Source organism: Prevotella sp. S7 MS 2 (genome assembly GCF_000762865.1).
Classification (GTDB): domain Bacteria; phylum Bacteroidota; class Bacteroidia; order Bacteroidales; family Bacteroidaceae; genus Prevotella.
On sequence record NZ_JRPT01000028.1, the window covers coordinates 1 to 43,546 of the forward strand.

At 45.2% G+C, this 43,546-nt stretch carries 36 protein-coding genes and 5 pseudogenes; 16 read left to right on the top strand and 25 right to left on the bottom strand.

Annotated elements, in window-relative coordinates; all coding sequences use genetic code 11:
* Positions 1-156: 156 nt before the first annotated feature.
* The 5 genes from HMPREF0671_RS06155 to HMPREF0671_RS06175 form a co-directional block, all read right to left on the bottom strand.
* Positions 157-1,110, bottom strand: coding sequence for a hypothetical protein (locus HMPREF0671_RS06155; protein WP_156958380.1), 954 nt, complete (start codon positions 1,108-1,110; stop codon positions 157-159).
* On the bottom strand, positions 1,083-2,096 hold the full coding sequence (locus tag HMPREF0671_RS06160; protein WP_036898164.1) for a metallophosphoesterase family protein: 1,014 nt from the start codon (positions 2,094-2,096) through the stop codon (positions 1,083-1,085). The genes HMPREF0671_RS06155 and HMPREF0671_RS06160 overlap by 28 nt, the downstream gene beginning before the upstream one ends.
* A gap of 316 nt (positions 2,097-2,412) precedes the next feature.
* The gene (locus HMPREF0671_RS06165; protein ID WP_156431100.1) at positions 2,413-3,042 is read right to left on the bottom strand and encodes an O-methyltransferase; all 630 of its coding nucleotides are present in this window, start codon (positions 3,040-3,042) and stop codon (positions 2,413-2,415) included.
* 2 nt (positions 3,043-3,044) lie between these two features.
* Positions 3,045-3,473 (bottom strand): type II 3-dehydroquinate dehydratase, encoded by a 429-nt coding sequence (aroQ, locus tag HMPREF0671_RS06170; protein ID WP_036898167.1) that lies wholly within the window; start codon positions 3,471-3,473, stop codon positions 3,045-3,047.
* A 404-nt stretch (positions 3,474-3,877) separates the two neighbouring features.
* Positions 3,878-5,539 (bottom strand): nucleoside kinase, encoded by a 1,662-nt coding sequence (locus HMPREF0671_RS06175; protein WP_036898171.1) that lies wholly within the window; start codon positions 5,537-5,539, stop codon positions 3,878-3,880.
* A gap of 87 nt (positions 5,540-5,626) precedes the next feature.
* Between HMPREF0671_RS06175 and HMPREF0671_RS06180 the strand changes: the two genes are divergently transcribed.
* Complete coding sequence (locus HMPREF0671_RS06180; RefSeq protein WP_036898174.1) at positions 5,627-7,342, top strand: Na/Pi cotransporter family protein; 1,716 nt, start codon at positions 5,627-5,629, stop codon at positions 7,340-7,342.
* Positions 7,343-7,381: 39 nt separating this feature from the next.
* Here HMPREF0671_RS06180 and HMPREF0671_RS06185 read toward each other — a convergent pair whose 3' ends face one another.
* The 4 genes from HMPREF0671_RS06185 to HMPREF0671_RS12235 all read right to left on the bottom strand — a co-directional run bounded on the left by HMPREF0671_RS06185 (position 7,382) and on the right by HMPREF0671_RS12235 (position 10,084).
* Positions 7,382-7,804: a hypothetical protein gene (locus tag HMPREF0671_RS06185; RefSeq protein ID WP_052052888.1), complete on the bottom strand. Its 423-nt coding sequence runs from the start codon at positions 7,802-7,804 to the stop codon at positions 7,382-7,384.
* 172 nt (positions 7,805-7,976) lie between these two features.
* Positions 7,977-9,218: an FtsX-like permease family protein gene (locus HMPREF0671_RS06190; RefSeq protein ID WP_036898188.1), complete on the bottom strand. Its 1,242-nt coding sequence runs from the start codon at positions 9,216-9,218 to the stop codon at positions 7,977-7,979.
* A 94-nt stretch (positions 9,219-9,312) separates the two neighbouring features.
* Positions 9,313-9,648 carry a 30S ribosome-binding factor RbfA gene (rbfA, locus tag HMPREF0671_RS06195; RefSeq protein WP_036898190.1) on the bottom strand — a complete coding sequence of 112 codons (336 nt, stop codon included), beginning with the start codon at positions 9,646-9,648 and terminating at the stop codon, positions 9,313-9,315.
* Between the two features lie 277 nt (positions 9,649-9,925).
* Complete coding sequence (locus tag HMPREF0671_RS12235; protein WP_156431099.1) at positions 9,926-10,084, bottom strand: hypothetical protein; 159 nt, start codon at positions 10,082-10,084, stop codon at positions 9,926-9,928.
* A gap of 9 nt (positions 10,085-10,093) precedes the next feature.
* On the opposite strand from HMPREF0671_RS12235, the gene HMPREF0671_RS12240 reads away from it, so the two are divergent.
* From HMPREF0671_RS12240 to HMPREF0671_RS06215, 5 genes are all read left to right on the top strand, one after another.
* The gene (locus tag HMPREF0671_RS12240) at positions 10,094-10,231 is read left to right on the top strand and encodes a hypothetical protein (protein ID WP_156958381.1); all 138 of its coding nucleotides are present in this window, start codon (positions 10,094-10,096) and stop codon (positions 10,229-10,231) included.
* A 50-nt stretch (positions 10,232-10,281) separates the two neighbouring features.
* Positions 10,282-11,316 carry a C1 family peptidase gene (locus tag HMPREF0671_RS06200; RefSeq protein WP_036898192.1) on the top strand — a complete coding sequence of 345 codons (1,035 nt, stop codon included), beginning with the start codon at positions 10,282-10,284 and terminating at the stop codon, positions 11,314-11,316.
* A gap of 150 nt (positions 11,317-11,466) precedes the next feature.
* Positions 11,467-11,943 (top strand): Lrp/AsnC family transcriptional regulator, encoded by a 477-nt coding sequence (locus tag HMPREF0671_RS06205; protein WP_036898194.1) that lies wholly within the window; start codon positions 11,467-11,469, stop codon positions 11,941-11,943.
* Positions 11,944-11,950: 7 nt separating this feature from the next.
* Entirely contained in the window at positions 11,951-13,741 is a 1,791-nt protein-coding gene (locus tag HMPREF0671_RS06210) for a membrane dipeptidase (RefSeq protein WP_036898197.1), read from the top strand.
* Between the two features lie 89 nt (positions 13,742-13,830).
* Entirely contained in the window at positions 13,831-14,754 is a 924-nt protein-coding gene (locus HMPREF0671_RS06215; protein WP_369793932.1) for a M28 family peptidase, read from the top strand.
* A gap of 288 nt (positions 14,755-15,042) precedes the next feature.
* Here the strand turns inward: HMPREF0671_RS06215 and rd are convergent, their stop codons facing one another.
* From rd to HMPREF0671_RS06230, 4 genes are all read right to left on the bottom strand, one after another.
* On the bottom strand, positions 15,043-15,207 hold the full coding sequence (gene rd / locus HMPREF0671_RS11980) for a rubredoxin (RefSeq protein ID WP_062435174.1): 165 nt from the start codon (positions 15,205-15,207) through the stop codon (positions 15,043-15,045).
* A gap of 124 nt (positions 15,208-15,331) precedes the next feature.
* Positions 15,332-16,690 (bottom strand): DUF5687 family protein, encoded by a 1,359-nt coding sequence (locus tag HMPREF0671_RS06220; protein ID WP_036898202.1) that lies wholly within the window; start codon positions 16,688-16,690, stop codon positions 15,332-15,334.
* Positions 16,687-17,391, bottom strand: coding sequence for an ABC transporter ATP-binding protein (locus tag HMPREF0671_RS06225; RefSeq protein ID WP_036898205.1), 705 nt, complete (start codon positions 17,389-17,391; stop codon positions 16,687-16,689). Before HMPREF0671_RS06225 ends, HMPREF0671_RS06220 begins: the two co-directional genes overlap by 4 nt.
* 136 nt (positions 17,392-17,527) lie before the next feature.
* Positions 17,528-19,393 carry a beta-galactosidase family protein gene (locus tag HMPREF0671_RS06230; RefSeq protein WP_036898208.1) on the bottom strand — a complete coding sequence of 622 codons (1,866 nt, stop codon included), beginning with the start codon at positions 19,391-19,393 and terminating at the stop codon, positions 17,528-17,530.
* Positions 19,394-19,586: 193 nt separating this feature from the next.
* On the opposite strand from HMPREF0671_RS06230, the gene HMPREF0671_RS06235 reads away from it, so the two are divergent.
* Entirely contained in the window at positions 19,587-20,111 is a 525-nt protein-coding gene (locus tag HMPREF0671_RS06235; protein ID WP_036898210.1) for a YcxB family protein, read from the top strand.
* Between the two features lie 4 nt (positions 20,112-20,115).
* Here HMPREF0671_RS06235 and HMPREF0671_RS06240 read toward each other — a convergent pair.
* From HMPREF0671_RS06240 to HMPREF0671_RS06260, 5 genes and pseudogenes are all read right to left on the bottom strand, one after another.
* A pseudogene (locus tag HMPREF0671_RS06240) lies at positions 20,116-21,086 on the bottom strand (ATP-binding protein).
* 100 nt (positions 21,087-21,186) lie between these two features.
* On the bottom strand, positions 21,187-21,552 hold the full coding sequence (locus tag HMPREF0671_RS12675) for an ABC transporter transmembrane domain-containing protein (RefSeq protein ID WP_369793933.1): 366 nt from the start codon (positions 21,550-21,552) through the stop codon (positions 21,187-21,189).
* 27 nt (positions 21,553-21,579) lie between these two features.
* Positions 21,580-22,040 (bottom strand): annotated as a pseudogene (locus HMPREF0671_RS12680) (cysteine peptidase family C39 domain-containing protein).
* Between the two features lie 35 nt (positions 22,041-22,075).
* Positions 22,076-24,337 (bottom strand): hypothetical protein, encoded by a 2,262-nt coding sequence (locus HMPREF0671_RS06255; protein ID WP_232223173.1) that lies wholly within the window; start codon positions 24,335-24,337, stop codon positions 22,076-22,078.
* A 160-nt stretch (positions 24,338-24,497) separates the two neighbouring features.
* Positions 24,498-25,862, bottom strand: coding sequence for an NAD(P)/FAD-dependent oxidoreductase (locus tag HMPREF0671_RS06260; RefSeq protein ID WP_036898219.1), 1,365 nt, complete (start codon positions 25,860-25,862; stop codon positions 24,498-24,500).
* A 423-nt stretch (positions 25,863-26,285) separates the two neighbouring features.
* Between HMPREF0671_RS06260 and leuS the strand changes: the two genes are divergently transcribed.
* The 8 genes and pseudogenes from leuS (at position 26,286) to HMPREF0671_RS06290 (ending at position 35,572) form a co-directional block, all read left to right on the top strand.
* Entirely contained in the window at positions 26,286-29,180 is a 2,895-nt protein-coding gene (leuS, locus tag HMPREF0671_RS06265; RefSeq protein WP_036898222.1) for a leucine--tRNA ligase, read from the top strand.
* A gap of 8 nt (positions 29,181-29,188) precedes the next feature.
* Positions 29,189-30,115: a YitT family protein gene (locus tag HMPREF0671_RS06270; protein WP_036898225.1), complete on the top strand. Its 927-nt coding sequence runs from the start codon at positions 29,189-29,191 to the stop codon at positions 30,113-30,115.
* Positions 30,112-30,483 (top strand): annotated as a pseudogene (locus HMPREF0671_RS12475) (non-canonical purine NTP pyrophosphatase); the annotation flags it as partial. The gene HMPREF0671_RS06270 and the pseudogene HMPREF0671_RS12475, both read left to right, overlap by 4 nt.
* Positions 30,484-30,624: 141 nt before the next feature.
* A pseudogene (locus HMPREF0671_RS12480) lies at positions 30,625-30,891 on the top strand (endonuclease domain-containing protein); the annotation flags it as partial.
* A gap of 90 nt (positions 30,892-30,981) precedes the next feature.
* Positions 30,982-31,248 (top strand): non-canonical purine NTP pyrophosphatase, encoded by a 267-nt coding sequence (locus tag HMPREF0671_RS12485; protein WP_369793934.1) that lies wholly within the window; start codon positions 30,982-30,984, stop codon positions 31,246-31,248.
* A 6-nt stretch (positions 31,249-31,254) separates the two neighbouring features.
* Positions 31,255-32,157: a glycosyltransferase gene (locus tag HMPREF0671_RS06280; protein ID WP_156958382.1), complete on the top strand. Its 903-nt coding sequence runs from the start codon at positions 31,255-31,257 to the stop codon at positions 32,155-32,157.
* Positions 32,154-34,151: a Por secretion system sorting domain-containing protein gene (locus tag HMPREF0671_RS06285; protein ID WP_036898228.1), complete on the top strand. Its 1,998-nt coding sequence runs from the start codon at positions 32,154-32,156 to the stop codon at positions 34,149-34,151. The genes HMPREF0671_RS06280 and HMPREF0671_RS06285 overlap by 4 nt, the downstream gene beginning before the upstream one ends.
* A gap of 8 nt (positions 34,152-34,159) precedes the next feature.
* Positions 34,160-35,572: a hypothetical protein gene (locus HMPREF0671_RS06290; protein WP_036898232.1), complete on the top strand. Its 1,413-nt coding sequence runs from the start codon at positions 34,160-34,162 to the stop codon at positions 35,570-35,572.
* Positions 35,573-35,818: 246 nt separating this feature from the next.
* Here the strand turns inward: HMPREF0671_RS06290 and HMPREF0671_RS12685 are convergent.
* Positions 35,819-35,899, bottom strand: a pseudogene (locus HMPREF0671_RS12685) (TonB-dependent receptor); the annotation flags it as partial.
* Positions 35,900-36,187: 288 nt separating this feature from the next.
* Between HMPREF0671_RS12685 and HMPREF0671_RS06300 the strand changes: the two are divergent.
* A complete protein-coding gene (locus HMPREF0671_RS06300) occupies positions 36,188-36,865 on the top strand; it encodes a M15 family metallopeptidase (RefSeq protein WP_036898237.1) in 678 nt (225 codons plus the stop codon).
* A gap of 109 nt (positions 36,866-36,974) precedes the next feature.
* Here the strand turns inward: HMPREF0671_RS06300 and HMPREF0671_RS06305 are convergent, their stop codons facing one another.
* The 6 genes from HMPREF0671_RS06305 to HMPREF0671_RS06330 all read right to left on the bottom strand — a co-directional run bounded on the left by HMPREF0671_RS06305 (position 36,975) and on the right by HMPREF0671_RS06330 (position 43,288).
* Positions 36,975-37,934: an aldo/keto reductase gene (locus tag HMPREF0671_RS06305; RefSeq protein ID WP_036898239.1), complete on the bottom strand. Its 960-nt coding sequence runs from the start codon at positions 37,932-37,934 to the stop codon at positions 36,975-36,977.
* A gap of 122 nt (positions 37,935-38,056) precedes the next feature.
* Positions 38,057-39,928: a 4-hydroxy-3-methylbut-2-en-1-yl diphosphate synthase gene (locus tag HMPREF0671_RS06310; RefSeq protein WP_036898241.1), complete on the bottom strand. Its 1,872-nt coding sequence runs from the start codon at positions 39,926-39,928 to the stop codon at positions 38,057-38,059.
* The gene (gene purE / locus HMPREF0671_RS06315; RefSeq protein ID WP_036898243.1) at positions 39,928-40,437 is read right to left on the bottom strand and encodes a 5-(carboxyamino)imidazole ribonucleotide mutase; all 510 of its coding nucleotides are present in this window, start codon (positions 40,435-40,437) and stop codon (positions 39,928-39,930) included. Before purE ends, HMPREF0671_RS06310 begins: the two co-directional genes overlap by 1 nt.
* Before the next feature lie 16 nt (positions 40,438-40,453).
* Positions 40,454-41,071 carry a phosphatase PAP2 family protein gene (locus HMPREF0671_RS06320; RefSeq protein ID WP_036898245.1) on the bottom strand — a complete coding sequence of 206 codons (618 nt, stop codon included), beginning with the start codon at positions 41,069-41,071 and terminating at the stop codon, positions 40,454-40,456.
* Positions 41,072-41,146: 75 nt separating this feature from the next.
* Positions 41,147-42,637: an RNA polymerase factor sigma-54 gene (gene rpoN / locus HMPREF0671_RS06325; RefSeq protein ID WP_036898248.1), complete on the bottom strand. Its 1,491-nt coding sequence runs from the start codon at positions 42,635-42,637 to the stop codon at positions 41,147-41,149.
* A 3-nt stretch (positions 42,638-42,640) separates the two neighbouring features.
* Positions 42,641-43,288 carry a hypothetical protein gene (locus HMPREF0671_RS06330; protein ID WP_036898250.1) on the bottom strand — a complete coding sequence of 216 codons (648 nt, stop codon included), beginning with the start codon at positions 43,286-43,288 and terminating at the stop codon, positions 42,641-42,643.
* Positions 43,289-43,546 lie beyond the last annotated feature (258 nt).

Consider the following 43,546-nt stretch of genomic DNA (forward strand, 5'->3'; position numbering starts at 1 on the left):
CTCCCCTCTCCTTTTGGAGAGGGATGGGGAGAGGCTGCTTAAGTCCCAATCTGTTCTTCCCAAAAGGGGAAAAAGGCTATGATGAACCATCAGTACCAAAGGCTTTGAAACAAAATCTTATGATAGAACGTCGAAGGAATGCACCATGAACACACCTTATTTCGGCAGATATAGCTGAGAAGCAAAGCGTTTTCTAAGCACCGCAATGAGCCTTTCCTCGGTTAGGTCGCTCTCTTTGACCGTTAGATAATACCTCCAAGGTAAGTGCTTGAAAGTATCATCTGTAAACATATCGTCTGCTTTGACCGTCATGTCGATATGTCCGTTTAAATCAATAACAGATGTATGGAGAAACAACCATCGGCTTACAGTAAGGAACAACTTCCCATATTTATTCTTAATGGCATCAGGCGACTCCTTGGTTTGAGGAAATACGAGATAGATGTTGTTATTCCTATTATGCAAATTCACACCTCCAAGCGAATTTTCAGAAGCGCATATTTGTTCCTCATCGGGTATCAATGATTTAAAATAATAGGTAAGTGAATCTATTTGTTCCCTCTGTTGGTGAATGGCAGAAGAATTTTGTTGTTTCACAGCATGCCAAACGTTATCCATGAGAGTAGTTAGAAGCGCTGCTATACTATGCGCTTGAGGCGTCCAAATCGTCGTACCCTTTTCACACTCAAAAAAGAAATATTGTACACCGTCAAGCCCCAATCGGCCCGATAGAGGGTATTGGGCCGTATGCACGGCATACTCCATAAGCGCGGCCAATCGGAGATAAACGGTCGTGTCGCACTGCATCTTATAAGTTTGTTCTTTATCTTTCGCTTCCAAAATGTAGGACGCTCTTCCCTCCATAGGATAACGAAGATACAAAGCGTAAGGCGGGGTAAACGAGGGTTCTACGATATACTGATACCAAGCACCTTCGTTGTAATATCGGTCAAATATATTCTGCCAAATTCTGTAATGCCCCCTATCGCACGGCTCCAACCTATTTTGAGCGAGCATGGGAAGGCAAACCGATAACAGTAATATGATGAGTGTAACTGGCTTATTGAGCATCTCGACATTGTTTACTGTTCTACCGGTCGTTTCTGCCAATCGTCTTTGACGTAGCTGTCAGGGTAAGTGGTACGGTCGATGACGTCGCCCTTACGCAGGCGGATATAAGTGTCGAAACTGCGTTTTCCCTCTTTAAGTACGATGATACGGGCACCATTGCTCAGATGATTGTACTCTGTGTTGCCCCCGGAGAAGCGACCGTAGGCCAGCAAAATGTTCTTATACATCACAGAATAATCGTTGTCGTGGTCGTGACCACAGAAGATTCCCATTACATCGCCACCCAAACGCATGGCTGAGAACATGCCGGTATTGATGGTCGGAGGGCATGCCGGCTCCATACGTGTGCCATAGAGAGTGGCATCTTCGATGGTTGCCGCCATTCTATATTCAATCAATGGGATGTGGAAGAAAGCCAATGCAGGCATCGGTTTACCACCATTGAGGGCTGTAAACTGTGCATTCTGCATGCGATACCAGTCTATTTGGTCGTGCGTAAGCCACGCATATCCGCCAATGGTAGAGTCTTGTGCCATGCTATGGGAGTCCATACAATAAAGTACGGCAGCATCACGATTACCCTTATGCGACTTGATTCGCAGCGTGTAATCGGGCGATAGGCCACCTTTGCGGTCGGGCATGATGTTGTTTTTCACACTGCGTGCGATGTCGTAAAGTTCTTCGTTGGTCATACCAAATTGCAGGTCGTGGTTGCCGAAGAGATAGACAAAAGGAATATTATACGAAGAAATCTTGTCCAAGACCACCCGTAATGTCTTGTCGGCTGGCGATGAATAGATCACGTCACCGGTCAATACAATCAGGTCGGGATGCTCTTTGGTCAGCACTTCATCGATACATTTCAGCGCAATTGCCGCATGTGGATTGTTGATTTGGTAGTGTACGTCGGTGAACTGTACGATTTTAAACTCGCCATTGCTATTGAATTTCAAAGTCTGAGCATTGCTCATGGTGTAGAAACCCAACAACAATGCGAGCATCAAAGTAAACTTTCTTTTCATCATATTTCTATTAAGGAATTTAAATCACTCATGGATATGATTATTATCTAACACCGTGGACTCTATGAAGTGCCCGGTGTCTTTCGTCCGCAAAATTATATGAAACGGCCATAATTCACAAATAGAAATCCCAAAACATTGATTTTATAGCCTGTTTTTCGTTAATGACAGCCAAAAACAAGATAAACTATCAACTAAAACAGATGAAGAGGTATTGTGTTGCAATGACGTTCTAGCTATGGTAGTGTCTATTGCTGCCTCCACTTTATAAAAAGCGGCAACAAAGAAAAACTTTGTTGCCGCATAAAAACCTTGACGGTTATTTCTTACGAATGAGTGTCAGCCCGTCGCGTAGAGTTAAGATGACTTTCTCTACTCGCTCATCGGCAGCCACATGGTCGTTGAACGAGCGAATGCCGATGGTCTGATGGTCGTGGTCGTAGGCCGAGTCTACCACATGACCATCCCACAATGTATTGTCGGCCAAGATGTAACCACCCGGCTTGAGTAGCTTCATCACCATCTCGTAGGTCTCTATATACGTGCGTTTATCGCCATCCACAAACGCCATGTCGAACTCAATACCCAGCTTGGGAGCCTCTATGTTGGCATCGCCAATGATAAATTCGATGCGATTGGATACTGGACTTTGTTCTATCCAAGGCCGTGTGAAGTCTTCCATCTCATCGTTGATCTCGAACGTCCATACCTTTCCACCCTCTTCCAAGCCCATCGCCATGGCAATGGCTGAGTATCCGCTGAATGTTCCTACTTCCAGAATGTTACGCGGACGAAGCATTTGTACGAGCATTTTTAGTAATTGTCCCTGTACCCGACCGCTTGCCATGCGACCGTGTATGGTATATATATTGGTGGCACGGTACAACCGATAGAGGTATTCGTGTTCTTTTTCGCTATGTTCTACTACGTAGTCGTCTAAAGAAATCATGCTCACTTCTTTTCTTCTACAAGTGCCATGACGGCAAATTCGTATGATCGCAAGCCGAACCCGGCTATTACTCCTAGACACCCAGAAGAAATCATAGAATGATGGCGGAACTCCTCTCGGCTATGTACATTACTGATATGCACTTCTATCACCGGGCATTTGAGTGAGCGGATGCAGTCGAGCAAAGCCACGGAAGTGTGCGTATAGGCACCAGCATTCAGCACGATACCATCGTAACTGAATCCTACTTCCTGCATCTTGTTGATGAGCTCACCTTCAATATTACTTTGGTAATAGGATATTTCCGCCTCCGGGAATCTATTCTGTAAACTTGGTAGATAGCTATCAAACGAATTGTTGCCATAGATACCGGGCTCGCGGACGCCCAACAGATTCAGGTTGGGACCATTCATGATCAATATTTTCTTCATCTCTTTGCTATGATATATGGGCAAAGATAGTAAATTGTGGTGGGATTCAAGCAATAATAAAAGAGAATTATCCCGTGGTTTTAAGTAATGTTAGCTATGCTTTGCTATCTAAAGACAAGTTTTCTAGCCTCTATTTATATAACGTTTTCTACATCTTAGCCATCGGCTAGTTGCACTTTAGTTGGTATCATGGATAGTCATGCGATAAAACAATATAAGGTAAGAAGTCGCTTCGATGTTTGGAAACGATTTCTTACCTTTATATTTATTTCTCCACTTATATTTTCGTAAAGCAACTAAAGGAGTTTTTGGGAACCATATTAGAGGATTCTTTTTCCTCTATTTTCTATGGGAGGAGCTGCTATTCTCGCAATATATACTCGTTGAAGAGAGGTGAGATGGGCTTAATATTTAAAAGAACTACCCCCAAGGAACTCGCGAAGAAGGCTGGTGGGCGGGATGTCTCGGTTGCTAATAGGTTGGAAATAGCGCAGGAATTTCTTTAGACGATAGGCTTCGCTGTACTCCTCGCAGTCTTCTGGTACTTGCTCAAGTAATGGTTCGGCCTGTGTCTTGAGCACAGCCAGCTCGAAAAGCATGGCTGTGTTGAACATGGCATCGGCGTTCTCTTGATACGGGAATATCCATTTATTCTCGCCCGCTCTGACCGATGGCCATCGGTGGATGGTCTCCTGTGCGGTGACACCGCGGTATTTGAAGTCGCGTACAATGCGTCGTAAGAGTCGGTTATCGGTCGTGGGGATGTAGTTATGGTCGTCGAGTAAGATAGTGGTCAAGGCCGACGCGTAGACGCGGAACTTCTGTTCTTCAGGTATTTGAGCCGTCAGTTCGGGGTTGAGGGCGTGAATGCCTTCCACTATGAGTACATTATTCTCATTCATGCGTAGCTTCTTTCCCTTCATCTCACTGCGTCCTGTCTGGAAGTTATACGTTGGTAATTCTACCTCTTCTCCATAGAATAGGGCGTTGAATTGGTGGTTGATGAGTGGTAAGTTGAGGGCATAGATACTTTCATAGTCGTATTCTCCATTGGCGTCTTTGGGTGTTTGCTCGCGGTCGATAAAGTAGTCGTCGAGCGAAATTTGCAACGGTTTGATACCATTGGTCATGAGTTGGATGGACAATCGCTTGCAGGTGGTGGTCTTACCCGATGACGATGGCCCGGCGAGTAGCACGAGTTTCACCCCTTTACGGTTTGCAATCTCTTCGGCTATTTGTGCAATCTTCTTTTCTTGTAAGGCTTCCGAGACGTTGATGAGTTCCGTTGTCTTACCTTCTTTTACGGCTTCGTTGATGTCGCCTACGGTGCGAATGCCCATAATGTCTTGCCATTGGTGGTGCTCACGGAATATCTCGAACATCTTATCTTGGTCGGTCATCTCGGATAATACTGCCGGATTGTCTTGCGAAGGTATGCGCAACAGAAGCCCTTGATTGAAGAGTTCGAGGCCGAAAAGATAGAGGCCGGCCGTGTTAGTGAGTAGTGAACCGTAGAAATAATCCACGAAATCGTCGAGCTGATAATATGTGGTATAGAGACGCCCCGCACTCTTGAGTAGTTTTACTTTGGCCTCGTCGCCCTTGATTCGGAACATTTCGATGGCCTCTTCGGTAGGTACTTCGAAGCGGCGGAAGGGTATATGGGTGTCGATAATCTGTTGCATGCGTGTGCGAATACGGTCTACGTCGTCTGTCGTGATGTCTCGTCCTATTTGCAAATTCACGTAATAACCTTTGGAAACAGGAATGTCTATCACTACCTCGGCACCCGAATAGAGATCGTGGATGGCTTTACAACATACCATGAAAAGGCTTCGTGTGTAGCATCGCGAGGCCGAATTGCTGTGCATGTCCAGATATTCGATGTCCTTGTTGTGAAAGAGTCGGAAGTTCATTCCCTCCACCTTATTGTTCACTTTGGCGTTGATGGGGCCGTAAGGTAGATGCAAATTTAATTCATTAAAAACGTCAGAAAGTGTGCTTCCGATTGCGACCTTTAGAGTTTTTTTATTATTTTTGCAACGTATTTGTAATGTTTGTTTCATTCGTAAAGTCATTATAGATTGATGAGCGTAAAGGTAACAAAAAGCAGTATAAGTTCCAAATAGACAGTATGACAAAAAAATAAAAATATGGGAACAAGTGATTATGTGTTGATTTTCTTTAAGATTGTTGGTTCATTAGCATTGTTGATTTATGGTATGAAGGTGATGAGTGAGGCCTTACAGAAGATGGCCGGTTCGCAATTACGCCACATTTTAGGTGCCATGACGACCAACCGATTCACCGGAATGCTTACCGGTACATTTATCACTTGTGCAGTGCAATCGTCTTCGGCGACCACAGTTATGACTGTTTCGTTTGTTAATGCCGGCCTGTTGACTTTGGCTCAAGCTATATCGGTGATTATGGGAGCCAACATTGGTACTACGCTTACCGCTTGGATTATGTCGTTTGGCTATTCAGTTGACCTCACAGAATTTGTCTTCCCGGCTTTCCTTGTTGGTATTGTTCTCATTTATACACGCCGATTCCGTTATGCAGGCGATTTCCTCTTCGGTATCTCATTCTTATTTTTCAGTCTTGTGCTACTCAGCGGGGCAGGAAAAGACCTTGATTTAGAGCACAACCCCGCTGTCATCCATTTCTTTGAAACATTCGATACCAATAGTTATATCACCATCTTTACTTTCCTATTGATAGGTACGGTTATCACTTGCGTGGTGCAATCATCGGCCGCTGTGATGGCAATCACTATCATGTTGTGTTCCAGCGGTGTGCTGCCTATCTATCTAGGTATCGCCCTTGTGATGGGAGAGAATATCGGTACCACGGCAACGGCTAATCTTGCGGCTCTCGGAGCAAATACACAAGCACGGCGAACAGCATTGGCCCATTTGGTATTCAACGTTATAGGAGTGGTTTGGGTGCTCTGTTTGTTCTATCCGTTTGTGCGTATGGTGTGCGGATTTGTAGATTATGATCCGGACGGACATAGCCTTTCTACGCAGGAATTGACGCTTCGTCTGCCTATTGTATTGGCGGCTTTCCATACTTCCTTCAATGTGTTGAACACAGGAATATTGATTTGGTTCATCCCGCAAATAGAGAAATTGGTTTGCTGGCTTATCAAGCCGGGCAATGTAGATACCGAAGATGACTTCCGTCTACGTTTTATTCAAACTGGTATTATGCGTACACCTGAACTCTCGGTGTTGGAAGCTCAGAAAGAAATCGAGTCGTTTGCTGAGCGTATCCAGCGTATGTTCAGTATGGTTCCGGAATTGTTGAAGGAGACCGATGATGCCAAGTTTGTGAAGTTGTATAGCAGGATTGAAAAATACGAAGGTATCTCTGATAATATGGAAATAGAGATAGCGAAGTATTTGGACGAGGTGGGGCGTGCCCATTTGAGTGATGATACGAAGGTGAAGATACGTGCTATGTTGCGCGAAATATCAGAGATTGAGAGTATCGGTGATAGCTGTTTCAACATGGCTCGTACCATTAGTCGTTTGCAGCAGAGCAAGGAAGACTTCACGGAGCAGCAATATGAGCATATCCACCAGATGATGCAACTCACGAATGATGCACTTACGCAGATGAATACACTCTTTGTGGGATGTAGAGAGGAGCTGGATGCCAATCATTCTTTCAATATTGAGAATGAAATAAACAACTTCCGTAACCAGCTACGCACGCAGAATATCAATGACATTAACAATCATCTATACACTTATAGTGTAGGAACAATGTACATGGACTTGATACAGGAGTGTGAGAAATTAGGCGATTACGTGGTGAATGTGGTTGAGGCTCGTTTGGGAGTACGCCAACATGTGATCTAATAAAAAAGAGGTTGAGCAACACAGCTCAACCTCTTTCATTTAATATTGGGCAGGTATGTGGCCTATCAGCCGTTTCATAGGGTTACTATCGTCACACATGAGTGCCGCATAACGGTCTAGAAAGGCTGTCTGACGGACTTCTTTTCGTGTACGTGCCCGGTGTACGTAGGCTCTTGGATTGCGCGGTTCGTAGACATGGAGTACTGAACAAACATGGTGAATCATGTGCTTGAAGGTGAACGGGCAGCCTCGACGGTCGCGTAATTCACACATCATGTAGGTGTCGTACACCATTTCTATGAGGTCGGTGGTGGTACCTTTCCAGTAATAATTCTTGTGTCCGGGACTTAGTTTTAGCAATTGTTCCATCTCTTTTCCCAATTGACTGATGGCCTTGTTTATCCTGTTTCTTTTCTCTTGTTGGTCTAGTTGTCTCTGATTGTTTGAATAGATTTCGTTCATGTTCTGATGATTAAAAAGGGTTGTTATCTTGAAAACTGCTGCTCATATTCAGAAGTTTCAAAGGCAAAATTACTGTGAATGGTGGAAATATAGGTTCACACAATCGGTACATCTCGTTAATCGAGTTTAACGAGATATATTATAACAAAGTAGAAAATGGTCTTGACGGAGTCTACTTCTCACCGTTTCCGAGAAGTCTTTTGCTCAAGTATCTCACAGGATACCATACGGATAGCCATCCGGTAGCAAGCACTGTGATGAAGATAATGAGGATATCGTCGTAGTGAACACTTACGGGATAGGCGTTCACGATGAAGTTTCCGCTGCTGCTACCAAGCGATACAAGGCCGTAACGTTGTTGTAACCAACAAAGCAACAAACCCAAGCCAATGCCTACAACGGCACCGATGAGCGAAATCATACGACCTTCAAATAGGAAAATATGGGTTATCTGTTTATCGGAAGCTCCTAGATTGCGCAGTGTGACGACATCGTCTTTCTTATCAATGATGAGCATGGAGAGTGATCCGATGATGTTGAAACAAGCCACTACTAATATAAATGAGAGGAACAGATAGGCAATAATCTTCTCTATCTGCATGATTTTGAAGGTGTCGGCTTGTTGTTCGAAGCGGTCTCTGACAGTGTATTTATTACCTGCAATCTGTTGCATTTGCGCTTTTACCTCGTCGAGGTTGCTCCCGTCTTTCAACCGTATTTCGAGCGAAGACAGCATGCCTTGCTGTCCAAAGAGGTTGCGAGCAAAGACGATGGAGGTAAGGATATAGTTCTTGTCGTATCGAGCTTGATTGACAACAAAGACTACACCGGCTGATATCAGGGAGTCTTGCACGAATCCACTTGAAGGGTCTGTCATGTCGAGCTGCCCTTCGCGTTGTGGTGCATAGATTTGTAAGAAACCGTTCCAACGTGCTCCGATACCTAAAGTCTGTGCCAATCGGATGCCCGGAATACCGTATTGGAGGTTTCCGGCGTGCAAATCAAACTGTCCATCTCCGTAAAGTATGCTCTTGATATGGGTGAGTTGGTCGAAGTTGTCGTCCACTCCTTTGATGGTCACCATCGTTTGTTGACCTTGATACATGGCGAGTGCCATGTCTTCCACGCTCTCTGTTGCCACGTCTACTTGTGGAAATGCCTTGATTTTCGTGAGGATTGGATCATCGGCGGGAGCTGTTTTCCCTTTGGTAGGAACAATCTCCAGTTGCGGGTCGAAGTTGGTAAATAGTGTAGCAACCAAGTCGTGAAACCCATTGAACACGCTCAGTACAATGACAAGAGCCATTGTAGCAACGGCTACACCCACCACCGATATGACAGAAATCACGTTGATGGCGTTCGTACTCTTTTTGGAAAAGAGGTAACGGCGGGCTATGAACAGTGGGAAATTCATGTAGTTTGAAAAGTTACCGGTAACTCGATTAGTCGATTATTCGAATAATCTAAAAGACTTGTTAACTCGTTTACTTGTCTCCTAGTAAACTCTCTTACTTCTTCAGCAATTCGTCTATACGTTCGATATAGTCTAAGGAATCGTCGATGAAAAAGCGCAGTTCGGGGATGATACGTAACTGATTGTGTACGCGTTTGCCTAATTCGTAGCGGATGGTCTTTTCGTTTTTAACGATGTTTTTGAGCATTTCTTCCCCTTTTTCCGATGGGAATATACTCAAATATGCCGTACAAATACTCAAGTCGGGGCTGATTTTAACGCGTGTCACACTCACCATGGTGCCGTGCATCAGGCGTGTTTGCTCCTGAAAAATAGTTGCAATCTCTTTTTGGAGTAAGCGCGATATACGGTTTTGTCTTGTCTCTTGCATAGTCTAAAACATATATGTTGTAGGGCAAAGTTACAAAATCTACGAATGTTAACATTAAGATTCTTTTACTTTTTATGTTTAATTAGCACCTCATCGGCTTATCCTCAGTATTAAAAAATACGTTTTAAGCATCTTAATTCTTCTCAATTCTTATAATATTGAGAAGAATTGCGTATCTTTGGCGCGTTCAATACTTGATAATATGATAGAAATTCCCCCTGTAATAGATGATATTTAATAATTATCAGACGACTCAATTCATCGTTGCGCATAAATATCAATCTTTATCAATAGACTTGTTATCAAACGTAAACAGGCTGAGAAGGATGCAGCCAATAGATTCTTTCATATTGGTGATATTAATGAGCGGCAGGCTCAAATCATCAAGATTTTCGATGAGAATATCAATGAGATTCTTACAGTCAAAGATGCTCAAGTGCGTTTTATGATTAGTAACAATACTGCAAAGACTGATATTATGGGGCTTGTGGCGAAAGGGATACTGAGGGAGATAGCCTTGAATAAGGTGAAACGAGGTTACGTGCGTACCGACGAATTCGATGAAATAGTCTATAGCTATTAAAGGTTTGGAAGTATGTATCAATCTATATTCGCAATAAAAATGTTGCAATCATGAGAAAATACTTGTTTTATATAGCCATTGCTGTGGTCTTGGCGGGATGTAGTAGACCTGTAAAGACCGAGCAGGAAAGGAGTCTATTTGTCAATGATGTGGTCATTAAGACTACGCCGGTAAAGAATCAAGGAAGCGGACAACTATGTTGGGCCTATGCCATGTTGGCCACCATTGAGAGCGAGCACTTGATGAGAGGCGACTCGGTGAATCTCTCTACAGCCTTCATCACCCGCATGCGATTGCAGCAAATGGCCCGTGCACGTTATTTGTCGCAGGGTGCTAGTACCTTCAGCTTACGCGGAATGGCACCGCTACTCATTGATATGCTGGTGACAGTGGGGGCAGAACCCTATGATAGCTATGAGGATAAGGATGGTTTGAATGTCGCTGTATTGAGTCGAAAGGTAGCTCGTTTGGCCGATATGTCCGCTTCTCGACGCATTGGAATCGATAATATGACTGAGCAACTCGACAATATGCTAGACCGCGCTATGGGATATATGCCGTCACGCTATGTCCACATGCTGGGAGCAGAATATACTCCTTTGGAGTTTGCTCATAGTGTTTGTGGCCGAGACGAGTACGTCTCTTTCACGAGTTTTGCCCATCATCCTTGGGGCGAAGAGGTGGCTTTAGAGTTGCCCGATAACACCCAAGGTTTTCGTTTCCACAATCTTCCCATCGATGAATTGATGAAACGTATTCGTAAGACATTGGCAGAGGGGCATCCGGTATGTTGGGAAGGGGACATCAGTGAGCCTGGATTCGATTTCAAGCAAGGTGTGGCCGAGGTTGATGAGCACGACCGTAAGGCCACAGATATACGCCGCTTAAGCGACTTGCAACACTTCTTGACTACCGACGACCATTGTATGGAACTTGTAGGATTAGCTCGCGACTTACAAGGTCATCGCTATTTTATTGCCAAAAACTCGTGGGGTACGCATAATAAATATGGTGGCTTCATGTATCTAAGTGAAGATTATGTGCGACTGAAAACCGTAGCTGTGGTCATGCCACGTACTGAATGATAATCGTATCAAGGCATTGGTGAAATGTCATTTTGTTCATTAATACTTATTTTTCGTCTCCTTTTGTTGTTCGTATCAATAGTTTTCATTATATTTGCTTGCAAGATACATTACCTTTTAACATCTCTAAAGAGGATAAATAAATAAGAAATGGAAAAGATAGACAACCTAGACAAGAAGATACTTAGTATTCTTTCTAACAATGCACGTATTCCTTTTAAAGACGTAGCAGCCGAGTGTGGTGTCTCGCGTGCAGCCATTCATCAGCGTGTACAGCATTTGATGGCCGGTGGAGTCATCACCGGGAGTGGTTTCGATGTCAATCCTAAGAGTCTGGGATATTCTACTTGTACTTATGTGGGGCTCAATCTAGAGCGTGGAAGCATGTACAAGACAGTGGTAGAGCGTATTGAGACTATTCCTGAGATTGTGGAATGCCATTTCACAACCGGTCCTTATACGATGTTGGTGAAACTCTATGCCCAAGACAATGAGCAGCTTATGGACTTGCTCAACAATCAGTTGCAGGGTATTCCCGGTGTGGTGAGCACTGAAACCTTGATTTCATTGGAGCAGAGTATCAAGCGCGAAATACCCGTCAAGATAGACGAAGACACGAAGAAATAGTAATTACATGGAATCTTTTAACTTAGAGTCGCATCTCAACGATATTTATGCGACGTTTCCGGAAGGTAATCACCGGCCGATTATCGGGTTGACGTCTGATCACGCCGACATCGATGCTACGCTGCGCGACCGATATTATAAGCAGGTTGTAGCGGCCGGAGGAACGCCCGTCATCATCCCTCCTGTGGCCGACCGCCACGTCATCATCAACACACTTGAACATCTCGATGGGCTCATCTTGACCGGTGGGGCCGACGTGAATCCTCTGTGGACGGGCGAAGAACCCGAATCCGGTGTGGGGCATGTGAATGGTGAGCGCGACTTAGCCGAACTTCTTATCTGTCGATTGGCCTTGAATCGGCAGATTCCTATATTGGGAATATGTCGCGGTATACAAACTTTGACCATTGCTTTAGGTGGGCATGTACGGCAGGACATGGGTACGACGGAAGTGAAACATTCGCAGAATGCCGACCGCACACTGCCTACGCATAGCGTTCGGATAGAGCAAGATTCCTACCTATATCATATATACGAGTCGGAAAACATCTTTGTCAACAGTTTCCATCATCAAGCTGTTGACAATCCGGGCAAGCATCTCCGCATTACGGCCAAGGCTGCCGATGGCACGATAGAGGGTGTGGAGAGCACCGAGTATAAGTCCATCTTGGGTGTGCAGTGGCATCCCGAATGGCTCGAAGCCGACGGGTTGAAGCTTTTTTCTTGGCTTGTGAAACGGGCAGCAGAGTATCGTGAGGCATGCGATGTACACAGTCGTGTGTTGACGCTCGATACCCATTGCGACACGCCAATGTTCTTTCCACAAGGTATTCATTTTGAAAGGCGCGATCCACGCATCCTTGTCGACTTGCACAAGATGACCGATGGTCGACAAGATGCCGTCACAATGGTGTCTTATCTGCCGCAACCTCGTGAGGGTGAAGACTTTTCTCAATTAGTCGATTATGCCAAGATTCAGACGAGCATGCACCGTCCTGGTGCGACTATCACGCCTACACAATATGCCAATCTCATCTTTGATAAGATAGAAGAAATAGTGGCTGCGAATAGTCGCTATGTATCTATCGCTCGCACTCCGCAACAACTTTATGAGAATAAAGCGGCCGGTCGAAAGAGCATCATGCTGGGTATCGAGAATGGTTTTGCACTGGGTCAAGACCTCAATTTAGTGAAGCACTTTGCTGACCGCGGTATCGTTTATATCACGCTGTGCCATAATGGTGACAACGATATATGTGATAGTGCTGCTCGTACCAACCATACGCACGACGGTGTGAGCGAGTTTGGTGAAGAAGTGATTCGCGAAATGAACCGTTGTGGAGTTATGGTCGACCTCAGTCATGGTGGTGTTAAGAGCTTTTATGATGCTTTGGAGATTAGCCAGACGCCTATTGTGTGCAGCCATAGCAGCTGTCGCGACCTTTGCGATGTGCCTCGTAACCTCTACGACGACCAACTACGGGCTCTTGCGGCCAAGGGTGGTGTGGCACAAATCACTATTTATAAAGGCTTCCTATGTAAGAATCCTAGCGAAGCTTCCATTGTCAATGTCATGCAACATCTAGAACATGCCATTGCCGTAGCGGGCATTGACCACGTCGGATTAGGTACCGATTTCGATGGCGATGGCGGTGCTCCGGGACTAGCCGACTCTTCCGAGCTTATTAATTTCACCATCGAACTGTTGCGTCGACGTTACAGCGAAGACGATATTCGGAAGATATGGGGCGGCAACTGGCTTCGTGTAATGACCCAAGTACAGAATTACGGAAAATGAAAAAGAAACCAATCATCATCATAGTGAGTTTACTTGTATTAGCTGGTATCGTTTATGCGTTCGTTGGGGGATACGGTTCGCAAACAGAAATGTTGCCCGAAACCGAGGAAGTGGAGAAAGTCAATCCCGTAGGTCCGGCCTTTAATGCCGATAGTGCCTATGCTTTCACACAAGCACAGTGCGATTTTGGTCCCCGCTCTATGAACAGTGTGGGGCACGACCGTTGTGCTGAATGGATAGTGAATCGTTTTAAAGCTTACGGTTGTAAAGTCGAAATACAGCGTGCCGACCTTACGGGGTACGATGGAACTGTGTTGAAGAGCCAAAATATCATGGCTTCTTATCGTCCCGAACTCACTACTCGTATTTTGCTATGTGCCCACTGGGATAGTCGCCCTTGGGCCGATAACGATCCCGATTCTGCTAATTGGCACAAGCCTATTATGGCTGCTAACGATGCTGCTAGTGGTGTGGCGGTCATGTTGGAGATAGCTCGATTGCTCAATCAAGATAAGAAATTGAACATCGGTGTCGACTTTGTTTGCTTCGATGCTGAAGATTGGGGCACCCCACAATGGGCTGATGTTGAAGATGATGGAGAAAGTTGGGCACTTGGAGCACAGTATTGGGCGCAGCATATCCCGGGTGGTTATGCCCCTCGTTACGGAATTTTGCTCGATATGGTAGGTGGCCAAGGAGCCCGATTCTTCCAAGAACAGATGTCTAAGCAGTATGCTCCCGACATTGTTAAGAAAGTGTGGCGTGCAGCTAGGTCGGCCGGTTATGGTAGCTTCTTCCCCAAGACCGATGGTGGAGCAGTGACAGATGATCACATCCCGGTGAACGATTTTGCCAAGATTCCTACTATTGATATTATCCCATATTATCCAGATTGCAGGCAAAGTTCGTTCGGTCCCACTTGGCATACCCTTGCCGACGACATGCAGCATATTGATAAGAACACGCTCAAAGCGGTGGGACAAACCGTTATTCAGGTGCTGTTTATGGAGTAAAAGAGGTTTGTAGGCAAATGGAATAATAACTTCTATCCCGGTTTTTCCCTATTGTGGAAGGCCGGGATTTTTTTTGATGCGCTAATGATTCCTTCTCCCATAGAGAGGGGGAGAAGCTAGAAAGGGGAGTACTTTAACCTGATTCGTTATGTATGGGTAACCTTTTAGGGCTTCTTTTTCATAACAATGGCCGGACAAATTGCCCGGCCATGATAGTTTACGTGCGCTAACGAGCGAGTCGGAAGTGTACGTTATATATGCTTTTGCACTTGCAAAAGCGTTGTTATATTATTCTTCTACGAGTGAGAAATCTTCTTTGGTTACACCGCAAAGAGGGCAAACCCAATCTTCAGGAATATCTTCAAATGCTGTTCCGGGAGCGATACCGCCATCTGGATCACCTACTTCAGGGTCATAAATATAGCCACATACGTCGCAAACATACTTCTTCATAATGCTTATAGTTTTAATTAATACTTTATATTTTAATCTTGTTGAGGGCAAAGATAGATAAAATATAGATACGCTCCAAACGGTTTTGGAATTATTTTTAGAAATAAATCTTATTCGATATGAGCTAGTCTGATTCCAACAACCGATAGCGTCGCTCTGTAAGCTTGTTAGCTATGGTCTGTAATGCTTTGTTGCGTATGAGCAAACCTAGGATGCCCAAACCCATCAACGCGATATAGTTCCATGGTTGAGGCAGCAGATAATGCAGCACTCCGTACACGATAATGGCTCCGAATACGGACATGGTGGCAATGTAAGCTTTCATGTCGAAGCCTTGATTGTTAAATACCGAAGCACCAAAAAGGTCGGCCCGTTTCGATGTGAGCGTCAATGCGATGAGTACCAGGTCGACAATTCCGAGCCCAAACACGACGATGGCTACCCAGTCTATGAGCTTATGATTCATCCAAATATAGATAGGCAGGATCGTAATAGAAGAGATAAGGGTGAGCGCGGTATACATGTTGTATTTACGCCGGAGTAGCTGTTCGATGTCAAAAGGCTTCGTCCAAAGTCCGTGGAGATAGTTGGCTTCGATGCCAATGCCCCATTGCCCGATACCCATGGCGGCAGCTGTGAGAGCTAACAGGTTCCATGCCATGGTGAAAGACTCGCCCGACAGATTGGTGTAACTATAGTTATACGCATTGAAAAGGAAACAGGCTATGAGTATCCAAAAGGATACACGCAGGCGCTTGATGCGCATCAGACGTCGCAAGTCGGTTAATAACCCTGACCGTTGTATACTTTTGGTGCGACGTGATGAGGTTTTACGCTCATCGGGATAATTCTCCAGCCGATTGGTATAGTAGAATATCGGGGCGATGAGGAGGGCGATAATCAGCAGTGTGACGATGGCATGTGCTCCACCGGAGAGTGCGAATGGGTTGATGGTATGGAGGAAAAGGCATATCAAGCAGAAAGGCAGATAGATGAAGACAGGCAATTTGTACTCCCAACCGTGGGCTTTGTGAAAGGCCAATATCAATGTGGCGTTGAGATAAGATACAGCCAATGATACCACGAACATGGCAAGGCTGCCGCGATAGATGGCTAATGGAAGGAGTAGAAGTGGATAGAATAAGGTTATCAGGTCGGCGCTTAGAGTGATGTATAGCAGCCATGTCCACTGACGAGAGGGGATGGGACGCGTCTTCACGAAGTCGCTCATGTCTGTATCGGGGTGCATGATGAAGAGCTTCATGATGAAGTCCGGGATGAGAAAACCAATGGCTATCATCGATACAACAGCCGTGTCGTCGCCCTGTTTGAGTAGCTGCCATGCCTTTGCGCCCCCAACTTCAAGGGCTATCCAAGCACAAAGTAGCGTAAGAAAATAGAAGTATGCTGCTACAATGATAGGTCTCCATTCGAAGTTGCGACGCTTCTGAACGAGCCACATGTGGAGAAGTAAGCGTATCATTGGGCTATGAAATAATGGTTTAATTCGTCAAATGCGCTGCCGGCTTCGTTGGCAATGTCTTTGACGATGTACCCTTTCTCCAAGAGAAGGATACGGGTAGTCACATCGGTAATGTAGTTTAGGTTGTGGCTGGAGATGATAACGGTGGTGCCAAGTCGCTCATTGAGTCGCTTGATATGGTGTGCCACAGCTATTTGTGACGACGGGTCGAGGTAGTTAAAAGGCTCGTCGAGTATCAGTATTTGGGGCTCAATGAGCATCGCACCGATGATTCCTATCTTTTGGCGGTTGCCCTCTGAGAATTCTTTGAGGTATTTGCCGGTGCCTAACACCTCGTCGTGCATGAGGTCGCTATATTGTTCCAACCGCATTTTTGCAATGTCGTGGTCGATTCCGTAAGCGTCGGCTATGAATTGGAAATACTCTTCGGGTGTGTAGAAATCAATGAGGAAACGACGATCTATGTACGACCCTGTGTAGTGTTTCCACGTCGTGTCTTCGTTGACAGGGACTCCGTTGCTGAGCACTTGTCCCGTTGTTGCCTTAATCAGGTCAAGCATTAATCGGAGCAGGGTGGTTTTCCCTGCTCCGTTGTTGCCTACCAAGCCGATGATTTCTCCGCTCTTGAAAGTGAGTGTGTCGATACTAAGAGCTGTCTTTTCGCCATAGACTTTGCTCAATTCGCATAATTGTAGTTCCATGAAATGATTTAATTTAAGTTTCGCCGGTGGCTCGACTTGGGAGTTCTTTGGAGTTAAAAGGGAGTTAACGGAAGATAACAGACACTTGTCGGATACCTCCCACTAACTCCCTTTTAATTTCCGTTAGCTCCTCAGATTATTTCACCCACTTGTCTAATACAGGTTCGGTGACTCCTGTGAGTTCGCTCTTCTTCTCGTCGTTCAGTTGCTCAAAGATGACGATCTTGTTTTCGCCTTTCTTCAAGAAACATCCCGGTAGGTAGAGCGTTTGCTGTGGTCCGACCTTCCAATAGCGTCCGAGGTTGATTCCGTTTACGAAGACGATGCCCTTACCCCATTTCTCCATATCGAGGAAAGTGTCTCCTACGGTGTCCAATTTGAATGTACCGCTGTAGAGAACAGGTGCCCCGGCATTGTATCCGGCGGGCATCTTATCTACGTTAGGCATCTCGCTCATAGGCAGACCGCGCATTTCCCAGTTGCCTGTAATCTCGTTTCCACCGATGGTGATAGGCTCGATGATACCCTTATGGTTGGCTGTGATGCGTGCACCATAGTTGATACGGCCAAAGTTTTCGACCAAGATGTCGAGTGTACTGTTGAAAGGTACGTTTATTTCCAAGCTGTCCTTGCCGGTTACACGGTTCAGTTCACCCACCTTTTCACCATTGATATATACTACGCCGAAGTCTGCGATGCCCGGCACTTTCATCATTCCGCTGATGGGTTGGTTGAAGTGTCGACGGTAAAGTACATATCCATGACCTTGATTCAACTGCTCAAAATTGAGCGGAGTGTCGCTCTCTACGGCTTTTACACCTTCTAGCAGAGTGAGTACATCGGCTGTCTTAGTGAGTTTGATTTGTGGTATCGAGATGACAGGAATGCGCTCCGGAACTGCCGGAACCTTATATTTTACCGACTTGCTGAGCAACTCTCTCAGTGCATTATACTTAGGAGTGGCCCATCCGGCTTCGCTGATAGGAGCGTCATAGTCGTAGGTTGTCATGTCGGGTTGTATGTCGTTCTTCTTCGCATAGTTCGCTCCTGAGGTGAAACCGAAGTTGGTTCCGCCATGAACCATGTAGTAGTTGAAGCTTACACCGGCATCCAAATATTTCTTGGTCTGCTTCACTATGCTCTCTGTAGAGACGAGTGGACGCTTTTCATTCCAGTGACATAGCCAACCGGGATAGAATTCTGCCACCATGTAAGGGCCTACACCGTTGTTGTATTCGTTTACGGTCTTCTTTAAATTCTCGATGTTGTCTTCGCCATTAGCAGTGGGAAGAATGCCCTTAACGGCTCCACCTTTGAACAGCCAACTACCATCTGAGGTGAATCTAGGGATGTTGAAGCCCACCTCGTCGAGTATTTTTACAATCTTGGCATTGTATGCTTTGTGTACTTCTAAGGGTATATCCTTGCGTTGAGCCACGTAAGAACCGAACTCATTCTCGGCTTGTACCATGATGATTGGACCACCATTGGTAATTTGAAGATCCTTCACTTGGCCGGCCAACTGTGTCAAATACGTGCGACAAGCTTTGAGGAAAGCTTCGTTATCGGTACGGATAACCATATCTTTCTCGTTCTGTAACCACCAAGGATAGCCACCGAAGTCCCACTCTGCACAGCAGTATGGGCCGGGACGGAGTATCACCATCAAGCCTTCTTCGGCTGCGGTCTTAATGAATTGTTTGATATTATGGTTGCCGGTTGTCCAGTCCCATACGCCCGGAGCCACTTCGTGATGGTTCCAGAATACGTATGTAGCCACGGCATTAAGTCCCATAGCCTTCATCATCTTCAGGCGATGGCGCCAGTAAGGAGCCGGAATGCGAGCGTAATGCATCTCTCCGGAGTGGAGTTGGATAGGCTTTCCGTCGTACAAGAAATTACCCGATTGAATAGCGAACGTATGCTTTACGTTCTTTGCTGCATGTGCTCCTACTGTCAAAGTAAGGAACAGTGCGGTACAAAATAATTTTAAATGTCTCATATTTAGGTTGATGGTTATTAGTCAATAAGCCCATAGCTGGGGCTGCTTTTCGTGCAAAGATATAGCAAATTTTCCGAAGTCGTCTCGCTATTGTGTGAACTTTTTATATTTGTTGTGAAAAGATGAAGTGTTCATGGTGCTTTTATTGTCGGAAAATATGTATATTTGTGTCGTCCAAATATCAGTAAATATAATGGAAGCAAACACTCTCTTTGAAAATAGGTATCGACTTTCGAAGGCCATGATGTACGATTTTGTGAAGATCGTATATGGTATTAAAACATATATTCTCGCTTTTGCTTTAATCCTACTGTGTGCCTTTTATATTTGGGATATAGCATACTGGAAAGGCGATACGGTTGGCGGTGTGGTCATGCTGGCTATTCTTTTGTTCGGCCTCATGGCCATATCTCCTTACTTCACAGCCCGCCGCGGCTTTAAAGCTATGCGGAAACGCACCAAGGCTTTGCATGGAGTGGAAGACCCCGAAGTATGTTTTGAGTTCGGAGACAGAATCGTATGCCACGTCAATGAGAATGTATCTTATTATGACTACAGCCAAATCTTAAAATATAAGGAGCGTCCCCATGTCATCGCCTTGCTGCTTTCGAAGAACACGGGTATAATGCTCGACCCTCAGGGTTTCACCGTTGGCACCTTGGAAGATTTCAGGCGATTTATCGAAAAGAAGTGTCTGCAGGTGAAGAAGAGGATGTAAGAGGTTATCCCAGTAGGTCGGCTGGGTTACAACAGAAAAAATCTTCGGCTTTCATACCACCTTCGCCATCAACCAAGGAGTTGATAGGATGGAATTTGTCTCTAAATACTGATAGGGCGGTGTTAGTGGTCTCGCTATTGCTTTTTACCTCGATGGTGGCAATTCTACCGTTCTTGTGGATAATGAAACCTACCTCGTCGTTTCCCTCTCTCCAGTAGTTGAGATGGTAGCGATGAGTAAAGGCATAATTAATCAGGTGACCCCAGCATCTTGGAGATTTCCTATCATCTTGGTCAAAGATACAATTTCTCCCGAATAAGAAGCTCCCAATTCAAATGTTTGGCGTAGTAGTGCAGGCTTATTGACCACGGAATTGTATAAGATGTCTTTGTTAATGGTTGCATCGACAATAGTGCTATGGACATAAGCTCGCCATCGTTCTTCATTCTTGATGAGCGATGCACTTCCCGGATAGCCTACGAAGAAGATGTATTGTTCTAAAGAATAACCAAAAGCATCGCGCATTTCGGGGTACGACCAGTGCGACATTCTTATTTCTTCGAAGCGTCCCATGAGCGACTCTGATAGTCCGTGGAGGAGCATGATGCGCGAGGAACCAAGCAGGATAACCTTGATATTGATACCGTTAAAAGTATCGGCATCCCATTCGCGTTTTACGGCTTCGCTCTAATTATTAATTTTTTGTATCTCGTCTATGATGAGTATGCATTCTTGAAGTGCCTCTAATCTCATCTTGGCTCTTACATTTGCCCAACAATCTCCTATCCAATCGGTTTGTGTGGCGGGTATGTTGTCGGCTGTAAAAAAGGAAAATGGCAAGTCGGTGTCATTCAATACTTGGCGAATAAGTGTTGTTTTGCCAACTTGTCGTGGTCCCATAACTACTTGGATGAATTGCCTCGGCTCTTTCATTCTTTGCATTACCGTATGATATTGACTTCTTTTATAGACCATACTCTTTATATTTTTCGACACGAAATACAATATTTTACTCAACGGACTGAGTAATTTTACTCAATAGACAGAGTAATTTTACTCAATAGATGGCGTGAAATTAGTATAAATTATTAATTACATATTCCGTTAAGAAAGAACGGATTCGATTAAAATCATCTAATCGTTGTATAAATTCTGTATTTAATTTTGTGTCAAAACATTTCATTGGTAGCCTCATTGTTTTCTCCAATAACTCTCCGACATATTCTATACCAATATTGAAATTAACTTTGCTTAATACGACAGAACTTAAAGTATTGGATAATATATAACCCCCAAAAAAAGATAGCTGAACAAGAGATAATCTCAATATCGTATGAAGGTTTTTCTCCACAACTCCTTTATCAATGATTGATTGATATAAATAAGGAATCATCCAACTACATAACATTGAAATTATTAGTAATACAAGAGATTTATATATTTTAGTTTTAGACGTTACATATTTTTTTTAAAGTGACACTGCAATAGACCAATCATTCTTTTGTTTTGGAAAATTTGTTTCATAAAAAATAATTGTTGGTTGAGTAAGTATCACAATCCCATCTTCTTTTTCTTCAAGCCAGTATCTCTTTATTTCTTTTTCTGTAAATTTTATTTTTCCATTAGCAGGATCAGCAATATAATACGAATAGGTATTATCTCGTTCTTTTTTAACTTTATATAAAACAACAAAATGATTGCTATTCCAATGTAGAATAACTGGAGACTGCATCTTAACAATTGTTGCAAAGTTGCTTTTGCAACAATTGTATTAAGACCTAATTCCGTTGCTCTATTCTTAACATCTCTGATTGTTATGCCAATACGAGATATGCTAAGACCCTCTTTTATATTTTGTAGCGAAACAGGCTTTCCATAGAATGCACAGAGCATCTGCAAGCATACGGCTCCACAGTCTGTACTCTCCATTTGCCAAAGTGATTTATTTTTTTTAAAATTTACTTTTAATAATTAATATCAATTCCTCGTTCTATTCCCTCATTGTTCAAGGAGCGTTTGGTATTGTTTCGTTTTTTGCCAAAATCAAGCCTATAACTCACGCCCAACAACAGCATATTAGCATTATCCTTGATACATTGGCTGTATTCTTCGGGGTGGACGTCTGATACGACGATATTCTCATAAACACTGCCTCGCTTTGTGAACATATTCACCCCTGTAAGTGAAAAGTGCCAGTTCTTGTACTTATACTGAATCTTGACAGTGTTCCACCTATCCTTTGTGCTGTATGAGTTTCCTGACAAGATATAGTCGGGCTGTATCTGATACATAGCAGTTATAAGCCAATTACCGAAAGACAACGTCCCATTCAGGGATGCGTATAGTCGGTTCCTGACATAACTCTTATCTGTCATGGTGATATGCAAATTGTTCCAACCTACGTTCCCCCATACTGTTGCAAACCCGAAAAGCTCTTGTGTTGCTAAGTTCAACTCAAGATTGAATTGGTCGTTATGCTGTCCGTTAATGGGGCGACTCATAAACATATCATAATACGGACTTGAAACATCACTGATATAGCTATAAGTATAGTAGATAGGTTTCTCTGTCCTGCTGTAAGAAGCCCACAAAGAGCCCGTAAAACGTTTATCAGCATATCGTACATACACCCTGTTCCTAATGTAGGAAGACGGTTTCAGGTCTGGGTTACCCTGCCGGATGGTAATGTCGTCAACCCTTTGTGTCAGGGCAGACTGCTGCGTAACTGACGGCAGCGACGGTTCGAGCATCAGCAGATAATTCAACGTCAGACGTTGTGATAGCGGATAATTGACAACGATGTTTGATTTCAGCCTTACAGCATCTGTCTTGTACGAGTTGTTGTTGGCATGATTGTAAATGCCGATAGCACTAAGGCCGTAATTCAGACGCTTGATTTTTCCCTGGAGTTGACCGTACACCGACAGCCTGTTCTGAGTGATTTTACCCTTACCTAAAATCCCATTCTCTGTTTGTTCGTTGTCGGTACTGTTATAATACTCCTTGATTCCCAAGGCTGCGACAAGGTTCTTGAGGGTTTTAGAATACATCATATCGGCAGTTAAACGCCACGACTTATCGTTTGTTAGCGACAGTACGGAATCATCGGGCAACGGACTTTGATATAAGTTGATGTATCGACGGTTATAATCCCCCGACCCATATATGCCATACACATTGGCTTCAATGTATTGTGTTTCGTCTATCTGTTTTTTGAAGAACAAATCGATTGTGGGCAGACAGTATTTCAATTTTTTGTGCGTCAGGTTCTGATATTTTGACAGGTTACCCATATATTGCTGCGTGTTCCATGAATCTTCATCCATCTTTTGATTCTCAATTCCAAAACCAGCCTTTGCCGCAAAAACCGTATTAGGATCATGCATATAGGTATAACCCAATGATATCGTATTCCACCAGTAGCGGAAGTCGCCGGGTATTCCGTTTCTTTCTCTCAAGACTGGGGCATTCCGTCCGATAAACTCACTGGAAGAGTTTATTTCCCTCTCATCGTAATCTCTCCAGTTGGTGCTATAATTGAGTTCCCATTCGGATTTCTTGCGATAATACTCCAAACCAATATTGCCATTGAGAAAACCTGCATTATCCCCTGTCAGCACATTGGCGATGACCGATCCCCCATCACCTCTCGGATTGAGTATCACATTAATCACCCTGCGGTTTTCATATCTTACGTCAGGATTGTCATGGTATTCAATACGTAAGATACGTTGCGGGTTTAACGCCAAGAAATGACTTAGACTACACGGTCTTCCGTTAATCTTAAAAACAGGTGTCGCATTATCCACCTGAACCGTTTGCAAAGACTCGTTCACCGTCAGTCCCGGCATTTTATATTGCATGTCGCTCAACAGTGACAAACCGTTGGCTGCCCGGTCCAACTCCTTTCTTGACGGGATGATGATATATCTGTCTGGCTTTTGAATGACCGTTTGGGCAGTGACAACAACCTCTCCCAAACTCACTTCCATAGGTTTAAGTTCTATTGTACCCAAATCTACAAACTTACCGTCAGTTCCCGATATTCTGATGTAGACCGTGGTATAATCCTCTTTCGATATTTCGATTGTCAATATAGAATCAGTGACGTTTGCCGATGAAAACATCCCCGATGGGTCGGTTTCAACCCCGACAACCACCTTCTTCATACTGTTACGTCCGATAACCAAGGCTTTCCGTATCGGCTTACCCTTTTCGTCAACCACAGATCCCTTTACTACATATGCATGCAAGAATATGGATTGCAATAACATAACCAAAGCAAAAAATATCTTTCGCATAGTCTAATTTTATTGTTAGTACCCGTTGGCAGAATTAAGTATGCACTAAATTAATTCCACCAACGGGTTTTTATGAGGTTTTTTCTTACCTCTTTTCGTTTTCCTCTTCTTGCTCGTTGAGGTCTTCACCCCAATGCACACGAGCCTCACGCTTTTCGCGTTCGCGTACTTCCAATACTTTCTGTGGGTAGAAAATCATGCGGAGCGACTGGTTGTAGTTGAAGTAGTTCCATATCCAGTTGAGCAATACCACCACCTTGTTGCGCACGCCCAAGATGGAGCGTAGGTGCACTAAGAGCCACATGAGCCATGCGATGAAACCGCTCAAACGGATACTTGCGAACTCGGCTACAGCCTTATTGCGTCCTACGGTGGCCATCGAACCGAGGTTCTTATAATGGAATGGTTTCAGTTCTTTGCCTTTTTCGAGTCGGCGAAGGTTTTTACCGAGGTTTACCCCCTGCTGGATAGCTACTTGAGCCAGCTGTGGATGACCGTTGGGATAGGCTTCGTCGCCACTCATAATACACTGGTCGCCGATGCTGAATACATCTTCTAATCCCTCTACTTGGTTGAATTCGTTCACCTTGATACGTCCGCCGCGCCCTAAAAGAGCATTGTCGAGATTGCCGACAGGCTGTCCTTTGACGCCACTCACCCAGATGAAAGTACGTGTAGAAATGCTGCTACCGTCGGCCAACATCACTTTGTGATCTTGGTAATCGGTTACCATCTTATTGAGTAGTACGTTGACACCCATGTTACGCAGGTATTTCTCTACCTCATCAGACGATTCTTTAGAGAAAGCAGGGAGTAATCGGTTGCCCGCCTCGATGAGGTAGATATTCATGAGCGACGCATCCAAGTCGGGATAGTCGTGAGGTAAGATAGTGTTCTTCATCTCTGAGAGCACGCCAGCCACCTCTACGCCCGATGCACCACCACCAACAACGACAACGTTCAAGAGTTCTTGTTGTTCCAATTTGGTAGCACAGGTGATGGAACGCTCTATGTTTGAGAGAATGGCATTCTGCAATCCCATGGCTTCAGATACCGTTTTCATGGGTACGGCATTGTGCTCTACGTTCACGTTTCCGAAGAAATTGGTGGTTGCTCCAGCCGAGAGTACGAGGTAATCGTACTCCACTTTGCCGATGGAAGTTTGTATAATCTTCTTGTCAGGATATATCGCACGCAGCTCGGCCATACGGAAATATAGGTTCTTACGGTTTTGAAAGTTCCGTCTGAAAGGGAAAGAGATGGAGCTGGGTTCCATTCCTGCCGATGCTACTTGGTAAATCAATGGGGGGAATTGATGGTAGTTGTTCTTGTCGATGAGAATCACTTGATAGTCGGCTCCTTTCAACTTGTTAGCCAGTTTTAGTCCTCCGAATCCGCCACCAACGATAACTACTCTCTTTTGATTGCCTTTGCTAATATTTAAACTCATATCCTATATACTTTAAAACCATTGCAAAATTACTCAATTTTAGATAAATATACTCTACTCACTTATGATTATTTTATCGCTGCAGATATTTTTCAGTATTGCTGCCTCGACTTTTCAGTGCTGTTGAATGGGCTTGGCAGCAATTCTGATGAGCCGTAGCAGTAGCCCCACCCCAACCCTCCCCAAAAGGGGAGGGGGCAAAGGTAAGAGTTAAAAGGTAAGAGATGTAGAGCCAGAAAGTTTTCCGTCTTACAAGCAAATAAGCCTCTTAGTATACCAATCTATACTAATATAGGTGTAAAAGGTACAAATACCACTTATTTTTATTACTTTTGCAATCAGAATATAATCAAGGGAATGACGGCTCATGTTAACCCGTTTTTGGCACAGTGAAGAGCGGTCGACCTACAAAACAATACGACAATGGAATACAATTTCAGAGAAATCGAGAAGAAATGGCAAAAGCGTTGGGTGGAGAATGCTACCTATCGTGTGACTGAGGACAAGACACGTAAGAAGTTCTATGTGCTCAATATGTTCCCATACCCATCGGGTGCCGGCTTGCATGTGGGCCATCCACTGGGCTATATAGCCAGCGACATCTATGCTCGCTACATGCGTTTGCAAGGTTATAATGTGCTCAATCCGATGGGATACGACGCTTATGGTTTGCCGGCTGAGCAGTATGCTATTCAAACAGGGCAGCATCCGGCCATCACAACCGAGCAGAATATCAACCATTATCGCGAACAGCTCGACAAGATTGGATTCTGTTTCGACTGGGAACGTGAAGTGCGTACTTGCGAACCGGGGTATTATAAGTGGACACAGTGGGCCTTTGAGAAGATGTTTGAATCGTATTATTGCAACGAAGAACAGAAGGCTCGTCCCATCACGGAGCTTGTGGAATATATCTCAAAGAATGGTACCAAAGGCTTGACAGTGGCTCAAAGCGAGGACTTGGACATCACGGCCGAGCAGTGGAATGGCATGAGCGAGAAGGAACAACAGCAGGTGTTGATGAACTACCGTATTGCTTATCTAGGCGAAACAATGGTTAACTGGTGTGCCGGACTGGGTACGGTGTTGGCCAACGACGAGGTGGTCGATGGCGTAAGTGTACGCGGTGGCTATCCCGTGGTACAAAAGAAGATGCGCCAATGGTGCTTGCGCACATCGGCGTATTCACAGCGTTTGCTCGATGGATTGGACAGTGTAGACTGGACTGACTCGTTGAAAGAGACCCAGCGCAACTGGATTGGTCGTTCGGAGGGTACCGAGGTGAAGTTCAAGTTGGCGAAAGCAGTGTCTGACAAGTCTGTTTTATCCGACCAATCTGACCTTTCAGAGTTCATTATCTTCACCACTCGTGCCGATACGATGTTTGGTGTTACGTTCATGGTATTGGCTCCTGAGAGCGAATATGTGGCTCAGGTAACTACCGATGAGCAGCGTGAAGAGGTGGAGAAGTATCTGGAATACGTGAAGAAGCGTACCGAACTCGACCGTATGAGCGACCGAAAAGTGACGGGTGTGTTCTCTGGTAGCTATGCCATCAACCCATTCACAGGCAAGCAGGTACCTATTTGGATTAGCGAATATGTATTGGCCGGCTATGGAACAGGTGCCATTATGGCCGTTCCGGCACACGATAGTCGCGACTATGCGTTTGCAAAACATTTCAATCTGCCTATTATCCCGCTGATTGGGGGAGCCGATGTGAGTGAGGAAAGTTATGATGCCAAGGAGGGAATTGTATGCAATTCGCCGGCTCAAGGAGAGTCGAGTTGTGGTTTGGTGTTGAATGGTTTAAGTGTCAAAGAAGCCATTGCAGCCACAAAAAAATATGTTGAGAGCAATGGATTGGGCCGTGTGAAGGTGAATTATCGCCTCCGCGATGCCATCTTCTCGCGTCAACGCTACTGGGGAGAGCCGTTCCCCGTGTACTATAAAGATGAGATGCCTTACATGATTCCGGAAGAATGCCTGCCGTTGGAGTTGCCCGAAATCGATAAATACGAACCAACGGAGACGGGCGAACCACCATTGGGACGTGCTAAGATGTGGGCGTGGGACACCGCGAACAAGAAAGTGGTAGACAAGAGTCTTGTAGACAACGTGTCGGTATTCCCCATCGAGCTCTATACCATGCCCGGATTTGCGGGTAGTTCGGCTTATTATCTGCGCTATATGGACAACCGTAACGATGAGGCTTTGGTGTCGAAAGAGGTCGATAACTATTGGCAGAACGTAGATTTGTACGTCGGTGGTACCGAACATGCGACCGGACACCTTATCTATTCGCGCTTCTGGAACAAGTTCTTGTATGATATGGGCGTGAGTTGCAAGGAAGAACCGTTCCAGAAACTCATCAATCAAGGCATGATACAGGGACGCTCCAACTTTGTATATCGGGTGAATAACGCCGACTCGGCCAAGGCTCCTGTCTTCGTATCGTTGGGTTTGAAAGACCAATACGAGACCACTCCGATTCACGTCGACGTGAATATCGTGAATGCAGATGTACTCGATACCGAGGCCTTTAAGGCTTGGCGACCGGAATATAAGAATGCAGAATTCATCCTCGAAGACCGTAAATATATTTGTGGTTGGGCTGTGGAGAAGATGTCGAAGTCTATGTTCAACGTTGTCAACCCGGACATGATTGTCGATAAATATGGTGCCGATACACTGCGATTGTACGAGATGTTCCTCGGCCCGGTGGAGGCTAGCAAGCCTTGGGATACCAATGGTATCGATGGATGTCACCGTTTCTTGAAGAAACTTTGGGCACTCTTCTGGGATGCACGTGGCGAGAATGACACGTTCTTGGTCAATGACGATGCTCCTACCAAGGACTCGTTGAAAAGCCTACACAAGTTGATTAAGAAGGTAACCGATGATATTCAGAAGTTCTCATACAACACTGCTATCAGCGCTTTCATGATAGCTGTGAACGAATTGAGCCAGCAGAAGTGTCATAGTCGCGAGATATTGCGTGCGTTGACCATTATCATCGCACCGTTTGCACCGCATATTGCCGAAGAGTTCTGGGCTTCGTTGGGCGAGCAGGGTAGCATTTGCGATGCACAATGGCCGGCTTTCGATGAGCAATATCTGGTGGAAAGCGAGATTCAATTGGCCATTTCCTTTAACGGAAAGGCTCGCTATCAAAAGACATTTGCGGCCGATGCAACCAAGGAATTCATGGAGAAAGCCGTGTTGGAAGATGAGCGTAGTCAGAAATATCTAGAGGGAAAGAGCATCGTAAAGGTGATTGTCGTGCCCAAGAAGATAGTTAATATCGTACTTAAATAAATCAGTATATGAATTTACCCTTTAACATTAGCCCCGTCATACGCGACGAAGTCAGGGACTATCTGTACTTGACACTGGGACTACTGCTCTTCTCTTTCGGGTGGGCAGTGTTCCTCTTACCATACGGAATCGTTACCGGTGGTGTGACGGGTATTGCTGCTATCATCTTCTATGCGACGGGAATACCGTTGGCTTACTCCTATTTTGTGCTCAATGCGTTGTTGTTAGGTGTCGCATTGAAGATACTTGGAGTAAAGTTTTTGATGAAGACCATCTATGCAATCTTGGTTCTTTCGCTGCTTCTTGATGTTGCTCAGAAAGCCGTTACACAGCCCGATGGCACGTTGCTTAGAATACTTGGCGATGGTCAAGACTTCATGTCGCTCATCCTTGGTTGCTCGTTTACGGGTGCATCGTTGGCCATTGTGTTCCTACATAACGGTTCAACGGGTGGTACGGACATCATTGCTGCGGTGGTCAACAAGTATCATAACATCTCTCTGGGGCGTGTATTGATCTTCGTAGACCTTTTGATTATTGGTAGTTCTTACCCTGTTTTCGAGGATTGGAGGAAGCTTGTGTTCGGTCTTTGTACGATGGTTATCGAGAATTTCGTACTTGATTATGTGATGAATGCGCGTCGAGAGTCGGTTCAGTTCATGATATTCAGCAAGAAATATCAAGAGATTGCCAATGCCATTGGTACACAGATGGATCACGGTGTGACCATTCTCGATGGGCATGGATGGTATACCGGACAGGAAATGAAGGTGCTTTGTATTCTTGCCAAGAAGCGAGAAAGCCAGTATATCTTCCGTCTTATCAAGATGATTGACCCTAATGCGTTTGTCAGTCAGTCGGCCGTTATCGGAGTATATGGTGAAGGTTTCGACGAGATGAAGGTGAAAGTACCTAAGGGTATAGAAAAGAAATGAAGATAGTTTTTGCTACCAACAATGCTCATAAACTCGATGAGATTCGACGAATATTGGGCAATCGCTGTGAAATAGTGTCGCTTGCCGATATCGGTTGTCATGAAGATATTCCCGAAACAGGCGATACTTTGGAAGCAAACGCGTTGCAAAAAGCGCAGTATGTGTACGAACATTACGGCTTGAGTTGCTTTGCCGACGACACAGGGTTGGAGGTTGAGGCGCTCGATGGAGCCCCCGGTGTGCACAGTGCACGCTATGCTGAGGGTACCGATCACGATTCCGAAGCTAATATGGCGAAGTTGTTGAGAGAGCTAGAAGGTAAGGATAATCGCCGCGCACAGTTCAGAACGGTGATTTGTTTGATTCAGAATGGCCCTCTCCGTCTCCCCCATGAAGGGGGAATGTCTTCTCCTTTATCGAAGCATTCTCATGCTTATCAAACAGCAAATCGTGCTAACTATGGTATCCTAAAAGCTTTTAGGGAGGAGAACATTGGTCATACGACAGATGCCGAACGTGCATTATGGGATGCTATCAAGTGCGAAAATCTTGGTTTTAAGTTTCGCAAACAACATATAATAGGTGATTATATTGCTGATTTCGTGTGTCTTTCTGTGGGCTTAATAGTAGAAGTTGATGGTGAATATCATCGCTCTTACGACCAGCGAATTACCGATGAGCAACGTACACAAGACTTAAACAAATTGGGATTTGAGGTTGTTAGGTTTGCCAATGAAGAAGTTATTGGGAATATGGATGGCGTAATTCAAACTATTAAAAAACATCTTAGTGAATTACAAACACTAAAATTTGCTTCTCAACAAACTTCCAAAGTCTCCTCCTTAGGGGACGATTCAACAGGGACAATGACAGTATCTTATTCTGATTCTAGTCTTCAAGTCTCCCCTTCAAGGGGAGATTTAGAGGGGCCTATCTTCTTCTCTGGTTCTGTTTCCGGCACCATTGCACACTCAAAGAGTGGAAGTGGGGGATTCGGATACGACCCGCTGTTTGTTCCGGAAGGCTATGATAAGAGTTTTGCGGAATTGGGTGCTGAGGTGAAAAACAAGATTTCGCATCGCGCCAGAGCCGTGGAGAAGTTGGCAGAGTATCTCCATTCACTCGAAGAATAGGACGTCTTGATTACGCAGCTGTCGATACTTCTGCCCACCTACAACTGCTATTGTATGCGTTTGGTGGCCGCATTGCATGCTCAATGTGCTGCCATTCGTGCTTTAACATTTGAGATAATCGTGGCCGACGATGCTTCCACGGAGCACCGCTATGTGGAAGCTAATCGCTCTATTCGGCAGTTCGACCACGTGTCTTATATCGAATGCGAAGTCAATCGTGGTCGTTCGGGTATTCGAAACTTCCTTACTGCGCAATCACATTATCCCTTTTTGCTCTTTATTGATGGCGATTTGGCGCTCGATAATCCTCATTTCATCTTGCAATATCTATCCTCACAGGCCGATATCGTGGTAGGTGGAATAACTATTGGAGGCACTGTAGAACTTTGGAAGGACAATCTTCGATGGCTCTATGAGAAACGGTCGGAGTGTAAACATACCGTCGAAAGAAGACAACAGTACGGTTTTCGGCAGTTTCGTAGTACTAATTTCCTTGTTCGTAGAGTTGTTGCCGAGCGGTGTCCGTTTGATGAAAGTATCCGAATCTACGGTTATGAAGACGTGTTGTTTGGCAAGTTCGTTGAGCAACAGGGCTTTACTATTGCGCATATTGACAATCCCGTGCAGCTCAATGAGTTTGAGTCGAACGCTCTTTTCTTACAAAAAACAGAGCAATCTTTGCGTGTTTTATCCGGTTGTCGCAATCGATTGCAGGGTTATTCGTCCTTACTTCACGTGATCGAAATACTTCATCGGCTTCGATTGCATCCCTTTTTCAAACAGCTATACCATCTCTTTGGTTCCCGTATCAAACATCGGTTGGAAGGCAATAAACCCAATGTTTTTCTGTTAAATATATACAAGCTTCTCTTTTTTGCTAGCCTTATCAATCCTAAAGAAGACGTATGAAACAACGAATATTCAATTTGATAACCTTCCTTTGTGTCGCTTGTACTGCCTTACAAGCCGCGTCTATCGGCACATGGAAGGCTTATCGTGCTTACAGTGATATTACCGATGTGCAGCAAGGTGGCAATATGCTCTATGTGTTGGCATCTAAAAGCCTGTACACTTACAACAAAAATGACCACAGCTTGCAACTTTATGACAAGACCAATGGGTTGAGTGGTACCGATATTTCGTTTATAGCATGGTCGCAAACTGTCCGTAAACTTATCATTGTTTATACCGATGGGAACATCGATTTGCTCTCTGCTGATGGGCGAACTACCAATATTTTAGGCTATTATAATGCCAGTGTTGCCGGCGATAAAACGATCTATGGGGTTGATATCAACGGCAAATTTGCCTATCTTTCCACCGGTTTCGGAGTTGTCAAGGTCAATATGGACAATGCCGAAATAGCTGAAACATATCATCTCGGATTCCGTATAGACTATACATATATTGATGGTGCCAAGCTGTATGTGGCTTCCAGTGTGCAAGGACTTTATGCCGCTGCACTCTCAAGTAATTTGCTTGATAAGGCAGTATGGGCTCGTGTGGGCGATTATCAAGCCTATGTAAAGTCGATAGACGATGCCCTCTTGACGCAAGTAAAGTCGTTGAAGCCCGGTGGTCCCAAGTATAATGATTTTGGTTTCCTACTTTTTAAGCATGGAAAACTCTATTCAGTTCCGGGATATGCAGATAATCTTCCGGCTGTTATCCAGATATTTGATGGGAGCGACTGGGCTGTGACAAATGAAAAACAACCGTCATTGAACCACGTATTTGTGAACTTTGCGGCGTTGAGTGTAGACCCCACCAATGAGAAGCATGTTTTTGCTTGTGGGCAAACGGGGGTATATGAGTATCTCAACAACGAGATGGTGAAGGAGTATTCCAATCATAATAGTCCGCTACAGACGGCTTCCACAGTAGGCAACAATAATCGCAATTATGTTGTGACAACTGGACTTTGCCATGACAATACAGGTAATCTGTGGGTCATGAATAGCATTAGTCCCTCCACGTCTATCCTTGAATTGCAGAATGACAATACGTGGGAAGCTTTTTACCATAAAGAGTTGATGGTCTATAACAATCGTTCTTGGGAGAATATGGCGGATGTTATGTTTGATAGTCGTGGTCTCATGTGGTTTGTCAATAACTTCTATCGTGTACCGGCATTGGCCTGTTATCAGCCGGCTACCGATGTTATTAAGACTTATCCTACTATTACTAACCAAGACGGAACGCCCCTCCAAATAGGTTATGTGCGTTGTGTGGAAGAAGATTTGGATAAGAATATATGGGTGGGAACGAATGTCGGACCTGTCTATCTATCTGCTTCCGAGATAGCAAATAATGGAAATACATTCATACAAGTGAAGGTGGCGCGTAACGATGGTACCAATTTTGCCTCCTACTTATTAAGTGGTGTGGATATTCTCTCAATGGCTATAGATGGTGCCGGGCGCAAATGGTTCGGTACAAATGGCAATGGTGTCTACCTCATCAGTGCTGACAACCAGACTGAGTTGCAACATTTTGTGGCATCAAGTAGCCCACTTCTCTCCGACGAGGTACAGAGTATAGCCATTGACGATGCCTCCGGTGTGGTGTATTTCGGTACATCCAAGGGACTTTGTTCGTATCAAAGCGATGCCACCAAAGCTGCCGATATCATGACCAAAGAGACGGTCTATGCCTATCCGAACCCTGTTCGCCCCGACTATACCGGGCCTATCACGGTAGTGGGATTGACCTATGATGCCGATGTTAAGATAGTTTCGGCAGCCGGATATTTAGTTAAACAAGGGCGCAGCAATGGTGGTACGTTCGTTTGGGACGGCACCGGTACGAATGGAAGGCGTGTCCCTAGTGGAATATATATGGTACAAACGGCTACGCAAGATGGCGATAAAGGAACGGTATGTAAGATTGCCATCATTAATTAACCAGTATTATGCGACAGTATATACATACTCATTGGGCTATTGCCATTATTCTATGCTTCTTCCCTGTTGCCTTATGGGCCCTGCTACAGTTACAACCTACATTTGATGATTGGACTTACTTGACGACTCCCTACACCGGAAAACTATCGGAAGTCATTTTTCCTGCAGGCGTCTATTGGCGTCCGTTCGACGGATTGATAGGCTATGTGCTGGGCTTCAATTACCATCTATTCCCTGCGCTTAACCATCTGATAGTGCTTTTGGGACATACTTTGGCTGCCGTATGTGTATTCCTTTTGTGCCAAAAATTGAAGTTTAAGGCTGCTTCTACAAACATAGCTACCTTGTTTTTCTATCTTGCTCCGGGCATGTTGGGCACGGTGTTGGATATCGATTCCATTAACCAGACTTACTCAGCTTTGTGGGGATTGATAGGACTTCTACTTTTTTTGCGTTATCAAGGTAGCGTTCGTATTGCTTGTTATGTCGTTTGTTGTTATTTTGCAGTGCTTTCCAAGGAGAACGGAATCCTTTGGTTTGCCATTATCCCTCTCTTTGCTTGGGGAATCAATAGGCTTTCCATGCGTTGCTTATGGCAGTTTGCCGGTCTTGCATTTGGCTGCATATTGCTGTATGGTATTGCAAGATTGTCATTGCCCAACAGTGGGATGTATGTCAACAATGAATATTATAGTTTTGCTTTGGCAGTCAAGATCAAGAATATCGCCAAGTTTGTGGCAGTTACATGTGTCCCTACTGATTATGTAGGTCTCATGCGTCGAAGCCCTATTGGTATTGCCGGTGCAGTCTTAACCTTCTTTATGGCCATGCCGTTTTACCTGTCATTGTTTGCTTCAAAGGTCCGTTATTGGCGCGAACGGACGTTTTGGATGTTCCTATTCTGCATTTTCTTAGGTGCTTCCATTCACTTGGCAACTATCTTTACCGTCATGCATGCCTACGCTTCTTTAGGTTTGGAAGCTCTCTTGGTAGCCTATCTGCTAGATAAGCAAACAGTCTCTAAGCGTATCATAGGTTTCACCTTATTATATATGGTGTCTGCTTTCATGATAGCCACTTCCCATTGGGATGCTGCAAGAGCAGCAGGGCAATTGGCTCAACGTATGGGAGAGAACACGCTGCGAGTGCTCAAAAATCCAGTTGATAGCGTTTATAGCATCATGTTGGAAGACACTGTAATACATTATTCTTCGTTCCTTGTACCTCCTGCCAAGGCTTTTGGTTGGGGTAGAGCTGCCATACATGCAAGCGAATACCGATGGCCGAAAGAATGGAAAGATACATTGATACAGCGTGATAATAAGGCTGCTATCCCACGATTGGTAAAACTTGCACATCAAAAGGGCTATCGCTGCGTGATGGTTTATGATGGGGAGAGAATGAAGGTGGTGTCTCGATAGTTTCGTATTATCACTTGCCTGCATATCTCTTTAGTGTACAAAGATACTCTATTAGATTTAGTCTTTCCAAACAAATAGCATATTATTAGTGCATACATAGCAATGGTTCTTGGAGATGATGTTTCCCGTGCTAACCTATAATATATTGTGTCATTCGATAAGACTTATTAAAAACAAAAGGATTACCATTCATCTCAAATGGTAATCCCTTACTGTTAGCACCACGACTGGTGCCTATTGACTAAATTAGAGAGTTATGCTTACACCGCCATACCATGTTGCACCGTATACTGGAGCATACATGAAGGCTGCATCATCGAGATGTTTGCCTGTTACGATGCTTTTCACATCACCAAAAAGCATCGCGTCTGTATCTTGCGCCACGCAGTGTAGCACTGCCATCAAGGCAAAGAGTGCTACGAAATACATTCTTTTCATATTATTGAAGTTACTGTTTTAGCCGGTGCAAAATTATACTTTGTTTTACATATCAACAATACTTAAAAGTAGGTAAACATTTCTTGATTTTCTGTGGTATTGAGTTTTTAGGTATTATAAGTAAGTATTGTAAAGTGTAAATATATGCTTTCAGATGGAATTGTTTACCTTTGTGGTATGAAGAAGGTTTGTTTTTCATTTTTATTATGGTTGTTAGCAATGCCATATTGGGCTTTGGCGCAACAGTTAAGTCGCATGGCGCAAAGCTTAGAACGCCGTGGTTACGTGAATGTGAAGCAAGTTGAGCCTACTATTCAAGTGAGTCTGATGTATGGGCGTGCCGATAATTTCACGGGGCGGGTGCTTTACGATGACTTGCGCGAGGCTTACTTACATCCCCAAGCAGCCGCAGCACTGGCACGAGCACAGCGTCGGTTGAAGCAATTACGCCCCGACTTGTCACTCAAGGTGTACGATGCGGCTCGTCCCATGAGTATCCAACAGAAGATGTGGGACTGTGTGGAGAATACGTCGAAAGATATTTATGTGAGCAATCCGGCGCATGGTGGCGGTTTACACAACTATGGGTTGGCGGTTGATATCACTTTGTGTGATGCGCGAGGTGACACGCTTGATATGGGAACGAAGATAGATTATATGGGTGCGGCAGCTCATATAGACCGCGAAGATGCACTGGTGGCCGAGCGCAAAATCAGTCGTCGGGCACGCGATAATCGCCGATTGTTACGTCAAGTGATGCGTTATGCCGGTTTCAGAGGACTGCGCACGGAGTGGTGGCATTTTAATTTTAAGAGTCGGGCAGAGGCGAAACGTGCCTACCAAGTGATTAAATAAGGAGGATAGATTTCTGAATTTTGTCCAAAGGACAATTCTTTTAATTACCGTAAACCTAAAGGCTTACAGTAATTAAGTGGTTGTCTTTTAGACAGTATACTATTACAAATTAATCCTCAACACACTTCATATTTTGAGCCAACTGGGCTACGGAGCTGGCTCCGACGAGCACACTTGTCACGCCTTGTTGTTCTAAAATCCATCGCAAAGCTTTCTCTGCGAGTGTGTGTCCGGCTGCTTCGGCCTCTTGGTTCCATGTTCTGAGTTGCGCAAGAAGTTCGGGTGTGAGTCGCTCTTCGGGCAATGATGTGTGATGAGCCATGCGACTATCAGCCGGGATACCGTCTAGATAACGGTTGGTAAGCAGTCCTTGGGCAAGCGGAGAGAAGCTGATGAAGCCGATACCATGGGTGCGGCAATATTCCAATTGTCCTTCGTCCATAGGCTTACGGTTTATCATATTCAGGCAATCTTGGTAGATAAGCAACGGCACATCGCGCTTGCGTAGATACTTGTCGGCTTTCTTCAAGGCTTCCAACGGCCAACGGCTGATGCCCACATAGAGTGCTTTTCCCGCGCGTACAATATCTACTAAGGCTTGCAAAGTTTCTTCGATAGGGGTCTCTGGGTCGAATCTATGGCTGTAGAAGAGGTCTACATAGTCCAAATGCATGCGTCTAAGACTTTGGTCAATGCTTGCCATGAGATACTTACGAGAGCCCCATTCACCGTAAGGACCGGGCCACATGTCGTATCCGGCCTTTGAAGATATGAAGAGTTCGTCGCGATATGGGCGGAAATCATCGTCCATCAAGCGCCCCATTGTTTCTTCTGCCGTGCCGTAAGGAGGACCGTAGTTGTTGGCCAAATCGAAGTGGGTGATACCATGGTCGAATGCGTAGTGGGTGATAGCGCGGCTCCGTTCGTAAGGGTCTACGCCTCCGAAATTGTGCCAAAAGCCCAGTGAGATACGTGGAAGTTTCACTCCTGTGTTGCCACAACGGGCATAGAGTGTGCCGGAATGGTCGTAACGCTCTTCCGCTGCTGTGTACCGTAGTTTGAGATTCATGCTCTTTGTAGAATTAGTAGTTAGTAGTGAAGAGTTAGAAGTTTTTAGAATGAGGAATTAGGAATGAAAAGCTGTATCTTATTTTAATCAACTTCTCACTCCTAAATCCTCACTTCTCACTCTTAACTCAAAACTTTGTCGCTTTCAATCAGATTGAGTAGATGTTCCACGGCCACCTCTTGAGGGATGTTTCTCTCTACACATTCCTGTCGGCGATAGAGCGAAACCTTGCCCGGACCGGCTCCTACGTAACCGTAATCGGCATCGGCCATCTCGCCCGGACCGTTCACAATACAGCCCATGATACCAATCTTGAGACCCTTCATATCCTTGGTTGCCTCACGAATTTGGGCGATGGTCTGTTGCAAATTATATAAGGTGCGACCGCAACCGGGGCAGCTGATGTATTCTGTTCGGGTGGTACGAAGGCGCGAAGCCTGCAATATTCCATAGGCGGTTTGGTCGATGAAGCTTTGTGGAATGGTACCATCGTTCATCAGCCAGATACCGTCGGTGAGTCCGTCTATCATCAATGCGCCCATGTCGGCTGCTGCTTCGAGCTGCAAATCGCTCTTTTCAAGCTGTGAATGGCGATACATCTGTGCGAAGATAACAGGGTTTTCAACTCCCGCATTCATCATCTCGTGAACCAAAGCACGCTGCTCTCCTAATCTGTTTTGGTGATTTGAAGCACATACGACCACCACTTCTGGGTGACTCTTGAGGCATGCCAAATACTCTTCTGTGGGACAGCCATATTGCAGAACGAGGAATTTGAGCGGAGCAGAAACCTGTCCTATAAATGGCATAGCGCTTACCGGGAAGATGGGGAAGATGTGAGAAACGTCTCCACCTTGGCTTGCTAATTCGGCGTATGTGTTGAAATCGAGGATGTAGTTCTGTCCGGGGAACAACTTGTCGGGCATTGCCGAGCCGGCATAAATATAGTCCGGACGTTGCGAGGGAGTCTGCTTGTCGCGGCTATCGTCGTTTCCCAGATTACCGATAACCACAGGAACCTGTGTCCCACCCACGTGGTGTACGGGTTTGGTGTGGCGTCGTTCAGGGCGCAACCAGTCGAAACCGGTATATGGCTCGGCCGGTATGAGCATGTGACCGCTATGCTTTCCGAGGTAATCTACCAAGTGACGAGCCACAGGAATCTCGCATTCCGGCTCCTCGCTGAGCGATACACGAATGGTATCACCGATGCCATCGGCCAATAAAGCACCAATTCCTACAGCGCTTTTGATACGTCCATCTTCGCCTTCTCCGGCTTCCGTGACGCCCAAATGCAGCGGATAGTGCAAGTCTTCGCGCTCCATCGTGTCGACTAAGAGGCGCATGCTGCGTACCATGACCACCGTATTTGATGACTTGATGGAGATGACTACGTCGTTGAAATTTTCTTTTTTGCAGATACGGAGAAACTCCATACAACTCTCAACGATACCTTCCGGTGTGTCACCATAGCGGTTGCGAATGCGATCAGAGAGCGATCCATGGTTCACACCGATACGAATTGCCGTGTGATTCTCCTTACAAATGTTGAGAAACGGTACGAATCTATCCTCTATCTTCTTTAACTCTTGCGCATATTCCTCGTCGGTATATTCCAACTTAATGAACTTGCGAGCAGGGTCAACATAGTTTCCCGGATTCACTCTTACTTTTTCTGCGTAGTGAGCAGCCACGTCGGCTACGTTGGGATTGAAGTGTACATCGGCCACAAGTGGGGTGTTGTAGCCACGCGATCGAATGCCCGCGTTGATATTTTTGAGGTTTTCTGCCTCCTTTGAACCTTGTGTTGTGAGTCGCACGAGTTCTCCTCCTGCGCGGATGATACGCTCTGCTTGTTCCACACAAGCATCGGTATCGTTGGTGTTGGTGGTCGTCATCGACTGTACACGGACAGGATTTTCGCCGCCCATGTCGATGGCTCCGATATGTACAACGGACGATTTGCGCCGTTGATAATTGAATAAATCTATCATTAGTTGGTCTTGAACTTATAGTCCTTTATATCTGCTAGCTCTGCATTTGCTTTCTCTATCTTTTGTCCCAAAGACGCTTTCCAAGCGTCAACTTTGGCTGCCATGTCGGCATCGGAGACCGCAATGATTTGCGCCGCGAGGATAGCTGCGTTCTGAGCAGCATTTATTCCCACCGTAGCTACGGGTATTCCGGGTGGCATTTGGATTATGGAAAGCATGGCGTCAAGCCCATCCAGCATGCCCTTGATAGGCACTCCAATGACGGGAAGTGGGGTAGATGCGGCGATAACACCGGGCAAAGCGGCCGACATTCCAGCTGCTGCTATGATGACTTTGATACCGCGTTCGCGAGCACCTTTGGCAAAAGCTTCGACCGCAGCGGGCGTTCTATGAGCCGAAAGAGCATTCACTTCGAAAGGTATCTCTTGACTTTCGAGCCATTTACAAGCTTTTTCCATGACGGGCAGATCGCTTGTGCTGCCCATGATAATACTCACAATAGGTTTCATATAAATGGATGTTTAATTATATAATTGCTATGGCGACAAACGCCAATAATAGTCCTAAGAAGAAGCCCGCAATGATTTGGGCCAATGAATGTTGCCGCAGAATCATGCGACTGGTACCTACCAAGCCGGCCAATATCATGACCAAGCAAAGCCACCATACCGGGTTGAACTCGAAGATGAGGGCAAATGCCATCAGCGCACCGGCTACTCCGCCACTCGCAACAGCATGGGTAGAAATCTTCCACCATACGTTTATCAGTGCACAGATAATCTGAATGACGAGCGCTGCCACCAAGATACCACCCATAAAGTGGGGCACATGGAGCAGATTCATCAGATAATAGCAGGCAAAGTAACACAATATGGAGATGACGTATGGCACCATTCGGCGCTCGCGAGCACCCAATTCGATGAGTGTCCACCCATGATAACGACGATACATGTGTATGAGTAGGGTAGGCGTAAGGATGGTAAAAAGATAGACCATAGCCAAAACGGAGAGCTTATAAGATAGCGGAAGCATGCTCAGATAGCTGAGTACGAAGAGTGCTACCAGTCCCAATAGTGGCAGATAGAAGGGCGAGAAGATGATACTTATAATTCTCGCAGCCGTTATAAGGTCCTTTTCTTTCATTACCTATGGTTAATCTAAAATCTTCAATTCAATTATTAATCTTTTATTCTTATTCTCTTTTTTGTCTCCCAAAAGCTACGTTTTGCGCAGTCGGGCAACCGGTAAGCCGAGTTGTTCGCGGTATTTGCCCACCGTACGTCGGGCTATCGGATAGCCTATCTTTTTCATTTCGGCCGTCAATAGGTCGTCGCTCATAGGCTTACGTTTATCTTCTTTGTCGATAATCTCTTTGAGTGCCAACTTGATTTTGCGTGTAGACATCTCCTCACCTTCCTCTGTCGTGTAGCTATCGGTGAAGAAATAGCGCAGTGGAAATGTTCCCCATCGTGTTTGGGCATACTTTACATTGCTTACACGACTGATGGTTGAGATGTCCAATCCCGTTTTGTCGGCAATGTCTTTCAGTATCATCGGGCGCAAATCGGCTTCGTCTCCGTCTTCGAAATACTTGTGTTGCCAGTCTATGATAGCTTTCATGGTGACTGTAAGCGTGTGTTGTCGCTGCTTCACTGCCTCGATAAAGCCTTGCGCTTTGTCTACTTTACCCTTGGCATAGAGCAATGCCTCTTTCATCTGGCGGCTCATTCCGGCTTTGTTGTTCTTGTAGGTTGCCATCATATTGGCAAATGATTCCGAGACATGCAGCTCCGGAATATTCCCTCTATTCAGCGAGAAACTCACGCTACCATCATCGGCTGTGTCGATGATAAAGTCGGGTGTAATTTGGTGGACGTTCCGTCCTTCGGTCTCACCAAGTGATGCTCCGGGTTTCGGATTGAGTCTTACGAGCTCTCGATGCAACGTTTCGGTCTGTATATCGTTCAGTCCTAGTTGGCTTTGAATCTTATCCCAATGCTTGCGGGTGAATTCTTCAAAATAGTCGTTGACTACACGTTGCATGTATTCTTTGAGCTTATTATCGGGTCGACGGTCTATTTGTAGTAATAGACATTCTTGTAGTGAGCGTGCTCCGATACCTGCCGGGTCCATCGTTTGCAGCAATCCGAGCAAGCGTTCTATTTCCTCTTCGGGCACATCTATATTATGGTATATGGCCAATTCGTCGCAAATGCTGTCCAAATCTTTGCGCAACAAGCCGTCGTCATCAAGACTTCCGATGAGATATTCCATCACTTGGACATCTTGTTCTGATAGCTCCATCATGCCCATTTGCTCTTTTAGTTTGTCGTAAAACGACGTAGTGTCGCCATAAACCATCTCTTCGTAGTCGGCATTTTGGTTATTGCTGCCGCTGTAGGTCTGTGGCATTTCGTCGTCGCGCCCTATGTTTTCGAGGGCGGCATCGAGTGCATCTTGCCGCTCTTCACGCTCGTTCTCTGTGTCGAAATCATCATCTTGGCTGTCTAGACGGTCGTCTACAGTCGACTCCGGCATCTCTTCGTCGCCTTTTTCCAGTGCCGGATTGTCATCTAGTTCGGCATTGATACTTTCCTCAAGCTCCGTCAATGGCATTTCCAACAGGTGCACATTGAGCATCTGCTGTTGCGACAAGCGTTGTACTTGCGCCAGTTTCTGTTCTTGAGTTTGTACGAGTTTCTGTGCCATAGCCTATTCTTTGAAGTATGCCGAGAGTTGCGCTGCCATCGAGGAGAGTTCCTCCGGATTGCCATTGCCGTATCTGTTCCATACGCGTCGGCATGGTTCGAGTAGTTCATGTGGTTGTTGAGGCCGAGCGAGATAGGGATCGCAAAGTTGGAAAGCCTCCATCGCTGCCACCACATGTTGCACGTCTATGCCCATGAGCCGGCTTAGTTCCACCACTTCGGGTGTCTCGTCCACCATCGTAATGGGCGTGAGTCGGAAGTATAAGTCGAGTATCATGATGAGCATGGTAGGTGTCAACGGACAGCTAACAGATACCGGCCGGAAGTCGCTCTCGAATGTTTCGTGGATGTCCACACCCTCGTAGAAAGCGTCTGGTTGGCCGAATCCGCACATGGTTCGTAATTTTCCTACCTCTTTAGCCAACCGTTTCGGGTGCGTAGCGTATGTCTCCCACAACATTTTCATGCTAGGTGTATCGAGCCTTCTGATGTGAAACATCTGTTGATAAAGAAATGTTGGTGGTATATGCAATTCCATTCCCACGTCGACCAAGGCTCTCGAATAAAGTGCCTTTACGCCAACGGGCTTCTTTAGGTATAGCTGTAAGAGAATCAGCCAGTATGTATCTTCCCACAAAGGATGCATGACCATCGCTCTTTCTTTTTATCGCAAAGATAGTGTAATTTGCAGACAAAAGCAAAGTTTTACTTTGATTTTGTTGAGATACCAGCCTATGTTGGGGGAGGAATGTGGGATGCCACGTCTCTACAGAAGCCTCTCCCCATCCATTATCTCCCTCATTTACTGTCGCACCGGCTGAGCCGACTGCAACTACTCGGTCGATGACCGCTGGTTCTCCAAAAGGAGAGGGAGTAAGAAATAGACCTTTTCTGTCCCACAACTAAAGAA

Excerpts from the sequence above, each read along its gene's own strand:
- rd (WP_062435174.1), bottom strand. The coding sequence starts at position 15,207 with ATGAAGAAGTATGTTTGCGACGTATGTGGCTATATTTATGACCCTGAA.
- HMPREF0671_RS12485 (WP_369793934.1), top strand. The coding sequence starts at position 30,982 with ATGACAGTATCTTATTCTGATTCTAGTCTTCAAGTCTCCCCTTCAAGG.
- HMPREF0671_RS06270 (WP_036898225.1), top strand. The coding sequence starts at position 29,189 with ATGAATTTACCCTTTAACATTAGCCCCGTCATACGCGACGAAGTCAGG.
- HMPREF0671_RS06190 (WP_036898188.1), bottom strand. The coding sequence starts at position 9,218 with ATGAATTTCCCACTGTTCATAGCCCGCCGTTACCTCTTTTCCAAAAAG.
- HMPREF0671_RS06175 (WP_036898171.1), bottom strand. The coding sequence starts at position 5,539 with ATGAAACAAACATTACAAATACGTTGCAAAAATAATAAAAAAACTCTA.
- rbfA (WP_036898190.1), bottom strand. The coding sequence starts at position 9,648 with ATGCAAGAGACAAGACAAAACCGTATATCGCGCTTACTCCAAAAAGAG.
- HMPREF0671_RS12240 (WP_156958381.1), top strand. The coding sequence starts at position 10,094 with ATGATTAGTAACAATACTGCAAAGACTGATATTATGGGGCTTGTGGCG.
- HMPREF0671_RS06220 (WP_036898202.1), bottom strand. The coding sequence starts at position 16,690 with ATGATACGCTTACTTCTCCACATGTGGCTCGTTCAGAAGCGTCGCAAC.
- HMPREF0671_RS06235 (WP_036898210.1), top strand. The coding sequence starts at position 19,587 with ATGGAAGCAAACACTCTCTTTGAAAATAGGTATCGACTTTCGAAGGCC.
- HMPREF0671_RS06260 (WP_036898219.1), bottom strand. The coding sequence starts at position 25,862 with ATGAGTTTAAATATTAGCAAAGGCAATCAAAAGAGAGTAGTTATCGTT.
- HMPREF0671_RS06205 (WP_036898194.1), top strand. The coding sequence starts at position 11,467 with ATGGAAAAGATAGACAACCTAGACAAGAAGATACTTAGTATTCTTTCT.
- HMPREF0671_RS06225 (WP_036898205.1), bottom strand. The coding sequence starts at position 17,391 with ATGGAACTACAATTATGCGAATTGAGCAAAGTCTATGGCGAAAAGACA.
- HMPREF0671_RS06300 (WP_036898237.1), top strand. The coding sequence starts at position 36,188 with ATGAAGAAGGTTTGTTTTTCATTTTTATTATGGTTGTTAGCAATGCCA.
- rpoN (WP_036898248.1), bottom strand. The coding sequence starts at position 42,637 with ATGGCACAGAAACTCGTACAAACTCAAGAACAGAAACTGGCGCAAGTA.
- HMPREF0671_RS06305 (WP_036898239.1), bottom strand. The coding sequence starts at position 37,934 with ATGAATCTCAAACTACGGTACACAGCAGCGGAAGAGCGTTACGACCAT.
- leuS (WP_036898222.1), top strand. The coding sequence starts at position 26,286 with ATGGAATACAATTTCAGAGAAATCGAGAAGAAATGGCAAAAGCGTTGG.
- HMPREF0671_RS06185 (WP_052052888.1), bottom strand. The coding sequence starts at position 7,804 with ATGAACGAAATCTATTCAAACAATCAGAGACAACTAGACCAACAAGAG.
- aroQ (WP_036898167.1), bottom strand. The coding sequence starts at position 3,473 with ATGAAGAAAATATTGATCATGAATGGTCCCAACCTGAATCTGTTGGGC.
- HMPREF0671_RS06200 (WP_036898192.1), top strand. The coding sequence starts at position 10,282 with ATGAGAAAATACTTGTTTTATATAGCCATTGCTGTGGTCTTGGCGGGA.
- HMPREF0671_RS06165 (WP_156431100.1), bottom strand. The coding sequence starts at position 3,042 with ATGATTTCTTTAGACGACTACGTAGTAGAACATAGCGAAAAAGAACAC.
- HMPREF0671_RS06180 (WP_036898174.1), top strand. The coding sequence starts at position 5,627 with ATGGGAACAAGTGATTATGTGTTGATTTTCTTTAAGATTGTTGGTTCA.
- HMPREF0671_RS06210 (WP_036898197.1), top strand. The coding sequence starts at position 11,951 with ATGGAATCTTTTAACTTAGAGTCGCATCTCAACGATATTTATGCGACG.
- HMPREF0671_RS06330 (WP_036898250.1), bottom strand. The coding sequence starts at position 43,288 with ATGGTCATGCATCCTTTGTGGGAAGATACATACTGGCTGATTCTCTTA.
- HMPREF0671_RS06290 (WP_036898232.1), top strand. The coding sequence starts at position 34,160 with ATGCGACAGTATATACATACTCATTGGGCTATTGCCATTATTCTATGC.
- HMPREF0671_RS06230 (WP_036898208.1), bottom strand. The coding sequence starts at position 19,393 with ATGAGACATTTAAAATTATTTTGTACCGCACTGTTCCTTACTTTGACA.
- HMPREF0671_RS06160 (WP_036898164.1), bottom strand. The coding sequence starts at position 2,096 with ATGATGAAAAGAAAGTTTACTTTGATGCTCGCATTGTTGTTGGGTTTC.
- HMPREF0671_RS06320 (WP_036898245.1), bottom strand. The coding sequence starts at position 41,071 with ATGAAAGAAAAGGACCTTATAACGGCTGCGAGAATTATAAGTATCATC.
- HMPREF0671_RS06215 (WP_369793932.1), top strand. The coding sequence starts at position 13,831 with ATGTTGCCCGAAACCGAGGAAGTGGAGAAAGTCAATCCCGTAGGTCCG.
- purE (WP_036898243.1), bottom strand. The coding sequence starts at position 40,437 with ATGAAACCTATTGTGAGTATTATCATGGGCAGCACAAGCGATCTGCCC.
- HMPREF0671_RS06285 (WP_036898228.1), top strand. The coding sequence starts at position 32,154 with ATGAAACAACGAATATTCAATTTGATAACCTTCCTTTGTGTCGCTTGT.
- HMPREF0671_RS06310 (WP_036898241.1), bottom strand. The coding sequence starts at position 39,928 with ATGATAGATTTATTCAATTATCAACGGCGCAAATCGTCCGTTGTACAT.